The following is a 56189-nucleotide window of genomic DNA, read 5'->3' as shown; positions in this document are numbered from 1 at the left end:
TCTTAATGTAATAGGACTGCCGGGAGCTGTCGCAGCAGGCTTGATTGTCGCATTTGCGGATGACCCTCAAGCTAAGCAGCAGCAACAGCGTGTCGCCGAATCTGAAGAGGTGCAGCGCCCCGTTCGAGAATTTTATGAAACCATCAGAGGGGAGTCCGCAATCACGCGAGTGATAGTTAAGGAAGAACCAGACGGCCCTCCAGTGACGGTCGTAGAGCGCAGTGAGTTTGATAGCCAAACAGGCCTATGGGAATTAGAAGAAGAGGACGAGCCAGAACGCGAGGCTATTAGAGAGTGGGATGTGGTTGTCACGCACCCGGTATCAATTGCCAGACCTCTGACTTGGGGCTTCATGTATGAAGGTCTGCCCTTTCGAGCAAAAATGGTTGACCCAATATTCCTAAATGCCATTCGAGATGGCAAATTGCCGATAAGGGTTCAGGAGGGCGTCGAAATGACAGTTCGACTTACCTTCAAAGAACGAAGGGAAGGTCAGATTTGGAAGCCGATCCCTGGAAGTTACCGAATTGAAGAGGTTATCTCCCCAAGGCCTTAACGAGGACGGGTTGCAAAAAGCAAAGTCCCAAAAAACAGACAGCAAAACGTAGCCGCTGCGAGAGTGGCAAGGGGCCAGTTCGCTGCTAGGATAGTGGCGGCTACGAGCGTAACGGACGTGGCCAGAACCACAAGCGGGTCACGCACACCCTTGGATATAAGTTCGAATAGCGACATGTCTTCAACTGTATGATAGAATCGCATGATGATAACGCTAAAGCAAGCCCGTGAGGCCGAAAAATTGGAGCAGTTCATTGCCGAGCATAAGAGCGAGATAGGCGACGAAGCCACCTTCAATCTCACTTTGCAGGCAATGGCCGGAACGTTGAAAGAAGCTCCGGAAACATCGTCTCAGGACGATTGCGACGATTGAAACGATACTCAAATTCTTTGACGTAGCTGTTCAGGTGCTTCGCGCTCACGCTGGTGTGAGTGCCATTGATCGAGCATTTCAGATGCCGCCAGAAGTTCTCAATACTGTTGACCGTGACAGTCTCGGCAAGGCGATAATCGTAATAGGCATATTCCATCGCGCCGTGGTTCACACGGGCATGGCGATAGCCAGCATCCGAGAGGCGAGCATAGGAGCGCAGTTCGTCGGTATGGACGTTGCCGCCGATCCGCACGTTCGCCTTCACAAACGGCTCTAGCGTAGCGCGGCGCTGGTTCGGCACCACTTGCGCCACAAGATCGCCGCCGCGTTCGAGAGCGCCCACTACAACCGTCTTACCGGCTGATCCGCGCATGTGCTTGCCGCGCTTCACGCCGCCCATGAGAGTTTCGTCAATTTCGACGTTTGTGCCTTCACCGCCGATAGGTTCGTTACCGTCAACGTCCGCCATGTGTTCGCGGATCAGCTTAGCCATGCGCCATGCCGTTTTGTAGGTTACGCCTAGCTGACGCTCCAATTCCTTGGCGCTGACACCGTGCCGTGTGGTGGTGAAAAGGTGAATGGCATAGAACCAGAGTTGAAGCGGGGTGCGCGTCTGCTGGAACGGAGTGCCCACAGTTGGGTGCAGGTGGTGGCCGCACCACTGGCAAGAATAGGCGCGTTCGGCTTTGATCCGATACCAGTTCGAAGGGCGCTCGCATGACGGGCAAGTGTGGCCTTGTCCAAAGCGAACATCAAACAAGTGCTGCAAGCAAACTTCGTCGTCCGGAAACTTGCGAAAGAATTGAGCGGTGGTGAGAGGCTTCGTTGTCATGCCTCATTATATGCCACATTCAGTTACGTATGTAAAGGGGATACACCCCCTTAATTCCTGCCGAAGTTGGGCTGGAAAATCCTTATCTGGCTCTATAGCCGTCGAAAAATCAATATCAGCGGTATTTCGACCACTTGCATAGACAGCACCAATCAAAATTCCGCCCTTTAGGAAAATCTTTTTAGAGCAGTTCTCAGTCAAGCCCAATGCTACGAGGAAAACTTCGATAACTTGTCTTTCGAGGTGAGTTTTAGCGTCGATGTTTGGGTCGTTGCTCCATGGCTCAAGACTAACTGTAATCTGTTGTTCAGCCTCTAGATTTTCAGGCATTTATTGATAGCATCCATTCTTCGGAGTATGCAGGCTCGAACGGTCGCTCTGGATCCAGAATACGACTACTGCCGCGTTGAGCGAATTGTTTCCAGCTTTCAATTTTCTCATTATGAAAGGCCAGCCTTTCATTTAAGATATATCCTGCACGCACTTTGGAGATCGGACTCCCAGAGTCGTTCACTGCCTTTATGATTTCAGGCAAGAAGTCTTCACAATATTCTTCAAAAACTTCAAGAACGTGCGACATGCCGCCACACAGCGTGGGTTTTTCTAACATATCCAAAAATGTCTGCCCAATTGTCGATACCCTCGTTCTTGAATTTCGAGTTTGCAAATGGACTCCATACTTACGTGAAGACAAAACGTTAAGTTGACGTCCACGAACTTTCTTTGGATGATGAACGTTTGCCAGTGAACGTGACTCATATACGGGGTAATATTTGCGTTGCTGCACGTCGTCTCTTATATTTAGCCAAGCAGCCCCGGTTGCCTTTGTCAGAAACAGTGGCTTTGGGCGTCGCGTTGTCAGATTATAGATGACCATGGCTGAGATATGAGATACATAAACAGCTGGGTCTACATGCGTCACAATCTGCCCAACATCACCTTCAGGTACGATGTTCAGACGCCAGAAACGACGATAGTCTTTGTCTCTCGAGATGACATTCGCCGAGTTTAGCGCTGACTTAGTGGCCTCTAGCATGTTAAGCGTTGGCACTACCCCTCTTAGGTATTTAGTCCTTCCCTGCCCGTAAACTCGTTCCATAGCATGGAAAATATCGTAATCCGAAATTACGGAGCAACCATTAGACTGCAACTCCGTCGATGTGGCTTCAGCCAAATTCGTCAGCTGCCTTCGACGTGCAAATGCTTCCATTTTAATGCCTGCCCTATATCCTACGTCCTTAGGACGTAGGATATAGGGCAGGCTGCAAAAGTCAATGACGAAAACATTAGCCCTTTGCGCTTGACTTTGTTATCACTGACTGTTATCGGCGTCCTTAGGACGCCGATAACAGTCAGTGACCGCAAATCGCTAGTACAGCTTGTTGTCAATCTACCCCTTCTTCCGGCAAATACAGCTTCTGCCCCATATCCTTATACTTCTCGCTCATTTCTTCCATGCCCTTCAGCGCGGCCTGTTTGCTGGCCTCGGCTGTGTCCGCGCCCAGCTTTTCTGCCGCGAGGAACGTCTCGGGGCTTTCGTTTTGCTTGGCGGCGAAATCGCGGACTTCCTGACTGATCTGCATGGAGCAGAACTTTGGCCCGCACATGGAGCAGAAATGCGCAGTCTTTGCGCCTTCTGCCGGCAGGGTCTGGTCGTGGAATTCCTCGGCGGTTTCGGGGTCGAGTGACAGGTTGAACTGGTCGCGCCAGCGGAATTCGAAGCGCGCTTTTGACAGGGCATCATCGCGCACCTTTGCCGCCGGGTGCCCTTTGGCAAGGTCAGCTGCGTGGGCGGCGAGTTTGTATGTCACCACGCCAACCTTCACATCGTCACGGTCGGGCAGGCCGAGGTGTTCTTTCGGCGTGACATAACAAAGCATGGCGGTGCCGTACCAACCGATCTGCGCAGCTCCGATGCCGGATGTGATGTGGTCGTAACCCGGCGCAATATCGGTGACGAGCGGGCCGAGCGTGTAGAACGGCGCTTCGCCGCAGACCTCCAGCTGTTTCTCCATATTTTCCTTGATCTTGTGCATGGGCACGTGGCCCGGCCCTTCGATCATGACCTGCACGTCGTGCGCCCACGCGCGGTGGGTCAGCTCGCCCAGGGTGTAAAGTTCGGAGAATTGCGCTTCGTCATTGGCGTCCGCGATGCTGCCGGGGCGAAGGCCATCGCCGAGGGAGTAGGCGATGTCATACGCCTTCATGATCTCGGTAATGTCGTCGAAATGTTCGTATAGGAACGATTCCTTGTGATGCGCGAGGCACCATTTCGCCATGATGCTGCCGCCGCGTGACACGATGCCGGTGACCCGCTTTGCCGCCATCGGAACATAGGCAAGGCGGACGCCTGCGTGGATGGTGAAATAGTCGACCCCCTGTTCGGCCTGTTCGATCAGGGTGTCGCGGAAAATGTCCCAGGTAAGGTCTTCGGCGACGCCGCCGACTTTCTCCAGCGCCTGATAGATCGGCACGGTGCCGACCGGCACGGCGGAGTTGCGGATGATCCATTCGCGGGTGTCGTGGATGTTGCGGCCCGTGGAAAGGTCCATGATCGTATCCGCGCCCCATCGAGTGGCCCAGACCATCTTGTCCACCTCGTTAGCGACATCGGATGCGACCGCGCTGTTGCCGATATTGGCGTTAATCTTGACGAGGAAATTGCGCCCGATCGCCATCGGTTCGGTTTCGGGGTGGTTGATGTTGTTGGGGATGATGGCGCGGCCGCGCGCAATCTCGTCCCGCACGAATTCGGGCGTGATGACATCGGGAATGTTCGCGCCCCAGCTTTCGCCGTCGCGCACGAAATCCTTGGCGAGTTCGCGGCCGAGGTTCTCCCGCTCGGCCACGTATTCCATTTCCGGCGTGATGATGCCTTGGCGGGCATAGTGCATTTGCGAGACATTGTGTCCCATTTTGGCACGCAATGGGTGCTTGATGGCGTTCGGAAACTGCGGGACGCCGCCAGAGCGGTCTGGGCCAAGCTGGCCGTTATCCTCCGGCTTGATCTCGCGGCCCTCGTAATCCTCCACATCGCCGCGTGCCATGATCCAGTCGGCCCGCTTTGCCGCGAGCCCTGCATTGATGTCGATGGCCACGTCGGGGTCGGTATAGGGGCCGGAGGTGTCGTAGACGCGCACCGGCTCCTCGCCGCCTTCAAGGTCGATTTCGCGCATGGCGACGCGCACGCCGCTGCCGGTGCGCGCGCCCACATGCACTTTGCGGCTGCCGCGGATGGGTCCGGTGGTTACGCCGATTTCTACGGGGGAATTGATGTCGGCCATGCGAGGTCTCTCCTTGGGTGACGGAGAGGGTCTTAGGGCAATAAGGCCGGACCACTCCCTCCGCCGATGTTAGTCGGTTCAGGTTCAACGGGTCGAGCGGTGCCTATACCGCCCCTCTCAGCGCAGGCGCGCTCCCCGGGGATGGCATCGGTTTAGGCGGTTTAAGGCGCTGCGTCCAGCCGGTTGTCGGCACAGCGCGGCGCGCAATTGATCGCTTAGTCGTCCGTGACAGCGCCCCAGACGCACAGCGCAAGCAGCACGGTGGCCGCGACACCCGCCGCGCCCGATGGCACCGCGTCAATTCGTCCCGCGACAACTGCAATGGCATTGGTGACGAGTGCGGCGAGGCCGACGATCACGGTAATCCAGCCCAGCAACTTGCCACCGGCTTTCACTCTCGCAAGGCCGAATGCCAACGCGGCGAGGCCTAGCAGCAGTTTTGCCGCGTTGTAGACGAAGAACGAATAGGCGACGACCCCGCCAGCTGCGGGGCCTACACCTTCGACGGCAGTTGCAGCTTCGCGGAAGGGGCCGAACATGGTCAGCCCAACGCCGACCTGCACTACGTTCAAAAGCGCGCTTGCAAAGATCGCCGACCATCCGATGCTGACGGACTTGGCCCGCACCATCGCCGATCCCGCAAATGCGGCGAGCAAAGTGAACAGCACGCCCTCCGCGCCCCAGATCGCCTGACGCGGAATGTCCGCCTCCATCGCATAAAGCGCGGTGTAGAGCGCCTGCGAAGCGGCGGCTGCGATCAGCATGACGGCAATTACCTGCGCCGTGCTTTTTAAAGTGGTGTCCATCGTGTTTCCCTGTTCGCGGCCCATCACAGCCTCTATACGCGCCGGCGCTATGAAATGTTACAGCCGCCCTGTGATACCCGGATGACGCAGCTTTACCGCCTTGATTGCAGTGCTGCCGAAATTGCCCGCAGGTTTGGCGCGCATCGCGGCGAGGACCCGTGGAGCGGCGGGTACATCGCGCCGCTCAAATTCGCGCCAATTGTGACGGCGGGGCGGGAATTTGTCGCCGGACCTCGGCCTTCCGGGAAAGCCTTGGCCCCGCGCATTACGCCGCGTTTGTGGGGTGTGCTGCCTCCGCCCGCTTCCGATGATCCCTCGCGCCGTATAACCGCCGTTCGCAATACAGACAGCCCGTTCTGGATCGGCAATCTGCGCAACAGCGAATTTCGCTGCCTGATCCCGGCCACCACCGTAATGCTGTGGGGCAGCGGCACCGATTACGAAGGGCGCCGCCTGAAACATTGGTTCGCGCCGGAGCATGGCGGCGTGTTTGCGATGGCCGGTGTGTGGAAAGACGAGGATGTGCCCGCCTTCGCAATCTTGACCAGCGATGCGGCGGGCGCAGCGAAAGAGGCTGGCTGCACATCGATGCCGGTCATCCTGCCGCCGGATGAAGCGGCATGGCAGGTTTGGCTACATGGCGGGTGGGACCGCGCATCCGCCCTCACCCGCAGCGATCCTGTGAACGGCCTGCGCGAGGTCGGCGCTCCGCCGCGATAATTACCCTAGCGCGAAAGACACGTTCGGTCCCCGCGCCGCGCCACATTGAACCCCCGCGCCTCCACCAGCGCGCTTTCCTCACTCGCCGGATCGCGGATAGGGTTGGTGTGATTGTAATGGATGAAATGCACCTTGGCCTTTTCCGATGCAGGAAGCTCCGCCAGCCGGTCCATCGTCTGCGTCACGCGCGGATGCGGTATCTCGCTCATGTCCCGGCCCAGCCCGTTTTCATCGAGCAGTTCGTTATCGTCCCAAAATGTCGCGTCGATAAAGGCGTAATCGACCCCTGAAATGAGTTCCTCCAGCGTGCCCCCGCTGCTGGCGGCAAATTCATCCCAGCTGTCCAGATCCGGCACGTAAAGCGCGCGTTTGTCCGGCGTCATCATGATGAAACCGACCGTTTCTGAATATTCGTCGCGGTGCGGCACCGTGATTGGCAACACGCCGAAATCATCGGAGACGATGGTAAAGCCGCCCTGCTCCATTTCGATGAGGTCGATGTTGCCCAGCGTGACAAGCTGGCTCCACGGGCCGTTATCGCGCAGGAACTGCGCCATGCGCGGCATTGCGAACACGGGAAGGGCGTTTGCGCCAGCCGCTTCGCGCCCGAAATAGGCAAGGCCCAGATAATGGCCGATATGCGCGTGGGTCAGGAACACCCCGTCGATCCGCAGGCCGAGCGCGCGCGGCCCCGTTCGGTCCATGCGCGTCGCCTCCTCCAACATAGCAAGCTGGCGGGTGATGGCAGGCGTTGCATCGAACACGAAACGCTGGCCGTTTTCCCGGTCGATCACGCCGAGCGAGCTTGGATACAGCAGCGGCGCATTGTCGGCGAAATTGCCGATCTGCGGGGCGCCTGCATCCTGCCCCGCGCCCAGCACAATGATTTCGCGGGCGCAGGCCTGCGGCTCGTCGGCGGCATCACCGCCGCTCAGGGCAAGAGCGGCGGCGAAAGCCAGCAGGCTCATTCGATTACCCGCCCGCGCACCATGACGAAATCGACATCCTCAAGCACGGTCACATCGGTCAGCGGATTGCCTTCGACCGCGATAATGTCGGCAGAATATCCCGGCGCGATGCGGCCAATCTGGCCTTCCATCCCGATGATTTCGGCAGCGATTGTGGTTGCGCTGGCCAAGGCTTCGCGGTCGCTCATCCCGCCCGCTTTCATCAGCGCAAATTCGCTTGCGTTTTCGCCGTGCGGGAACACACCTGCATCGGTGCCGAACGCGATTTTTACGCCGTATTCGCGGGCCCGGTCGACAATAGTTCCTGCGAACCGGCCGACCTGCCTGATCTTGTCATCCACCACGGGCGTGTAATAGCCGGTGCCGACATTCTTCTTGATCCCCTCAAACGCCATCAGCGTCGGGATCAGCGTGGTCCCGCTCGCCTTCATCGCCTGCGCCGCGGCTTCATCGATATAGGTGCCGTGCTCAATCGTGTGGACGCCTGCGCGCGCTGCCGCTTCGATCCCGCGCGCGCCGTGGGCGTGGGCGGCGACTTTCAGGCCGAGCGTTTCGGCGGTGTCGACAATCGACTTCATTTCCGCATCGGTGAAATGCGCCTCAAGCCCGCGGCCCTGCTGCGAAAGCACGCCGCCGGTCGCAGTGATCTTGATTAAATCCGCGCCGTATTTGGAGGCGGTGCGAACTTTCTCTGCACATTCGACCGGGCCGGTGCAGGCGAAATCGGACGTGAGTGCGTCGTTCACATGGCGGGTGAAGCCATTCGTATCACCGTGTCCCCCGACGATGGCGATGGTGCGAGCGCTGGTGACAACGCGCGGTCCGGGAACGACACCCGCCTCTGTCGCGCGGCGCAGGCTTTGCATGACCTGATCCGTGCGGGAGCCGACATCGCGCACCGTGGTAAAGCCCGCCAGCGCGGTGATGCGGGCATTCTTGGCCGCGATCAGCGTATACCATTCCGGCGGATTGGTCGCCGCGCGCCAAAACTCGCCCGATGGATCGCCGGACAGGTGCGTGTGCAGGTCGATCAGGCCGGGGACCAGTGTCTTGCCCTCCAGATGGACCATCTCTGCGCCTTCGGGAACTTCGCTCCAGCCGTCTTCGATGCTGACGATTACGCCATCGGTCACGGTGACAGTTGCGCGGCCCATAGGCTCACTATTTGCATCGGTGACGATACCGTCTGCGTGGATGATCGTGGTATCTGCGGCTGCGGGAGCGGCCAGCATGGCAAGCGCGCCTGCGACGGGAACCGAGAATGTTGCTGCGATTTTCATGAAATTACCCCTTCACTAACCTGCCTGTGATGACGCGCCCGCGCGCTTTGCACAAGGGTGATGGGAAGGCGGCAAAGCGAAACGCGCCGCGCGCACTTCATTTGCCATACACCCGCCATTCGTTATGTAGGCGGGCAACATTTAACCAGACACGGACAACATTCACGCATGACCCCCACTATCTTTAAATCCGCCGCCATCACCTCAGCATTGCTGGCCGGTGCTTCTGTTACCGCCACCGCGCAGGCGCGCCCGATGACACCGGAAGACGTTGCCAAGCTGGAAAGCGTCGGCACCATGGCGATCTCTCCCGATGGCAGCCGCATCGCTTACACCACATCGGCTCTGCCCGACGTGACCGAGGGCGAGGACAATGGCAGTTTCAAACAGGAACTGAAGGTTGCAACCGGTCCGATGTTCGACCGAAGCTTCCTGCCCGACGAGATCAGCCCTAGCGGCGTATCGTTCTCTCCCGATGGCCGGTTCGTCACGTTCCTTTGGGCGAAAGATGATGAGGACAGCGCGGTCTGGGGCGTTCCTGTCGATGGCGGCACCTATGTTAAACTGGCCGCGGTCGAGGATACGGGCGTTCGCTCGTACAAATACAGCCCCGATGGCGCGACGATTTACATGCTGACCGGCGCTGGCGAGGACAAGCAGCGCGCCGCACAAAGCAAGGGCGGCTTCAATGCCCGCGTTTACGAAGAGGAATTTCGCCCCGCGCGCATGTTTGCCGCGACCGTCGGCAGCGAAGTGGACGAAAGCCCGCGTGAAATCGCGATCCCCGGCTATGTCAGTGCGTTCGATGTATCGCCTGACGGATCCTTCGCAATTGTCGATACCGCTCCGACCCCGCTGGTCGATGACAGCTATACGCAGAAGCGGGTCAACATCATCGACCTCGCCACCGGCGATATCCGCGCGGTGGTGGAAACGCCGGGCAAGATCGACGATGTCGAGATCTCGCCCGATGGCACGCAGCTATCGCTGATTGCGGGCGTCGATATGAATGATCCGGCGGCGACAACGGTGCATTTGGTCGATACCCGCACGGGGATATACCGCGCCCTCAATGCTGGTGCCGCAGAGGCCGCAGTCGATACCGAATGGCTTATGAATGGCCAACTGGCTGTTGTCGTGCATGTGGGTGTGCAGTCTCTGCTGCGGATTTATAATGCCGACGGCACAGTGCGCGAAGAATACGATCCGGGTGAATTGATTCTGACACGCGTCGAAGCAAACGGCGGCAAGATCGTCGTCGCAGCAAACGCGCCGCAGCACCCGACCGAAATTTTCGTCTGGAGGAACCCAGAATTCCAGCGTTGGACCAGCCACAATCCGTGGCTAAGCGAAATCACCTTCGGCGATCAGCGCGCTTACACCTACACCGCAACCGACGGCCAAGAGGTCGAAGGCGTGCTGATCCTGCCGGTTGGCGGCGTTCCCGAAGGCGGCGCGCCGACGATCATGAACGTCCACGGCGGACCCGAAGCGCATGAAAGCAATGGCTGGCAGACCGCCTATTCTAAGCCCGGTCAGGTCGCGGCGGGACAGGGTTATGCCGTGTTCCTCCCCAACTATCGCGGCTCCACCGGATACGGCGTCGATTTCGCCAAGCAGCATCAGGGCCGCTACACCGATCCTGAATTCCGCGACATCGTGGACGGCAAGAAAGCGCTGGTTGCAGACGGCATTACCGACGCGGACCGCACCGGCATTACCGGCGGTTCGTATGGCGGTTATGCCAGTGCGTGGGGATCGACCTATTACTCCGACGAATATGCCGCGTCGGTGATGTTCGTTGGTATCTCCAACCAGGTCAGCAAGTTTGGCACCGGCGACATTCCGTACGAGATGTACAATGTCCACAGCCGCGCATGGCCGTGGGATGACTGGGTCAAGATGCTGGAAGTGTCCCCGGTCTATCACGTGGACAAGGCGAACACGCCGACGCTGATCATGCACGGCGAAGAAGACACCCGCGTCGATCCGGGCCAGAGCCTTGAGCTGTATCGTTCGCTCAAGGTGCGTAAGCCTGATGTGCCGGTTCGGCTGGTGTTCTATCCCGGCGAAGGCCACGGCAACCGCCTCGCCGCGAGCCGGTATGATTACAACCTGCGTATGATGGAATGGTTCGACACCTACCTGAAAACGGGCGATCGCCGCGCAGAAATGCCCGATCCGCGCCCGCAGCTTGCCGAAGGCGCAAAGGGTGCAAAAGCGCCCGAGGACGACAGCGAAGACTAAGTTTTCGCTAAAGCATGAAACAAGAAAGAGCTGCCCTTAGCGGGGCGGCTCTTTTTTGTTTGCGCTTTTTTCTAGCGCCCTCAGACGCCGGGCGCGGGCCATCCGGCCCGCTTGGCTTCGCCGCATAAGCGGCGGCGCGCGACCGCGCGCTGGCGAGCCTGCGGCTCGCACCATTCCAAGCCATGAATCTAGCGCCATGTCACTGCGGAGCACGGCGCGCAGCGCCGCAAGGGCGACCGCCCGCCCGCAGGCCCGTCAGGGCCGAGGAAATCGCGCCCCGGATGGGGTGCGCAAACAAAACACCCGGCGCCTGAGGGCGCTAAATCAAAAAGTATATCCCACCCCGATGCCGCCGATGAACTGGTCCGCGCTTCCCCGAAGGTCGGTGTAGGGCGTATCCGCTGCATCGCCGACCAATCGCGAATATCCAGCGATTGCATAGAGGTTCCAGCCGCCATCCAGCAGGTTTCCGCTAAGATCAATTGTCGTGATCGTCGTCACGCCCAGACTGTTCAGCCCGCCATCGGCCTGAAAAAGCGGCAGTCCGCTCGCCGCACTTTGTGCCGGGCTGACCGAGTAATAATAGTCGGCAAAATCATCATCGACGAATTGCGCGCTGAGCGAAAGCTGGATGGCGATGTCGTTATTGACCGGCGTGAAATAACCGATCCCCGGCTCGATCAACATCCCGTCATGTGCCCCCAAAACATCCCAGCGCACCGAGCTGGAAAGGCTTAACCGGTCAAACCGATCAAGCACGCCGGGAAAGGTCACGCCGCCATTCACGCCCACTTCCAGTGCGGTGTCGAGCTCACCGGCAGCGGCCACAATGGCGTCTCCAATCTGGCCATCGCGGTCATTGCGAAACCGCACCGATGGCCCGAATGAAAAGCTGGTTTCAGGCGCGCCGCGCGCAGGGGGCTGCGACAACAGGTCAAGGTTGAAACCGGGCCCGTTGGGGCTGATGCCCACCCCGCCCACGCGGCCCACGATCAGCGGCAGGGGGAACACGCGGTAGTCATTCGACCCGGAATAGCTTGGCACAAGGCCCGCCCCGATCCCGACGCTGACCCATGTGTCATCAAACACGATGTCAGGCGGGCCGAAACCTTCCTGCGCCCCCGCAGGCCCGCGCGTTTGCGCCGCGGGCGGGCGCACGCCCGGCTGCTGCGGAGGCTGCGCAGCGGCTGCGATTTCCGCGCCTTCGCTGCGATCTGCCTCATCCGCATTTTCATCGGAGGCAAGCACCGGCGCGGACGCCAGCAGGCAAACAGGCGCAGCAAAAGGAATGGCGGCGTAACGGGCAACACGGATCATCTGGTCACTTTCTATAGCTGGCCCCTCAACACGCCGGGCGCTCTTTCGTTTCCCGCTGCGACATGCCCACCGCGACATGAATGTATTCAATATACTGCGGGATTATTGCCGATATCGCTCCACTGCCCTAGGGCGGCAGGGAATGAACGATTCAGCTCGAAACCCCAGCCAGAATATGTCCTGCGATATCGCTATCGTCGGCGGCGGACTGGCAGGCGGGCTGATCGCGCTTGCGCTGCATCAACAGCGACCCGGCCTGAAACTGGCGCTGATCGAAGGCGGCAAAACGCTGGGCGGCAACCACCGCTGGAGCTGGTTTGAAAGCGATCTTGACGCTGCGGGAAAGGCGCTGATGGCGCCGATCACGCAAACCGTCTGGGACAAGGGATATGATGTCGGCTTTCCCAAATACACCCGCACGCTCGCGACCGGTTACCGGTCCATGTCATCGGCGGATTTCCATGCGGCTCTGGCCGACACACTGCCGGACGGTGCGCTGATCCTGGGCCGCCGGGCAAGCACCGTTGAGGCCAGCGGTGCCGTGTTTGACGATGGCACGCGCATCGCGGCAAATACCGTGATCGATTGCCGCAGTTTCAAATCGAGCCAGCATCTGCGCGGCGGCTGGCAGGTGTTTGTCGGCCATCACATGCGGCTGGGCCATGAACACGGGCTGGAACGACCGGTCATCATGGATGCCACCGTCGATCAGGTTGCCCCGCACGGCAATGGCGGTGCCTACCGGTTCGTCTATGTCCTGCCGCTGGCCAAGGACGAGGTGTTTGTCGAAGACACCTATTACGCCGATGAGCCTGCGCTGGACCGCGCCGCGCTGGATGCGCGCATTAAAACCTATTCGCGCGATCACGGCTGGGATGACAGCGCATTGATCGGGCAGGAAAGCGGCGTGCTTCCGGTGCTGACCGGCGGCAATTTCCACGCCTATCAGGCAGAGGTCCGCATCCCCGGCGTGGTGGTGGCAGGCGCGCGCGCAGGATTTGTCCACCCGCTCACCAGTTACACGATCCCGATTGCGGTGGGCAACGCGCTCGCCATTGCGGACAAGGCCGAATTGCCCGCCGCCCGCCTCGCCGAGATAATGGAATCGCGCGCGCGCCGCCACTGGCGCAGCACCGGCTTTTACCGCTTGCTGGGAAGATTTTTGTTCTTTGCAGCGGACCCGGAACGGCGTGTAAACGTATTCCAGAGGTTCTATGGTCTACGCAAAGGCCTGATTGAGCGCTTTTATGCGGCGCGCTCTACCGGTTTTGACCGGGTCCGCGTCCTTTGGGGCAATCCGCCCGTATCTATTCCGCGCGCGATCCTTGCGATGTTCAAGCGCGGAAAGCCCCTGAAAGGTCCGGCCACAAACGCCGCTGACCCAACGCCAATGCAGACGGAGACAACGGCATGAACGCCGACGCGAAACTCAATCTAAACCCGGCCGCGACCGGAACCAAGGGCATCAATCCGGCAATCGCCGCCAAATACGAAGGCAAAAGCGTCTGCGTTATCGGCGCAGGATTTGGCGGCATGGCGCTGGCGATCAGGCTGCAATCCGCCGGGATTAAAACGACGGTGGTCGAATCCCGCGACAAGCCGGGCGGCCGCGCGTATTTCTGGGAAAAAGAGGGCTTCACTTTCGATGCTGGCCCCACGGTCATCACCGATCCGCCCTGCCTTGAAGAGCTGTGGGAGCTGACCGGCCACGACATTGCCGACGATGTTGAGCTGATGAAGGTCCACCCGTTCTACCGCCTTAACTGGCCTGACGGCACCAATTTCGATTATTCCAATCACGAAGAAGAGCTCTACGCCGAAATCGCGAAGCTGAACCCCGACGATGTGATCGGATACCAGCGTTTCCTCGAATATGCCGCAGGCGTATACGAAGAAGGGTATGTGAAGCTCGGCCATATCCCTTTCCTCGATTTCAAAAGCATGTTGAAAGCGGCCCCTGCTCTGGTCAAGAAACAGGCATGGCGCAGCGTTTACAGTATGGTCGCCAGCTACATTCAGGACGAACGCCTGCGCGAGGCGTTCAGTTTTCACACGCTGCTGGTCGGCGGCAGCCCGATGAAAACCAGTTCGATCTACGCGCTCATTCACAAGCTGGAAAAAGACGGCGGCGTATGGTGGGCGCGCGGCGGCACGAACCGGCTGATCGCGGGCATGGTGCGCCATTTTGAACGTCTGGGCGGCACGATGCGCGTCGGTGACGGGGTGAAGCAGGTTCACACGCTCGGCACGAAAGCCACCGAGGTTGAAACCGAAAGCGGCTGGAAACAGCGGTTCGATGCGGTCGCATCCAACGCCGACATCATGCATTCGTATAAAGACCTGCTGGGCCAGTCCGAACGGGGCAAGAAATACGCCAAGTCGCTTTCCCGCAAAAGCTTTTCGCCCTCGCTGTTCGTCGTCCATTTCGGCCTCGACGGGACGTGGCCGGGCATTGCCCACCACATGATCCTGTTCGGCCCGCGCTATAAAGGGCTGGTCGATGACATCTACAAGCACGGCGTGCTGCCGCAGGATTTCTCGATCTATCTGCACCACCCAACCGTAACCGATCCAAGCATGGCGCCTGCTGGCAAAAGCACCTTTTACGCGCTGGTGCCGGTCGCCCATATGGGCAAAATGCCGATCGATTGGGATGTCGAGGGACCAAAGCTGGAAAAAGCGATCCTCGACGAAATCGGCCGCCGCCTGATCCCCGATATCCACGACCGGATCGTCACCAAGTTCAGCTATGCGCCCAAGGATTTCCAGACCGATCTCAACGCCCACATGGGCAGCGCGTTCAGCCTGGAGCCGGTGCTGTGGCAAAGCGCCTATCTGCGCGGCCATAACCGCGATGACGTGATCGACAATTTCTACCTTGTCGGTGCGGGCACGCATCCGGGCGCAGGCATCCCCGGCGTGGTCGGCAGTGCAAAGGCAACCGCCGGTATTGTGCTGGAGGATTTGGCAGCTAAAGCGCCTGCATGAAAACGATGAAACGACTGGCCGTCTATTGCGGTTCAGCCTCACCCGAAGACCCGCGCTACCTTGAACTTGCCCGCGATGTCGGCTCCGGCCTTGCAGCGCGCGGCATTGGCGTTGTCTATGGCGGCGGCAGGCTGGGCCTGATGGGTGCGGTGGCAAGCGGGGCGAAGGACGCCGGCGGCGAGGTTATCGGCGTAATCCCAGAGGCGCTGGTCAACAGCGAGGTCGCCAATCACAATTGCGACGAACTGATCACCGTCAGCGGGATGCACGAACGCAAACAGCGTTTCACCGACCTGTCCGATGGCTTTGTCACCCTGCCCGGCGGGGTCGGCACGATGGACGAATTGTGGGAAGCGATGAGCTGGGCGCAGCTTGGCTATCATTCCGATCCGGTCGGGCTGCTCAACGCATTCGGATTTTACGATGATCTGATCGCGTTCAATTCGCAGATGGCATCTGTCGGCTTTGTCCGCCCCGCTCACCAGAACATTCTCGTTCATGCAGAGACGCTGCCCGACCTGCTCGATAAAATGACGGTATACGAACCGCACACGCCGATCTTTCAAATGAAGGCGGATGACCTTTAAGGCTGTCATTCATGACCAAGCTTTACCTGCCCGTGAACCGCATACCATGAAAGTCGATGCCGACCGCCGGGATGCGCTGGTCATGCACGCGCACAAGACGATCAAGTATGGCTCGCAAAGCTTCTCCGCCGCATCGCGCCTGTTCGACGAGAAAACGCGTGAACGGGCGTGGCTGCTCTATGCCTGGTGCCGCCAGTGCGATGACATTGCCGACAATCAGGTGATGGGCGGCGAACTGGGCGATCAGTCCGACCTTGAAAGCCGCCTCGCACTGATACGTAAACTTACCGACAAGGCGTTTGCTGGCCAGCCGACCGGCGATCCGGCGTTTGACGCGCTGGGCGTGGTGTCGCGCGAATGCGGCCTGACGCGCGCGATGGCAGAGGATGTGATCGCCGGATTTGCGCTGGATGCAGAGGATTGGCGCCCGCGCGAAGAGGAAGACATGATGCGCTACTGCTATCACGTGGCAGGCGCTGTCGGCGTGATGATGGCGGTGGTCATGGGTGTCGATCCCGACGATCAGGACACGCTGGACCGCGCCAATGATCTGGGCCTTGCCTTTCAGCTGTCGAATATCGCGCGCGACATTGTGGAGGATGACGCGGCTGGCCGTTGCTATCTGCCGCTGATGTGGCTGGTCGAACAGGATATTGAGCCGGGCCAGCACACCAAACCGCACCACCGCGAAGAGCTTGCCGAAATGGCCTCCCGCCTTGTTGCTCTGGTTGAAAAACACGAAGCCGCCGCCCGCGTCGGTGCCGCCCGCCTGCCGTTCCGCAGCCGCTGGGCGGTGCTGTCTGCCGCGCGCATTTACGGCGCAATCGGGCGCAAGGTCCGCCAGCGCGGGACAGAGGCTTGGAACAGCCGCACCTATGTGACGCGCTGGGAGAAGGCATGGCACGGAGCGCGCGCATTCCTTTCCGCCGCGATCAACCGCGAAAAGCATCCCGACGGCCCGATTACATGGGGCATAAAGGATTTCCGGCCAAACGCTTGAAGCAAATGCTGCGGGCGACTAACCCGCTCTCATGATCAAAAAGCTCCTCATCGCCAATCGCGGCGAGATTGCCTGCCGTATCATGCGCACCGCGCGGCAGATGGGTGTCGCGACCGTCGCGGTGTATTCCGATGCCGATGCAAAGGCGCTGCATGTGCGATCCGCTGACGAGGCGGTGCATATCGGCCCCTCGCCTGCCGCCGAAAGCTATCTTGTCGGCGAGAAGATCATCGCGGCGGCCAAGGAAACCGGCGCGGAGGCGATCCATCCGGGATACGGTTTCCTGTCAGAGAATGCGGACTTCGCGCAGGCGGTGATCGACGCCGGGTTGATCTGGGTCGGGCCAAAGCCGGACAGCATCCGTGCAATGGGCCTCAAAGACGCAGCCAAGACGCTGATGGTGGAGGCGGGCGTGCCTGTCACCCCCGGCTATCTGGGCAAAGACCAGTCGGTGGAGCGGCTCAAATCTGAAGCGGACGTCATTGGTTATCCTGTTCTGATCAAAGCGGTCGCAGGCGGCGGCGGCAAGGGGATGCGCAAGGTCGAGAAAGCCGCGGATTTCGAGGCCGATCTCGAAAGCTGCAAACGCGAGGCCAAGGCCAGCTTCTCCAACGATGAAGTGCTGCTGGAAAAGTGGATCACCTCGCCCCGCCATATCGAGGTGCAGGTCTTCGGCGATGCCCACGGCAATGTCGTCCACCTGTTCGAACGCGACTGCTCGCTCCAGCGCCGCCACCAGAAGGTGATCGAGGAAGCGCCTGCCCCCGGCATGGACGAGGCGACCCGCGAAGAAATCTGCGCCGCCGCCGTGCGCGCCGCGAAAGCGGTCGATTACGAGGGCGCAGGCACGATTGAATTCATCGCCGACGCCAGCGAAGGCCTGCGCGCCGACCGCATCTTCTTTATGGAGATGAACACGCGGCTTCAGGTCGAGCATCCAGTGACCGAGGAAATCACCGGTGTGGACTTGGTGGAATGGCAACTGCGAGTGGCGTCAGGCGAGCCAATCCCGCTGAAGCAGGAAGAGCTTTCGATCAACGGCCACGCAATTGAGGCGCGGCTTTACGCGGAGGACCCGGCCAAAGGGTTTTTGCCGAGCACGGGGCGTTTGGATGTATTCAGCCTTGATCAGTCGTTGTTCGAACTTCGCGTTGATACGGGGGTCGAAACTGGGTCAGAGATATCTCCGTTTTACGATCCGATGATAGCGAAGGTGATCGCTCATGCACATGACCGCGAATATGCAATCATGGAGCTGCAAGCCGAGTTGGCGAATACTGCCGTGTGGCCTGTGACCTCGAATTCAGGATTTCTATACAATTTGCTTGGGTCCGAGGCGTTTCAGAAAGCCGAGCTAGACACCGGCTTAATCGATCGAATTCTTGAGCAGCTATCCTGCCCACCCTCTCCCGATTTGGAAGTTCTGAACGCGGCACATCAAGCCCTAAATGGTAGTGCATCGCCCTTTTCGCCAGAAGACCCCAACAAGAAGATCGAGACAGGCCTTTCGAACTTTAGATTAAATGCTGCACGCAAAACAACTACGACCCTTCGCGATCAAAGCGGAGAGTCCTACACATTCAAAATCGATGCGAAACTCGGGCACTCTTTTCGATGGGTACATGGGGAGCAGGCAATAGTTCCGCTCAACGGTTTCGCCTTTGCATTTTCGTCCGGCCCTGTTCGCGGCACAGGCCAAGCCTCCGCCGCCGATGGCGCGATACTTGCTCCGATGCCGGGCAAGGTGATCGCGGTCGATATCTCCGAAGGCGACAATGTCACCGCTGGCCAGCGCCTGATGGTGCTCGAGGCGATGAAGATGGAGCACGCGCTCACCGCGCCGTTCGACGGGACCGTGACCGAGCTTTCCGCCAGCGAAGGCGGACAGGTACAGGTCGAGGCGGTGCTTTGTGTGGTGGAGCCCAGCGAATGACTACTGCTGTTCCGCGCCAAACGGTTGCGCAGCAACCGCAAGGGCGCCCGTGTTTTTTGGCGCCCGCCCGCAGCGCTGACAGGCGCGAGGAAATCGCGCGCCGGATGGCGTGCGAAAACCAAAAATGACCTGGTCCAAGGAACTCGAAGAACTTCGCAAGCGCGAAAAATTCGCCGAGGAAATGGGCGGCGCGGACAAAGTCGCGCGCCAGCATGGGCGCGGCAAGATGGATGCCCGCGCGCGGCTCGCGGCGTTCTGTGACGAAGGCTCTTTCCGAGAAATCGGCAAGATCGCGGGCAAAGGCCACTATGATGAAAACGGCGACCTCACAGGCGTCACCCCCGCCCCGTTCCTGTTCGGCAAGGCGACCGTAAATGGCCGCCCCGTCGTCGCCACAGCGGACGATTTCACCATACGCGGCGGCGCGGCAGACGCAGGCATCGCCCGCAAGATGGTGCAGGCCGAAACGATGGCGCACGAACTCAAACTGCCCATCATCCGCATGATCGACGGAACGGGAGGCGGCGGCTCAGTCAAGACATTGGAGCAGATCGGCGCGACCTATATCCCCGCAGTGCCCGGCTGGGGCGATGTGGTGGAGAACCTCGATACAGTGCCGGTCGTGGCCCTTGCGCTAGGGCCGACTGCTGGCCTCGGCGCGGCGCGCACAGTGGCGAGCCATTACTCGGTCATGGTGCGCGGTCTCTCACAGCTTTTCGCCGCCGGGCCTGCCGTGGTCGACGGCCTTGGCGCAGCGTACAAAAGCGCGGAGGATCACCAGCAGGCAAAGGAAGACTTGGGCGGCGCGCATATCCACACCCGCAACGGTGTGGTCGATGATGAAGCCGCCACCGAGGCAGAGGCCTTCGCCCGCGCGCGGCATTTCCTGTCTTTCATGCCGGAGCATGTGGGCCAGCTTGCCCGGCGCGTGGAGCCCTCCGATCCGGTGGACCGGCGCGAGGAGGCGCTACTTTCCCTCGTCCCGCATGATCCGAAACAGGTGTATTCGATGCGCCGCGCGCTCGAAATGATCCTCGATACCGGCACCGTGTTTGAAATTGGCAGGAACTGGGGCCGCGCCGCCATTACTGCGCTCGCACGGCTCGATGGCTATCCGGTTGCGGTCATCGCCAGCGATCCCAGCTATCTGGGCGGTTCGTGGGAGGCCAAGACGAGCGAGAAAGTCGAACGCTTCGTCAAACTGGCTGACCAGTTCCGTCTGCCCATCGTCCACTTGGTCGACAATCCCGGTTTCATGATCGGGCGCGAGGCGGAAATGGCAGGAACGATCCGGTATGGCGTGCAGGCGATGAACGCGATCTATAAAGCCAGCGTCCCGCTCGCCAGTATCGTGCTGCGCCGCGCCTATGGCATAGCGGGCAGCGCGATGAGCAATGCGGACCGGTATCAATACCGGTTTTGCTGGCCGTCAGGCGACTGGGGCAGCCTGCCCATCGCAGGGGGTCTGGAGGTTGCCTACAAATCGGAAATTGCAGCCAGCGATGATCCCGCCGCCGAACTTGAGGCGATCCGCGAGCGGCTGGACAAGGTCACGTCGCCATTCCGCAGCGCCGAACGCTTTAATGTCGAGGATATTATCGACCCGCGCGACACGCGTCCGCTGCTATGCGAATTTGCGCAGCTGGCCTGGCGAAAGCTGGAAAGCGATTAGGCGTCCTGTTTCGCGCCGAGGCCCGTTTCCGTATCGGACGGGCCGAACAATTTGCCCTTTTCACTGAACAGCACGAGCAGCAGACACGCTATCCCGCTTGCAAGCAGCGACAGCGCCAATGGCCGCGCCGTGCCGTCGAATGAATAACCGATCACTCCGCCCAGCACCGCCGCTGTTGTCATGCGGACAAACCCCTGCGCACTGCTGGCCGCGCCCGCAATCGCGAAGAACGGGTTCATCGCGATTGACCCGAAATTGCTCCCGATAAAGCCAAGCAGCATCATGTTGATCGCCATCAGCGGGACGAACACATACAGATTCTGGTCTGGCTGGAACGCGAAGAACACTTGGAGACACGCAACAAAGATAAACGCGAACAGCGCGGTGTGGCTCACCCGCCGCGCGCCGAAGCGTTCGACGATGCGCGAATTGGACCAGCTGGCAAACGCCATCGACCCGGCACAGATGCCGAAGATGATTGGGAAATTCTCTTCCGCATCAAAAGTCTCGCTGATCAATTGCTGCGAGGAATTGATGAACCCGAACAGCGCGCCAAACACCACCGAACTGCCAAATACATAACCCACGACGCTGGGCAGGCTCAGCGCGCGGCTCATATTGCGGCCGATGACTTTCGGGCGGATTTCCTGCCGGTTCTCCTCAGTCAGGCTTTCCGGCAGGCGGAAATACACCCACGTCCCGATGATGACGCCCTGCACTGCCATCGCCACGAAAATGGCGCGCCAGTTTGCGACCAGCAGGATCAACTCGCCGATACTGGGCGCAATGGCCGGGACCATCAGGAAGATCACGAAAATCAGACTCATCATGCGAGCCATTTTGTCGCCGCCCACACGGTCACGAATAATGGCCGGCGGCAAGGCAACGATCCCTGCGCCAAAAAATCCCTGCGCCGCGCGAATGGCGATCAGCGCCTCGTAACTCGAGGCAAGCGCGCTTGCCAGCGATAGCGTGATGTACACGGCGATGGAGCCAAGCAGGATGGGCCGCCGTCCGAACCTGTCGGCAAGAGCGCCCGGCACCAACGCGCCAATCCCTGCGGTAAGCAGGTATACCCCGATCACGAATTGGCGATCATTGCCCATCACCCCGAGGGATAGCGCCATATCGTCAAGCGCAGGCAGGATAGCGTCGATGCCAAACGCCTGAAGCGCCATCAACAGGGCCATCATCCAGATAAGCTCCCGCTCGCCCAGCGGCTTTCGCCGGGGCGCAGACATGGAATTATCCGTGGGCGTGAGAGAGGCATTGCCGGTCGCCATCAGCGCCCCTTTGCCGTCCGGTTCGCCCGAAAACCACTGTTCTTTTCGCATGTGCACAAAATCTTCTGCGGGGCGAAAGGTTCCGCCGCGCGCCTTCACGCACTATGTCGGCGCTTATGGCCGAAGGCGAAGGCAGCGACGAAACCGAAGAGGCAGCAGGCCTGCGCAAGATCATCCATGTCGATATGGATGCGTTCTTCGCCAGCGTTGAACAGCGCGACAATCCCGAATTGCGCGGAAAGCCCGTGGCCGTCGGCGGCGCAGGCGGGCGCGGCGTGGTCGCTGCCGCCAGTTACGAAGCGCGCAAATTTGGCGTAAAAAGCGCGATGCCATCGGTAACCGCTAAACGGTTATGTCCCGACCTCATCTTCGTCAGGAGCAATTTTGACGCTTACAAGGAAGCGAGCGGGCAAATCCGCGCAATCTTTGCCCACCACACACCGCTGGTCGAACCGCTAAGCCTGGACGAGGCGTTTCTGGACGTGACGGAGGACCGGCTGGGCATCGGCAGCGCCACGCGCATCGCCGAGCTGATCCGTCAGGAAATCCGCGCGAAGACCCGGCTGACGGCAAGCGCGGGCGTATCCTACAACAAATTCCTCGCCAAACTAGCGAGCGACCAGAACAAGCCGGACGGTATTTGCGTAATCCGGCCCGGCCAGGGCGCGGATTTCGTTGCGGGGCTGCCAGTGAGGCGGTTCCACGGTGTGGGGCCAAAGGCGGAGGAAAAGATGAAACGGCTCGGCATAGAAACGGGCGCGGATCTGGCGGCGAAAGATATCGCGTTTCTCAGGGCCAATTTCGGATCGTTTGCCGATTACCTGTTCCGGGCGGCGCGCGGGATCGACCTGCGGCCTGTAAGGGCGCACCGCGCACGCAAATCGGTCGGCGGAGAGCGCACTTTCAGCGAGGATATTTCAAGCGGCGCGGCCCTGCGGGAAACGCTGGATAACATTGTGAACATCGTGTGGACACGGGTGGAAAACGCAGGCGGGAAAGACCGCAAAGTGCGCGGACACACCGTCACGCTGAAACTGAAATTCACCGATTTCCAGCTGATGACGCGGGCGAAATCGGTGCCGCACTGGGTGGAGGACAAGGCTGAGTTTGCCCGACTTGGCCGCGCCTTGCTGGAAGAGGCGCTGCCGCTGCCCATGCCGATCCGGCTGATGGGGCTGACACTGTCAAATCTGGATCGGGGTGATAGCGAAGAGCCGCCGAAAGACAGCGCGCAGCTTTCGCTGCTTTAACGCGTTCTATGTCTTGGCGGTGTTCGCGCCGCCAATACCGCGCGCCTTCCATGCGGCAATGCGGGACCGGGTGACCCTGCCGAGCGGTTCGGGCAGCGAATGCGACGGGAAAAAACGGACCTCCAATATCTCCCTGCGATCCGGTTTCGGACGCGCATTGCATGTCGCGGCAAACAGGTGCGCAGTGTGAGGCGCGCCTGAAAGCATTTCTTCGAGGGTGCCGAGCGATTGCAACGCGGTTATCTCCACGCCCAATTCCTCGCGCACTTCGCGCCGGGCGCATTCGGCGGGGTCTTCGCCTTTTTTAAGACCGCCGCCGGGCAATGCCCAGACTTTCGGCCCGTATGAATGCCTCAACAACAATACGTCGCCGGACAGATTTGTGAGGATGACGCTGACGCCCGAAATCGGCTTGCCTGAAAATTTGCGCCAGCGATGGCGGACGCCGTGCGCGATGGGCATGATCGCGCGGTGGATCGGAGCGGGGATTAGGCCGATCATGTGAAGCACGTGACCGGCATCGAGGCAGGCCCGCGTCCGGCAGCGCCGCACAGCAGCCGCGCAATCGGCAGGTCATTCTCGCCGCGCATCGCCGCCTCGAACACGGCGCGCTTGTCCCCCGCCCCGCCCAGCGTGAAAAGGATCGCATCGCAATCGAGCAGTGCCGGCAGTGTCAGCGTAATGCGATCGAATGGCGCATGGGCGGGCAGCGGATCAGGCGTTAGCCGGCGGACATGCCGCGTGTCTTCCAGCTCCGGATCGGTGTTCGGAAAGAGCGAGGCGATGTGACCGTCCGGCCCCATGCCAAGCCATGTCAGCACAAAATGCGGCGGGCTGCTGTCTTCGCCAAGCGCACAGACCGCAGCGCCCACCGGCTCCAGCAAGGCGCGCATTTTCCCAGTGTTTGACGCCTCGTGATCCTCTGGCACGATCCGGTCATCGTTCGGCCAGAATTGCAGCCGCGCCCAGTCGAGATCGCGTTGCACCAGATCTGCCAGAATGGGAAACGGTGTCGATCCGCCCGGAATGGTCACGGCGACCGGCCCCTCTTGCTCGTCCAGCGCGGCGGCGAGCCGGGTCTCGATCCAGTCGGCTATAACGGGCGGCGAGGCATCGTTGATCATTTCGGCGGTGATGATTTCGGGCGAGTCCATTACCCCGCCATAGCAAAAGGGCTGCTCCCGGCTAACCGGAAACAGCCCTTTTGATGTGGACGCTGATGCGCCGCTTATATTCTAACGATTATCCGAGAAACGAACTGAGGAACCAGACGCGCTCTTCGGCCATGTCGGTCCAATCGTCCAGAAGGCCGTCGGTGGCGTTGTCGCCTGCCTGTTCGGCCAATTCCTTCATCGATTTCAAACGCTCGACCATCTTCTGGTTGTCATCGCGCAGTTCGGCCAACATGTCTTCGGCGGTCAGCGATGCGCTGTCCTGATCCTTGACCTGCGTCAGCTGCGAAATCATGGCAACCGATGTGATCGTATCACCGCCCTGTTTGCGGGCGCGTTCACCGATTTCATCAATCTGGTCGCGGATTTCGATAGCCTGTTCGTCGAACAGCAGGTGAAGGTCGCGGAAATGTTTACCCTTCACGTGCCAGTGAAAATTCTTGGTCTTCACATACAGCGCGAAATGATCGGCCAGCAGGCCGTTAATCTCCGAGATGAGTGCGGTTTTTGAATTGTCGTTTTGGTCAAGCATGCTTGTCCTCCTAAATTTGTAATGTGAGGCGCCGGTTTGGGGCAGCGGCGCGCAATTGGATGATCGCTAATACAATGGCCGAACGCGCAATTGGTTTCGAGGAATTGCCAATCATATTAATCGAACTGGTCGATCACAGAGGCGAGAAACGAGCGTTCAATCCGATGTAGATCGCGGCAACGATCAAACACGCGCCAAAACCGGTCCTAATCCAGCGCAGCGGGAATGCCTCCAGCCGCCGCTTGCTCGCATACCACCCGAGCGCAACAGCCGCTGCCCCGCCCAGCGCGCCGCCGATGATTGTGACAAGCGGATATACGGCTTGCGCAGCGAAAGCGAAAACGACAAAGCGCGCGCCGTCCATCAACTGGCGAACGAACAGCACCGCAGCGATCGCGACATAGGACCGCGTCGGCTCCTTCATATCCTTCAGCCGCACCTCAAACAGCAGTTCAACCCCGGCTGCGGCCAGCGCGAATGCGACCAGCATGTCTGCCGCGCGCGAAGGCAGCATTGCCGCAATGCTCCACCCGGCGAAGCCCATTACCGCCGCGCTTGCCGCAGCGCAGCCCATGCCCAACAACAACATCGGGCCGTTGTGACCGGCCGCATCGGTGAACTGGCCGACGATCAACTGGTCGCGCCCGCCCAGCGCAATCGCGAAGGTAAGTATCAGGGTGAACAGGAAAGCATCCATCTTGACCGCCCCTAGCACGCCCGCCCGCCTGTTCCAGCCCTACCGGTTTAGGCCTGCCGACCGCTTCGTATTGGCAATTGGCGTGCGCCGCGTTCCGGCGCTATCGAGAAGTGGTTGGAAGAGGAGAGACAATGAAACTTGAAAATGGAATGGCGGCCGTCGTTACAGGCGGCGCGTCGGGTCTGGGCCGGGCAAGCGCCGCTGCGCTGGCACAGCGCGGGCTGAAGGTCGCAATCTTCGACATCAATGATGCGGCGGGCGAGGAACACGCCGCCGAAATTGGCGGAACCTTCCACCATGTCGATATCATGGACGAAGACAGCGTAGAGGCAGGCTTTACCGCAGCGCGCGCCGCCAATGGTCAGGAACGCGCGACGGTGCACTGCGCCATGGCATCGAAACGCGGCAAGACCGTGGGCTTTGACAAACAGACAGGCGGATACAAACGCCTTTCGACAGCGGATTACGAATTTGGCGCGCAGGGCATTCTGGTGGCGAGCTACCGCGTCGCCAGCATCTCTGCGCTCGGCATGGCGAACAGCGATCCGGTGAATGATGACGGGGAGCGCGGATCAATCACGCTAACCGCCAGCGTCGCTGCGCAAGATGGCCAGATCGGGCAGGTCATCTACGGCAGCTGCAAATCGGGCGTGAACGGGCTGGTCCTGCCGATGGCGCGCGATCTGATGGACCTGGGCATCCGCGTCAATTCGGTCATGCCGGGCATCTTCGCCACCCCGCTGATGCTGGGAATGAAGGACCGCAATCCGCAAATGTGGGATCAGCTTAACGCGTCAGTCCCCTTTCCCAAGCGGCTGGGCGAGCCGGAGGAGTTTGCCTCCCTCATCTGCGAGATTGCCAGCAACAGCTATATCAACGGCCACCAGTTCCGGCTGGACGGAGCGATCCGAATGCCGCCGCGCTAAACGTGTGTGTGGGCTGATTGGGGAACGCGATAAATCTACGGAATTTTCCCGCGCAACTGTGGCGCGAAGGCCTGCCGCGGCGATGGAGCGGGTGAAGGGAATCGAACCCTCGTCGTCAGCTTGGGAAGCTGCTGCTCTACCATTGAGCTACACCCGCGCGGCGTTACACCGGGCTGATACTGCTGCTGCCGCGTGTGCGCAATCGCAAAGCGCGACCTTCCCGTTCCCCGGTCCGCCCCTCGCATCCAAGCCATGATTGGGGGATTAACCCCATCCCCTCCTTCCCGGCCGCGCTGCATACCCGGCGCATCAAACGGAGGAATTCATGCAACAGGCATTCTTGAACTTGCGGCTGTGGGCGGTTGCCATTTTCGCGATCTTCATGCCGCTTACCGCCCAACAGGCGGCAGCGCAGGCTCCTGCGCAATTGCCATCATATGAGGAGGTTGCGCCGGGCGAACCGACCGTAATCGATGGTGTCTGGCGTCTGCGGGAGCTGAACAAACAGGTACTCATCGAAAACGGGCACGTCATCGCGCTCGAAGGGTGGAGCCACATGATCTTCTGGAAAGTGGATCAGGGGATGGTCACCAGCACCAGCCTGACGCAGGTCGATGACGGGCAGTTCATGGCATATGACATCCTGCTCCAGCGCGAGATGGTTTGGAAATTATAGCCCGATGGCAGCATCCGGGCCGCTGGAACCGGCTTTTTCGCGCCGCAGTTTTCACTGGAGCCGCTGGAACTGGCCTATCCTGAGAACTTCGCTGAGGAAGTGGCGCTGATGGGCGGTTCTATCGGGCAGCCTGGGATCGGCGGCGCACCCGGCGGCGTGCCAACTCGCCCCGGTCCGATTGAGATCGAGGCAGGCGTTGGCACAGCGATCCAGATGTCGGATAAAATGTGCCTAGACGTGGATGGCCCCAGCCAGACCGTTCAAGGCGGCAATGTCCAGCTTTGGACCTGCAATTCAGGGACTAACCAGAAATTCATCTACCTTGAAGAGGACGGCTTGATCGTGACCGGCGCAGGCATGTGTCTGGAAGCGGCAGGCCGCGGAAAAGGGGCGCGCATTCAAGTATTCGGATGTGACGGGAACGAAGCCCAGCAATGGCAGCGGCGGCCCGCCGCGACGGTCGGCAATGCGGGGCCGGCCGCGAATATCCTTGCCAAAATGCCGTTCTACACATTCGTCCATTCGAGCGGTGCCTGCCTCGAAGTGCACCGCGCTGATCGCAGCAAGAATGGCGGACAGGTGCAGCTGTGGGACTGCGATCGCGCTCGCGGCCAGAACTGGGCCATGGTAGAATAGCAATACCGGCAACTTGGCCCGTTTTACGGTCCCGCGTGATGATCCCCCTTACAGTCATTGCGCGGGGCCACCCTTTTGTTTCGCCCAGCTGACCAGAAGTTATCCGGGCGCTCTTTTCGCAAAACTACACACGATAAGCACTTTTGGCAGGCCGCTTCCCCTTGCCGCCGCGCCGCGCGTCGGGCATTTGCGCTGGGTATACACGAGAGGAGACCTCCCCCATGCGTCAGATCGACCACTTTATCGTTGGTGACAGCCCCGACCCCGTCCGCACCCATCAGGTCTGGAACCCGTCCACCGGCGAAGTGCAGGCAGAGGTCGGGCTCGGCGATGCCGCGCTGCTGGAACAGGCGGTTGCGACCGCGCTGAAAGTGCAGCCGGAATGGGCCGCAACCAATCCGCAAAAACGCGCGCGGGTCATGTTCAAGTTCAAGGATTTGATCGAGCAGAACATGCAGCAACTGGCCGAGCTGCTGTCTTCCGAGCACGGCAAAGTCATCGACGATGCGAAGGGCGATGTTCAGCGCGGATTGGAAGTGATCGAGTATGCCTGCGGTATTCCGCAGGTGCTGAAAGGCGAATATACGCAGGGCGCAGGTCCGGGAATTGATGTCTATTCCATGCGCCAGCCGCTGGGCATTGGCGCAGGGATCACTCCGTTTAACTTCCCCGCGATGATCCCGATGTGGATGTTCGGCATGGCAATCGCGGCTGGCAACGCCTTCATTTTGAAGCCATCTGAGCGCGATCCCAGCGTGCCCGTGCGCCTCGCCGAATTGTTCGTCGAAGCTGGCGCGCCCGAGGGGCTGCTGCAGGTGGTGCACGGTGACAAGGAGATGGTCGATGCGATCCTCGATCATCCTGCCATCAGCGCCGTCAGCTTTGTCGGGTCGTCCGATATCGCGCATTACGTTTACAAGCGCGGCGTTGCCGCTGGGAAGCGTATTCAGGCGATGGGCGGCGCGAAAAACCATGGTATCGTGATGCCGGATGCGGACCTTGATCAGGTGGTCAATGATCTGGCTGGTGCGGCCTTCGGATCGGCCGGTGAACGCTGCATGGCCCTGCCGGTTGTGGTGCCGGTTGGCGAGGAAACGGCAGAGCGCCTGAAAGAAAAGCTGATCCCGGCAATCCATGCGCTGAATATCGGCGTGTCGAACGATCCCGATGCGCATTACGGCCCGGTCGTCACGCCAGAGCACAAGGCGCGCGTCGAAGGCTGGATCGATACTGCCGAGAAAGAAGGCGCGGAGATCGTCGTCGACGGGCGCGGGTTCACGCTGCAGGGGCACGAGAAAGGGTTTTTCATCGGCCCGACCCTGATCGACCATGTGACACCGAAAATGGAAAGCTATCAGGAAGAGATTTTCGGCCCCGTGCTCCAGATCGTGCGCGCCAATGACTTCGAAGATGCGCTGCGTCTGCCTAGCGACCACCAATACGGCAACGGTGTCGCGCTGTTCACCCGCAACGGCCACGCCGCACGCGAATTTGCCAGCCGCGTCAATGTCGGCATGGTCGGCATCAACGTGCCGATCCCTGTCCCCGTCAGCTATCACAGCTTTGGCGGATGGAAACGCAGCGGATTTGGCGACACCGACCAATACGGCACCGAAGGTCTGAAATTCTGGACCAAGCTCAAAAAGGTGACGCAGCGTTGGCCCGATGGCGGCGGCGATGGCAGCAACGCATTCGTGATTCCGACCATGGGATAACGCGCGGCATTACGCGCACAACAAGCGAATTGCTGCGAGAGCGGGCACTTAGAGTCCGCAGAAACGGAGGATAAAATGCGTGCTTTTCTCGGAATGATGTTGCTGATTTCACTCTCGGCGTGCGGCGGCGAAGCGTCTGAAAACATGCCCGATGAATCGCAGGCCGCGCAGGACGGGACGGAAAAGCCGATGCCTGTCGAACCAGATGGCGGCATCGGCGACGGCGCTGGGCCCATCCCCGGCACCGAAGACGGCGATGCACCGCAGGCCGACCTGATCCCCGCCCGGTTTCACGGCATATGGGATTACGAAGGCGGCACCTGCGCCCTCGAAAGCGATATGCGGATGGAAATTTCCGCCAGCGAGATCATGTTTTACGAATCGCTCGGCATAGTGAGCGGCACCCGAATGGAAGGTGAGGACGTGGTCGTCACGCTCAACATGGAAGGCGAAGGGGAAACGTGGCAACAGGCGACGCGGCTATCGCTGGTGGGCGAAGGGGAAGAGCTGCGGCTCCACGCGTCTGATGGCGAAACGCCGAAAGAAATTGACGAATATCCGGCGAAGAAATGCCCGCCAACAGGGGATCCGGCATGAAGGCTGCACTGGCTCTCCTCCCCGCGCTTTCTCTATGCGCCTGCGCGGGCGTTTATGCCGATCCTGAACCCGCCAAACCTGCGCCAGAACCGATTGAGCGTCCTGTGCAGGGGACATGCGATGCGTCGCTTGTCCAGCAGCATATCGGCGAAACCGTCACACAGGAACTGGGCCGCGTCATCCGCGAGAAAACGGGCGCACAGCGATTACGCTGGGGACCGCCCAATTCAGCATGGACGATGGATTACCGTGAGGAACGGGTAAACGTGCGCTATGACGCTGAATTGAAAATTACCGCGATCACCTGCGGATGAGCGCCGACGGTACCCGGCGCCAGCGGGCATTTTCCGGTTCGCCCTACGAAAATCAATTCGGATTTTGCCGCGCGGTTCGATACGGCGACCGCATTGTAGTCGCGGGCACTGGCCCGATCCAATCCGACGGTTCAACCACCGAAGGCGGTGCCGCTGCGCAGGCAGCCCGCTGCTGCGAATTGATTATTGCCGCTATCGAGGAGCTGGGCGGCGCAGCTTCCGATATTGTCCGCACCCGAATGCTCCTTACCGATTTTGATGACCAGGATGCCGTCGGCGCGGTCCATGCGCGGTATTTTGGAAACGCCAGACCAGCGGCGACGATGGCAGGCGTCGCTTGGCTCTGCCGCGCGGAATGGAAAGTAGAAATCGAAGCCGAAGCGATTGTGCGGCGAACTTAAGTACTCATCCGCGCATCGGGATTGCGCGACATCTGCTGTTCCACCCCGGCTTCGACCCTGTTGACCAGCTCAGTCAGGTCAACCATCGCATCCAGCTCGGCCGCGCCGACCAATTCGCGCAGCGCTCCGCTGTGATCCGCCAGCAGGATTGCTGGCAGGTCGCCGTCATATGCAGGGTATGCCTGATGAAAATTATCGCGGTGGTGAAAGATCACCTCGCAGCCCAAACCTTTCAAAAATTTTCGCCACTCTCCATGCATCGACACAGCGCCGTATGTCAGCGCGCAGAGCGAGCATGGATAATTTTGCGGCAACACCTGTTTGCGCACTGCATCGAACAGCGCATTCAGGATACCGCTGTCGGCATTATAAACGATCAGCAGAGGCGCGGTTTGGTCTGTCATGTCAATAGATACGCAACGTAACCCGCCTTGGTTACATCCTTGCGCAAATCGGGCTGGCACCTTGCGTATTCGACCCTAGCAAAAAGGTGGCCCGCCAACCCTTTTCTAGCACGGCCAAGCGGGGTAGATGCTGGCTCATGCAAGGACAATTTTCTCTCACCGACGATCAGCTTGCGATCCAGGAAATGGCGCAGCGATTCACCGCAGACAACATCACCCCGAATGCCGGGGAATGGGATGAGAAACATATCTTTCCCAAAGACGTGATCAAACAGAGCGCCGAGCTGGGGTTTGGCGCGATCTACGTCTCGGAAGAATCGGGCGGCATCGGGCTGGGCCGGCTTGAGGCGGCGCTAATCATGGAGGCGATGGCCTATGGCTGCCCCACGACTTCGGCGTTCATCTCGATCCACAACATGGCCGCGTGGATGATCGACCAGTTCGGCGGCGCGGGCGTGAAGGACAAATACCTTCCCGATCTCATCACGATGGACAAAATCGCGAGTTACTGCCTGACAGAACCGGGCAGCGGATCGGATGCTGCGGGGCTGAAAGCCAGCGCGCGGCTGGACGGGGATCATTACGTCCTCAACGGGACGAAACAATTTATCTCGGGCGGCGGCGTGAATGATGTCTATGTCACGATGGTTCGCACCAGCGATCACAAGACAAAAGGCATCACCTGCCTCGTCATTGACAAGGACACGCCCGGCGTCAGCTTTGGCGCACCGGAAAAGAAACTGGGCTGGAATGCCTCCCCCACCGCGCAGGTCATTTTTGAGGACGCGCGCGTGCCGTTGGAAAACCGCGTCGGCGATGAAGGCGAAGGTTTCCGCTTTGCGATGATGGGTCTGGATGGCGGGCGGCTGAATATCGGCGCGTGTTCACTTGGCGGGGCGCAGCGATGCCTGGATGAGGCGGTGTCCTACACCAAGGACCGCAAACAGTTCGACACAGCCATCGCCGATTTCCAGAACACCCAGTTCATGCTGGCCGACATGGCCACCGATCTGGAGGCGGCGCGCGCGCTGCTGTATCTTGCCGCGGCCAAGGTGACGGACAACGCGCCCGACAAATCGCGTTTTTCCGCAATGGCAAAACGGCTGGCGACCGACAATGGCAGCAAGGTCGTGAACGATGCGCTGCAATTGTTCGGCGGATACGGCTATCTCAAAGATTACCCGATTGAACGTTTCTGGCGCGACCTGCGCGTGCACTCCATCCTCGAAGGCACCAATCAGGTCATGCGAATGATCGTGGGCCGCGATCTGCTGCGCCAGTAAGGACCGCGAACCATGACCCAAGACGTAAACATCCATACCCATGGCCGTGTCGGCCATATCTCCCTCAACCGTCCAAAGGCGCTGCACGCGCTAACGCTGGACATGTGCCACGCGATGAGCGCGGCGCTGACCAAGTGGGAGCATGATGACGCGGTTGAAGCGGTAATCATCGACCACGCCGAAGGACGCGGATTTTGCGCGGGCGGTGATATCCTGATGCTGCGCGATTCCGCGCTGAACGATGGCGGCGTTTCGGGGCGCAAGTTCTTTCACGACGAATACCAGTTAAACCACCAGATCTTCACCTATCCGAAACCTGTCGTCGCCTTTATGGACGGGATCACGATGGGCGGCGGTGTTGGCATTTCCCAGCCAGCCAAATTCCGCGTCGCGACAGAAAACACACGCTTTGCGATGCCCGAAACCGGGATCGGCCTGTTCCCCGATGTCGGTGGCGGCTGGTATCTCTCACGCCTTGGCGGGCGCCTTGGCCAATTCCTCGCGCTGACCGGCGCGCGGCTGGACGGGGCCGAGTGTCTGTGGACCGGACTAGCGACGCATTACGTCCCAAGCGCGATGATCGCTGATTTGAAAGCGCGCATCATCGAACGTCCGAACCGGATCGCCGGCATCTTGTCCGAACCCGTGGGAACACCGCCTGACGCCCGGATCGAAAACAATGCGCTGCGCATTGCGAAACACTTCGCATCCGACAGGTACGAAAACATCCTCGCCAGCCTCGAAAACGAGATTGAAACGAACGAAAACGGCGGCGCGGATTGGGCCGCGAAAGAGCGCGATACGCTCGGCACCAAAAGCCCTCAGACCTGCAAGGTGGCTCTGCGCCAACTGGCCGAAAGCGCGAAGCTGACCGATTTTGCCGACAATATGCGCATGGAATACCGCATCGCCAGCCGCGTGCTGACCCGCCCCGATTTTGCCGAGGGCGTGCGCGCGGTGATCGTGGACAAGACGGGCGATCCCAAATGGAACCCGCCTACGCCCGAACTGGTGAGCGAAGACCTGATCGACAGCATCTTTGCGCCCCTGCCTGAAAACGAGGAATGGAAGCCGCTATGACTTACGAAGCCATCACCGCTGAAAAGAACGCGCACGGCACGAACGGCGTCACGCTGCTGACAATCAACCGGCCCGAGGCGCTGAATGCGCTGAATTCGGTGGTTCTGGACGAGCTGATACAGGCCTTCGCCGATTATCAGGCCGACGGTACCCAGCTGTGCGCTGTCCTAACCGGATCGGGCGAGAAAGCCTTTGCCGCAGGCGCGGATATCAAGGAGATGAGCGAGAAGGCTGCGGCCGATTTCTATCTCGATGATTTCTTCTCGCCGTGGACGAGCGAAATCGTAAAGAAAACCCGCAAGCCGTGGATCGCTGCCGTCAATGGATTTGCGCTGGGCGGAGGATGCGAACTTGCGATGATGGCCGATTTCATCATTGCATCGGACAATGCAAAATTCGGTCAGCCCGAAATCAAGCTGGGCGTCGCCCCCGGCATGGGCGGATCGCAGCGCCTGACCCGCGCCATCGGCAAGTCGAAATCGATGGAAATGTGTCTGACAGGCCGCATGATGGACGCCGAGGAAGCCGAACGCAGCAATTTGATCGTGCGTGTGGTCCCGCAGGCCGAATTGCTCACCAGCGTGATGAAAACCGCCGCAACCATCGCGGGAATGCCGCCAATGGCTACAATTGCGAATAAGGAAATGGTCAACAGCGCGTTTGAAATGACGCTGGATCAGGGCCTGATCGTTGAGCGCCGCATCTTCCAGATCCTCACCGCCAGCGAGGACAAAGCAGAGGGGATGGCCGCCTTCATCGAAAAACGCGAGGGCCAGTGGAAGGGGCGCTGATTTGAAACCCTTTACATTTGTCCTGATGGTGCTGTGGGGCATCCTGGCGTTCTACACCGGTCAGGTGGTCGCCGTTCACGGGCTGAACCTGTTTCCCGATTTCTTCGGCGATATGGCCGAGTGGGCATGGCCCGGACAATTCAATCTGGATTTCATGCTGATGCTGTTCCTGTCGGCAAGCTGGACACTTTGGCGCAACGGCCCCTCTTTGATTGGGCTGATCCTCACACTTTTGGCGTTTTTCGGCGGGGCCGGGTTCCTGCTACCCTATCTCACCTATCTTGGCTGGAAGCATGATGGCGATTTCAAAGCTGTCCTGCTCGGCCGACATGCGAAGGATACCTCTGTATGAAAATCGCCTTTATCGGACTGGGAAACATGGGCGGCGGAATGGCTGCAAACCTTGTGAAAGCAGGCCATGATGTGCGCGCTTTCGACCTGTCGCAAGATGCACTGACCGCTGCGAAAGAGGCGGGCTGCGGCGTATTCGGCTCAATCGGGGAAGCGGTGACCGGGGCAGAAGCGGTAGTTTCCATGCTGCCCAACGGCGCAATCGTCAAAGGCGTCTACACCGATTCCGTGATCGGCACGGCCCCCGCGGGCGCTATCTTCCTCGATTGTTCGACCATTGACGTGGCGACCGCGCGCGATGTTATCGGTGCTGCGGAAAGTGACGGCTATGAAATGGTCGATGCGCCTGTATCGGGCGGGATCGCGGCGGCGAATGGCGGCACGCTGACCTTCATGGTTGGCGGCACGCAAAGCGCATTTGACCGCGCGAAACCCGTGCTTGAAGCGATGGGCAAGGCCGTGATCCACGCAGGCGATTCTGGCAACGGACAGGCGGCGAAAATCTGCAACAACATGCTGCTCGCCATCCATATGGCCGGCACCTGCGAAGCGTTCCAGATGGCAGAGAAACTCGGCCTCGACCCGCAGACATTCTACGATATCTCGTCCGTTTCATCGGGTCAGAACTGGTCCATGACCAGCTATTGTCCGGTCCCCGGTGTTGGACCACAAAGCCCCTCTGACAATGATTATCAGGGCGGGTTTGCCACGGCATTGATGCTGAAAGACTTGCGGCTCGCGATGGAGGCAGCCGACGCATCTGACAGCGCGGTCCCGATGGGCGCGCGCGCGGCGGCGCTTTACGAAGATTTCAATGGCGCGGGCAATGGCGGGCTGGATTTCTCAGCCCTGATCAAGACCTATTGATCTCGGCGATAATGCCACTCAACCAGTCGCGCGGAGCCTGGCTGCGCCCGATATCCGCGACAAATTCCTGACCGCGCGCGACGCTGCGTAGCCTGCGCTCACCGGGTTTGCCGCGTATCCAGCGGTCGGCGCGGTCGTGGTAGGAAAGCCCGCCGCGCTTTAACCAGTCAGGCCGGTTCCATAGGCTGGGCGGACCGTCTCGCACCGTCAGCCTCAACGCATCGCTGGCGCGCTGCGCCGTGCGACCTTCGCCGCGCCAGATGCAGTCGTTCCTGTGATGCATCGCGAGCGCATGGGGGTGGCCGATCTCCACCAGATCAGCAGGCGCGCCCCCGGCCAACGCAATAATCTCCTCAGCCCGAAGATAGCCGAAAATGCGGTGATGCGGCTCGCCCGAATGCTCGTCCGCGAACAGGCCGAAGAACACGAATACATCGCCAAGGCCCACGCCCTGCCGTTCCAGATGGGTCTGCGCTGCGCCGCACTGGCCGAACACGCATGTCCCGTCATCGCGGAACATCGGATCATGGTGGCAGGCATCGCCCGCGCGCACTTTCCCCTTGCTCGCGCGGCTCGCCAGATCACCTAGTCCCAGATCGCCATAAGTCGCCGCGCTCGCCGCGCCTGCAGGTATCGGCAGGCTGATCGGACGGCCGTCGACAATCGGCGAAGGACCGCCACCTGCGCTGCTATCAAACCCCTTGCGTGAAAAGACAATCCGCATCCCCGCCCCATGCCCCGCTCGCCACCCTTGCACAAGTGCGCCAATCCTTGCTTTGCGCCGGACCCGCTTTGCCGGTAAAGGCGCGTCTTATGACCAACCAAACCAAAGCAACCGCGCTCATCATGGCTGGCAAGCGTTCGGGCGTGCTCGATCCGCTGGCAGCGCGCGCAAATGTCGCCCAGAAATGCGTTGTGCCGGTGAACGGCGTCCCGATGGTGGAGCGCGTGGTGCAGCAGGTTTCCGCCTGCGAGCGTGTCGGCGCGATCCGTATTGTCGCCCATGAACCCGACGAGATCGCGGCGCTGCCCACGGTGGCAAAGCTGATCGAAGAGGGCCGCCTGACATTTGCAGAGGGCAAGTTCAACATCGTCGACAGCGTGTTTTCCGGCGCGGAGGGTATCGAATTTCCGCTGCTGATCACCACCGCTGACAATTGCCTCGTCACGCCAGATGGTTACAGCGAGTTCATCCAGAAATGCTTCGCGGCGCAGGCTGGCGGTGCAGCGGGCCTCGCGCGCAAGGAAGACGTGCAGGCCGCCGATCCCGAGGGTCAGTCGCGTTTCTACCAGTTTCGTGATGGCGGCTATTCCAATTGCAACATGTACTGGATCGGCAGCGAACAGGCGCTGAGCGCCGCGGAAATCATGCGCGAAGGCGGGCAGTTCGTGAAATTCCCGCGCCGCATCATCAAGGCATTCGGCTTCGTGAACCTGATCCGGTTCCGCATGGGCTGGGGATCAAAGGAGAAGCTGTTTGAGCAAGTCTCTCGCCGGTTCGGTTTCAAACTCACACCGATCGTGCTGTCCGACGGCCACTATGCCATCGACGTCGATAACGAGCGCACTTTCGCAGTGACAGAAAAGATACTGAAACGCCGCGAAGGTGAGGCTGCAAGCGCCTGAGCCCGGTGCAAAGCATACCAAAGAGCGGGATGATGGCCACATAATGGGACGCCTGTTTGCAAATATGGGCTGGCTGCTCGGCGGACGCGGATTGAATGCCGTGCTCAGCCTCGTTTACCTCGCGCTCGCCACCCGCACGCTTGGCCTGGAGGGGTTCGGATACTTCGCGGCCATCGTTGCGCTGGGCCAAACGGTCACGGGGCTTGCGAATTTCCAGACGTGGCAATTCATTGTGCGTTGGGGTGCGAATGGCGATGGCCCCGATCCGCAGAACAAGATTGATGCCACCGGCTTTGCCATTGCGCTGGACCTGCTGTCGGTCGCGATGGGCACGGTGTTTGCCGCGCTGCTGGTGCTGAGCGTGCCGTTATGGCTTCCGTTGCCGCCGGACCTGCTGTGGCTGACGTTCGGGTATTGTGTGGTTTCACTGTTGTCGATCCGCACCACTCCGGTGGGGCTGCTGCGGCTCAATTTCGAATATCCCAAGGCGACAGCGGCAGAGGCTGTGCAGCCGATCATCCGCGCCGCCGGAGCGGTGCTTGCCTGGCTGTTCATGCCGAGCGTTGCGGGCTTCATCCTCGCCTATGCCCTGTCCGAAATCGCGGTTGCGGCGGCCCTGTGGTTTACCGCAGCGCGCCATGAACGCATCGACCTGTCGGCCCTGAGTTTACGCCGCATCCCCGCCAAACACGCCGATGCGTGGCGGTTCGTATTGTCGACCAACATGTCCGGTAGCCTGACGATTGCGGGCAAGCAGGTGATGATCCTGCTGGTCGGGACATTCGGCGGCGCGGCATTGCTTGGCGGCTTCAGGGTGGCCAGCCAGCTGGGTCAGGCGTTGATCGCGCTCGCCCAGACCGTTTCCAAGGCCATCCTGCCAGAGCTGGTCCATGCCCGCGAGGATGCGCTGGCCATCGCGCGGCGCATGGCAAATATCGCGCTGGTTGGCGGCGTGCTGGCGGTGCTGTTCGCGGTGTTCTTTGGCCGCTGGGGTCTGGAGGCGATTGCGGGCGCAGAATTCCGTGTGTTCTACTGGGCGATGGTGATCTTGGCGATTGCGGGCGCTGTCGAGCTGGTCGGCGCCAGCCTTGAATCGCTGCTGGTTTCGGCAGGCCGGGCAGGCACAGCTTTTATCGTGCGAGCGGTGCCGACGATCCTTGCGCTGGTGCTGCTCGACGCGGCGATTGACTGGAACGGCGCAAAAGGCGCGGCCTTCGCGGTGCTCGGATCAAGTTCGCTCGCGGTGGTCGGCTTTTACGTCGCGATCCTCAACCTGCGCGAAATCAGGTTCGTGGTCGAAGCCGATCCGGCGGCTGAGGCAGAGCGGAAGAGTGCAACAAGCGGGGAGGCGATAACAGCGTCTGAACCGCCCCCAAAAATTTAACAACTCGCCGGAAAGTTGGTGAGATATTCGGACAGTGGATCAAGCTCCATCTCCGCCCGCAGCTCATCAACCCGCCCTGCCTCTTCGAGAGGTTGAGGCACGTATGCCCCGTCCCTGCACGACATTTGCGTTGCGTAACGCTGCTCACCGTTCAGCTTCAACATGATTCGATCATAAAGATAGGCAAAGTTCCCTTTTGAAACTTCGCCCTCTGCAACGAGCGGCTCCATGAGTTTTAGCGCATCAAACTGAAAAACAGGGTCATGATCTGCATGCTGCACTAAAAGCCATGCGGCGTTCGATGCTTTCTCACCTACCTCTGACAGAAGTGGCCACCCATTTTCATGCACATGGCGTTTCAGCCAAAGTGTGTTGGCACGGTCAATTGGGCCAATTTCACCGGTGACAAAGGTTTTGAAAACAATCTTGGCATCATCGCTCATCTGCGGAATGCGCGGGTTATCTCCGGTGGTAGCGCCCCAGTTATAAGAGAGCCGCAGCAATTGCTCCCCCAATATCCGCGTTTCGAGCTCGCGCGCGAAATTTGGGGTGATCGGGCCAACACGTTGCTCGACAAGGCGGATGCTTTCGATCAGCGTTGCAAATACCAGCCGCGCTTCGCGTGCGGCATTCTGCAATTGATCGAATGTTTCGAATTGTTTGAATTGCTCTCCGCGGAACACTTGTGTGCACAGCGACGGGGAGGAAATTGTGTAGCGATCATCCTCAAGCGTAAGGCCCGCAGCGGCAAGCTGCGCAGCCAGTCGCGCTTTACCAACTTCTCTGCACTGCTCAAGCCAGTCAGTCATTTGCCTGTACCGGGCAGTTTCCCGGGCATCGGCACCGGGGAAATAGCCGCGCAGATATTCAAAATCGCCAGGTTCGAAGCGCCCATCGGTAATGCGTTCAGCAACAATTGGAGGCGGATCGGGGTGGTCCGCGATCGCAGCCTCTTGGCCTCCCAATTCATGCGCTATCGCTGGAGCCGTCAAAGACACCAAGGCCGTGGCAGTCAAAAACCATTCGAAACCGCGCATACCTGCCCTCTTACTGAATGAAATCTAGTCTGGCGCGCTCCAGCTTAACTTCGGCTTGCGCGCAGCGGCTGTTTCATCCAGCCGGCGGCGCGGTGCGTAGTATGGGGCTTCTTTCATGGTCTCGTCGCCAGCCAGCGCGCGCTCCGTCACAGATCGGAATGCCTCGATGAACTGGTCGAGCGATGCCTTGCTCTCCGTCTCGGTTGGTTCGACCAGCATCGCGCCGTGAACCACCAGCGGGAAATACACCGTCATCGGGTGATACCCCTCGTCGATTAGTGACTTTGCCAAGTCCAGCGTCGTCAAACCGCCGCCGAAATCCTTATCGCCAAACAGCGCCTCATGCATGCACGGGCCGCTATCCGCGAATGGCGCGTGCAAAATATCTTCGAGGCTGCGCAGCACGTAGTTGGCGTTCAGCACCGCGTCCTCTGCCACCTGTTTCAGCCCGTCGGCCCCGTGGCTAAGCATGTAAGTGAGCGCGCGGGTGAACATACCCATTTGCCCGTGAAATGCGGTCATCCGGCCAAAGGTCTGGCCGCGCGATACCTCGCGCTTTTCCTCTTCGATCAGTTCGTATTCGCCGTTTTCATGCTTGCGGATGAACGGCAGCGGGGCAAACGGGGCGAGCGCATCGGAAAAGACAACCGGACCGGAGCCGGGACCGCCGCCGCCGTGCGGGGTGGAGAATGTCTTGTGCAGATTGATGTGCATCGCATCGACGCCCAGATCGCCGGGACGCACGCGGCCGACGATGGCGTTGAAGTTCGCGCCGTCGCAATAGACGTATCCTCCCGCGTCGTGGACCGCATCGGCAATCTCGCGGAAATCCTTTTCGAACAGGCCGCACGTATTGGGATTGGTGATCATCACCCCTGCCACGTCCGGGCCTAGCCGTTCTTTCAAGGCAGCGACATCGACGCGGCCTTCGGGTGTGGCGGGAATATCCTCAACCTTGTAGCCCGCAAAGGCAGCCGTCGCCGGGTTCGTGCCGTGCGCGCTTTCGGGCACCAGCACGACTTCGCGCGGGTTGCCGGCGGCGGTGTGCGCAGCGCGGATCGCGAGGATACCGCAAAGCTCGCCATGCGCACCGGCTTTCGGGCTCATCGCGACAGACGGCATTCCGGTGAGTTTGCAAAGCCAGTCGCCCAGTTCGTGAATGACCTGCAGCGCGCCTTGCACGCTTTGCTGAGGGGCGAGCGGGTGAATATCTGCAAAACCGGGCAGCCGCGCCATTTTTTCATTCAGACGCGGATTGTGCTTCATCGTGCACGAGCCGAGCGGGAAGAACCCAAGGTCGATGCCGTAATTCTGGCGGCTCAACCGTGTGTAGTGACGCACCGTTTCAGGTTCGGTCAAACCGACCAGTCCAATCGGTTTGTCACGCTCCAGTCCGCCGAGGCGGGTCGGGGCATTTTCATTCACTTCTGGCAGATCGACGCCGGTCGTTTCCGCATGGCCGATCTCGAAAATCAGAGGCTCTTCCAGCATCAGGGCCCGGTTGCCGGTGACCGTTTGCGGGCCGTTATGCAGGCCGTCTTCCGAAGCGGTCATGGCGGGTTTCCAACCGGATTTGTTAGGCGCGTTCATTGGGCTGGCTCCTTCACGAGAGACGCCAGCTCGGTGGCGAGCGTCTCGATATCGTCTTCGGTGGTCATTTCGGTCACGGCGACAAGCAGTGCCTGCTCCAGCGCGTCGATACCGGGATACAGCCGGCCAAGCGACACCCCGCCCAGCACGCCGCGGTCGGCGAGTTCGCGCACAATCTCGCGCGCGGGCTTCCCATCCAGCATCAGGGTGAATTCGTTGAAAAACGCATCGTTCAGCACTGTCACGCCCGGCACTTTTGCCAGCCGGTCAGCGGCATGGCAGGCAAGCCGGTGGTTTTCCGCCGCCAGTTCGCGCATCCCCTTTTCCCCGAGCAGGGTCATGTGGACGGTGAAAGCGAGCGCGCAAAGCCCGGAATTGGTGCAGATGTTCGACGTCGCTTTTTCGCGGCGAATATGCTGCTCGCGGGTGGAGAGCGTCAGTACGAAACCGCGCTTGCCCTCTGCGTCGGTGGTTTCGCCGCACAGACGGCCCGGCATCTGGCGAACATGCTTTGGATCGCGCACGGCAAACAGGCCGAGATACGGTCCGCCAAATTGCAGACCGACACCGATCGACTGCCCTTCACCCACGACGATATCCGCGCCGAGCTCACCCGGCGATTTCATCGCACCCAGCGCCACCGGTTCGGTATTAACCGCGACCAGCAAGGCGCCTTTGGCATTGGCTGCTTCGGCAACTTTCGACAGATCGCTGACCCGGCCCAGAATATCGGGATACTGCACGACAACGCAGGCAGTTTCATCGTCAATGCGGCTGATCAGGCCGTCGAGATCAGGCTCTGTCTGGATCGAAGGCTGCGCATCGGCAATCTCGTCCCCGGTAAACTGCGCCATTGTTTTGACGACCTGCGAATAATGCGGGTGAAGCGCGCCGGAGAGGACCGCTCGTTTCCGCTTTGTCACGCGCGTTGCCATCGCCACCGCTTCCCAGCACGCGGTCGAGCCATCGTAAAGCGAGGCATTGGCCACCGCACAGCCATACAGCCGAGCAACCTGCGTTTGAAATTCAAACAGCATTTGCAGCGTGCCCTGCGCGATTTCCGGCTGGTAAGGCGTATAGGCGGTCAGGAACTCGCCCCGCTGGATCACCGTATCGACGCTCGCCGGGACGTGGTGGCGGTACGCGCCCGCGCCGAGGAAAAACGGCGCGTCCCCTGCGGCAAGGTTCTTGCCCGCGCGCGCTTTCATATGACGCTCAACCGCCATCTCGCTGGCATGCATCGGCAGGTCGCGGATCGGCCCGTCAAGCTGCGCCACGGCGGGCACATCGACAAACAAATCGTCAATCGATGAAGCGCCCACGCGCTTCAGCATATCGGCGCGGTCGGTATCGGTGAGAGGCAGGTAACGCATCGCAATATTCTCCTGAGCCCGCTTTTTCGACTGACGGGCAAATCCGTAACGGCTCAGTTACGGGCGGCGGTGTTGACGGGATGGCCGGGTTAGAGGCTATCCACGAAAGTCTTGTAAGCCTTGTCGTCCATCAGACCTTCCAGCTCGTCCGTGTCTGAAATGGTCATGCGGAAAAACCAGCCTTCTTCTTCGGCCGAGGAATTGACCAGTGCCGGTTCGTCTTCGAGGGCGGCATTGCCTTCGGTCACTTCTCCGGTGATCGGGGCGTAGACATCGCTCGCCGCTTTCACACTTTCGACCACGGCTGCATCGCCGCCTTTGTCCAGCATGGTGCCGACACTGGGAAGTTCGACAAAGACGATATCGCCGAGCTGCTCCTGCGCATAATCGGTGATGCCGACAGTGGCGCTTTCGCCTTCGACATCGATCCATTCGTGTTCATCGGTGAAGTAACGCGGCATAATTATCAGCTCCCTCGGAAATAGCGGTGCGGAACAAAAGGCATGGGTGAAACGGTGGCTGGCAAACGCTTGCCGCGAACCTCGCATTCAAGTGCGGTTCCCTCGGCAGCGTGCTGTGCATCGATATAGGCCATGGCGACCGGGCGCCCGAGCGTGGGGGAAAATCCGCCGCTGGTCACATCGCCGACTTTCTGATCGCCAAGGTAAACTCCAGCGCCTTCGCGGGCGGGCATCCGTCCATCCAGCAATAGGCCGACACGGCGGCGGGCAAGCGTGCCGCCTTCCAGATCGGCGAGTCGCCCGGCAATCGCTTTGTGCCCGAAATAGCCGCCCTCGGTCCGGCGTTTCTTGGACAGTGCAAAAATCAGATCGGCGCTGACCGGGTCGATGTTTTCGTCCAGATCGTGCCCGTAAAGCGGCAGTCCCGCCTCAAGGCGCAGGCTGTCGCGCGCGCCGAGCCCTGCGGGGTTCACGCGGTCATCGGCAACCAGCGCATCGGCCAAATCCGCAGCCCGGCTTTTATGCAGCGAAATCTCGAAACCGTCTTCCCCTGTGTAGCCTGCGCGGCTGACCCAGATGTGCGCGCCGTTCCATTCAAACAGGCCGGCGGTCATGAATGTTAGCGCGCCGGTGCCGGGAATGACCTCCTCCAGAACTTCTGCGGCTTTCGGTCCCTGCAAGGCGAGCAGCGCAAAATCGTCAAAATGAGTGAGCGTGATTTCATCGGGAAGGTGTTCGCGCAGGTGGGCAATGTCGTCCCATTTGCATGCGCCGTTGACCACCAGAGCGAGATGCGGGCCGGTGTTCGTGACCATCAGATCATCGATCACCCCGCCCGCTTCGGTAAGCAGCAGCGAATAGCGCATCTTGCCTGGCTTCAGATTGGAGATCGCGCCGGGCAGCAGCTTTTCCAGCTCATGCGCAGCATTGTCGCCCTTCAGCGCGAGCTGACCCATATGCGAAACATCGAACAGGCTGGCGCTCGTGCGCGTCCAGTTGTGTTCGGCAACGATGCCGCCATCCGGGCCTGCATACTGGATCGGCATTTCATAGCCCGCAAACGGCACCATGCGCGCCCCGTGCTGCCGGTGCCATGCATCAAGCGGCAACGCAGCCAGCGGCGCGTCCTCGTGAGGCGTATCGTCTTGCGGTGTATGGTCGCTCAAAATCTCGGCCCCCCGACAGGCATTGCAACGCCCCGATATGAAGCGTTGTTCCTGCCCCCTCTGTCGGGAAACCTGAGAGCTTAGCTGCGGCGCAAAAAACACGCGCATTGCAGCCTTCCCCTTCGGTGGCGCAGCGGTGGAATGCTGCGCGCTTTCCAGAGTGCCTGTGCCTATTCGCGGTCCGTTTGCCTGAGAGTTTCCGGGGCGGTTGCTCCTTCGGCGCCGTGTCCGTTTGACCGGACCAGTCTCTCCCGCGAAAGACGCCGGAATCACCCCCGGCAGGCACGCGACATGTTGCGCATGCGAAGAGATGCGTCAATCGCCCATCGGTATATTCGGGGAAAAGACGAAACTTTCGTGCGCCGAGCCGCTTCTTACGGCGCTCTGGTCAGTCGAGGTTCGGCCTTAACCAGCGTTCCGCAGTCGCCAGATCGACACCGCGGCGCTCCGCGTAGTCTTCCAGCTGATCGCGCCCGATGCGGGCGACGCCGAAATATTGCGATTCGGGATGCCCGAAATAGAAGCCCGAAACCGCCGCTGTCGGCCACATCGCAAAGCTTTCCGTCAGGGTCAGTCCGACATTCTTTTCCGCATCAAGCAGGTCGAAAAGGATCGGTTTCAGCGAATGATCGGGGCACGCCGGATAGCCGGGCGCAGGGCGAATACCGCGATATTCCTCTTTGATAAGCGCGTGATTGGTGAGCTGCTCCGCCGGGGCATAGCCCCAAAGATCGGTGCGCACATGTTTGTGCAGCCGCTCGGCAAAGGCTTCCGCAAACCGGTCGGCCAGCGCCTTTAAGAGGATGTCTGAGTAATCATCCTTGTCCGCCTGGAACCGCGCAATATGCGGCTCGATCCCGTGGATACCGACGGCGAAGCCGCCGATCCAGTCGCCATCCGGGTCGATAAAGTCAGCAAGGCACATGTTGGCGCGGTCGCGGCTTTTCTTCACCTGCTGGCGAAGGAAAGGAAGGCGCACATGCTCTTCGCGCCGCACGCGGTGGATCGTGACATCATCGCCATCGCGCGCGCAGGGCCACAGTCCCGCTACGCCGCGTGCGGTCAGCCACTTTTCCTCAATCAATTGGTCGAGCATCGCGGTGGCATCATCGAACAGCTGGCTCGCCGTTTCGCCCACAACTTCATCTTGCAGGATGGCTGGGTAATTGCCGTGCAGTTCCCATGCGCGGAAGAACGGCGTCCAGTCGATGTAATCGCGCAGGTCCGCAAGGTCCCAATCGTCAAACACATGGACACCGGGCTGCGCTGGCGGAGCAGGCTTGTCTGACAGATAAGCGTCGTAATAATTCGCCCGCGCATCTTCGAGACTCAGCAGGACACTGGGTGTCTTGCCCGCCCGCGCTGCGCGCACTTTTTCATATTCGCCTGCCGTGTCGCCGACAAATTCATCTCGCTGCGTGTCGGAGAGCAATTTGGATGCAACGCCAACCGCGCGGCTCGCATCGAGGACATGGATCACAGGTCCATCATAATTCGGATCGATTTTCAGCGCGGTGTGCACCTTGCTTGTGGTCGCGCCGCCGATCAGCAGCGGCATGGTCATTTCCGAACGCTGCATCTCTTCCGCGACGGTCACCATCTCGTCTAGCGACGGGGTGATGAGGCCGGACAGTCCAATCATGTCGGCGTTTTCATCGTTCGCCACTTCCAGGATCTTAGGCCACGGAACCATCACGCCCAGATCGACCACGTCGTAACCATTGCACTGCAAAACGACGCCCACGATATTCTTGCCGATATCGTGCACGTCGCCTTTGACAGTGGCCATGATGACCTTGCCCTTGGCCTTGCGCTCGGCTTCGGGAAGGAGGTCTTTTTCCGCCTCGATATAAGGAATGAGGTGAGCGACGGCTTTCTTCATGACGCGCGCGGATTTGACCACTTGGGGCAGGAACATCTTGCCGCTGCCGAACAGGTCGCCGACGACATTCATGCCGTCCATAAGCGGGCCTTCGATCACCTCGATAGGTCGCCCGCCAGCCTCGGCCGTAGCGGCGCGCATCTCTTCGGTATCGGGGACGATATGCGCGTCGATCCCTTTGACGAGCGCGTGTTCGAGCCGCTTTTCAACCGCCCAGCCGCGCCATTCCTCGGCCGCTTTTTCATCGGCAACCGATTTGCCCTTATAGCTTTCGGCAAGGTCGATGAGCCGCTCCGTCGCATCGTCGCGGCGCATCAGGATCACATCCTCGCACGCCTCACGCAATTCGGGATCGATCTGGTCATACACGTCAAGCTGCCCGGCATTGACGATGGCCATATCCAGCCCGGCGGGGATCGCGTGGTAAAGGAACACCGAGTGCATCGCGCGGCGCACGGTTTCATTGCCGCGAAAGCTGAAAGAGAGGTTCGAGAGTCCGCCGCTGGTTTTTGCATGGGGACACTGCGATTTGATCTCGCGCACGGCCTCCAGAAAATCCAGGCCATAGCGATTGTGTTCTTCGATGCCCGTGGCGACCGCGAAGATGTTCGGATCAAAGATGATGTCTTCCGGCGAGAAGCCCTCGCCGACGAGCAGGTCATAGGCGCGTTTGCAGATTTCGACTTTGCGCTCTTTGGTGTCGGCCTGTCCGACCTCGTCGAAAGCCATGACGACCACCGCTGCGCCGTAGGCCATGCATTTGCGCGCCTGCTGCAAGAACGGCTCTTCGCCCTCTTTCATGCTGATCGAGTTCACAATCGGCTTGCCCGAAACGCATTTCAGGCCAGCTTCGATCACATCCCATTTGGAACTGTCGATCATCACCGGGACGCGGGCAATGTCCGGTTCTGCCGCGATCAGTTTGAGGAATGTCGTCATGGCATGGACCGCGTCCAGCAGCCCTTCGTCCATGTTGACATCAATCACCTGCGCGCCGTTTTCGACCTGCTGGCGGGCGACCTCGACGGCGGCGGGATAATCGTCCGCCATGATCAGTTTTTTAAACCGGGCGCTGCCGGTGACGTTGGTTCGCTCACCAATGTTGATGAAGCGCGCGCTGGTGCTCTGCTGGGTCATCAGGCGGCGACCACAAACGGTTCAAGCCCGGCCAGACGCATGGCCGCATCGGGTGAAGGAACGGCGCGCGGGTCCAGCCCCTCGACCGCCTGCGCGATGGCTGCGATATGTTCCGGAGAGGAGCCGCAGCATCCGCCCAGAATGTTCGCCTGACCATTCTCCGCCCAAAGCTTCACAAGGCCAGCGGTGGTTTCCGGAAGTTCGTCATATTCGCCCAGTTCGTTGGGCAGGCCCGCATTGGGATACGCCATCAACAGCGTGTCGGCGATGGCCGAAAGCGCCTGTATGTGCGGGCGAAGCTGGTCCGCGCCAAAGCTGCAATTCAGCCCGATGGTAACGGGGTTGGCGTGGCGCACGGCATACCAGAATGCCTCGACCGTGTGGCCGGACAGATTGCGCCCGGACAAATCGGTAAGCGTCATCGAAATCATCACCGGCACGTCGCGGCCCAGATCTGTTTCAAGCTGCTTGCACGCCATGATCCCGGCCTTGGCATTGAGGGTATCAAACACGGTTTCGATCAGGATGAAATCGCAGCCCCCCTCGATCAGCGCAGCGGCCTGCGCTTTGTATACGGCGGTGAGCTCATCAAAATCGATCTCGCGGTAGCCGGGGTCTTCGACATCCGGGCTGAGCGACAGAGTCTTGTTTGTCGGACCGATTGCTCCTGCGACAAAGCGCGGCTTGCCATCTTTGGCAGCGTATTCATCGGCCAGTTCGCGCGCGATTTTCCCGCTTGCGATGTTGATCGCGGCAACCTGGTCCTCAGCGGCATAATCCGCCTGACTGATGCGGTTGGCAGAGAACGTGTTGGTTGAAATGACGTCCGATCCGGCATCCAGATAGGCTCGCGTAATGTCGCGGATGACATCGGGCCGCGTCAGGGCGAGGATATCGTTGTTGCCTTTCTGATCCGCATCTAGCCCGAGGTCGCCGGCATAATCCTGCTCGGTCAGCTTGCGGTTCTGGATCTGCGTCCCGAATGCGCCATCAAAGATAAGCACCCGCTCGGCAGCGGCAGATTTCAGGGCTTCGCGCGCGCTCATGCGGCTTCTTCGACGGGGCGTTTGCCGAGCATGTGGCAGATCGCATAGGCAAGCTCTGGCCGGTTGAGCGTGTAAAAGTGCAGATCGCGCACGCCGCCTGCATACAAACGCCGGCACAGCTCTGCGGCGATGGTCGCCGCGACAAGTTTGCGCGCGGCAGGCTTTTCATCCAGCCCTTCGAATAGGCCGTCCATCCAAGCGGGTATTTCCGCCCCGCACGCGCCTGCGAATTTGCGCGCCTGCGCGACATTGGTGACCGGCAGAATGCCCGGCACGACCGGTGCGTCGATGCCGGTGGCCGCCAGCTTGTCACGAAAGGCGAAGAATTTGTCAGCGGAGAAAAAGAACTGGGTGATCGCCCGGCTCGCGCCTGCATCCAGCTTACGCTTAAGATTTTCGATATCGGCCTGAGGGCAGTCGGCATCGGGATGCGTTTCAGGGTAGGCCGCGACCGAGATTTCAAAATCGGCAATCCCTTTCAGTCCGGCGACCAGATCGGCGGCGCTGGCGTAGCCCTGCGGATGCGCGACGAAGGGCGCGCCCGGCTCGCCCGCGTCACCGCGCAGGGCGACTATGTGGCGCACGCCAGCTTCCCAATATTGCTCCGCCACTTCGCGGATTTCGTCTTTGGACGCCCCGACGCAGGTGAGGTGAGCCGCCGCCGGTATGCGCGCCTCGCCAATGATGCGCTCGACCGTCGCGTGGGTGCGTTCGCGGGTGGACCCGCCCGCGCCATAAGTGACCGAGACGAAGCTGGGAGACAGCGGTTTGAGCTGCTGCACAGCGTCCCACAATTGCTCTTCCATCTTTTCCGATTTCGGCGGGAAGAATTCGAAACTGACATCGACATCGCCGGGCAGGCCGGAAAACAGCGGCGTGTCTACGGCAGTGCGGGCTTCGTGCAGTTGATCGAGCGTGGGAGTCATGACGTTTGCTCTTTGGTGAGTGATTTGGGGAGGGAGGGATGCGGGTTTTCGCGGCGCTTGCCGATCCAGATTTTCACGATCAGTTCACCGCCATCCAGCGCAACCGGATCACGGGCGGTAAAACCGCTCGATTGCAGAAACTCGCGCATCTGGCGGTCCGAAAAGCCAAGGCGTGCGTGTTGGTGACGGGTGCGCAATTCTTCCCGGTCGTGGCTCGCAAAATCGACGATTGCAATCCGTCCGCCAGCGCGAATGACACGCGCTGCCTCGGCCAGCGGGAGCGCGGGGTCTTGGGCGAAATGGAGCACCTGATGCAGCAACACCGTGTCAAACGTGGCGGCGGCGAACGGCAATTCCGAAAAATCGCCCTGCACCAGCTCTATTCGTGCGGTTGGCAAGTGCTGCAATTTCGCGCGGGCGACACGCAACATTTCAAGATTGCGGTCAAACGCGACAACGCGCTCTGCCTCATCTGCAAAGAATTCCGCCATGCGGCCTGTCCCGGTGCCGATATCCAGCACCGCACCAAGCGGGGCATCCGATAATGCGCCCGCCAGCTTTTCCTCAACCTGCGCGTCAGGGCTATGAAGCGCGCGCAGATCATCCCAGTCGCCTGCATGCCGCGCGAAGTAATCGCCCGCCAATTCTTCGCGCGCGTCGCGGATTGCGGCTAGCTTGCGCCGGTCCGCCTGGCAAATATCGGCAAATTCTGAATTCTCGCGCTCGGCAACGACAAGCAATTGATCGATTGCCGTTACAATCGCATCGGCATCATCTGATCCGCTGGTGGAGCGCAGGAACACCCAGCTGCCCTCGCGCCGGCGCTCTGCCAATCCCGCGTCGCACAAAATGCCGACATGGCGCGACACGCGCGGCTGGCTTTGCCCCAGAACCTGCGCCAATTCACCCACCGCCAGTTCCATAGTGCCCAGCAGCCGCGCGATGCGCAGCCGGGTGGGATCGGCCAGAGCCTTGAAGATGGTTTCGACGTTCACACGGGCGGATATAAAGACATTTTTATATCTGTAAATGCCCTCTATAAAACGCATAGATAGACGCACAAATCGCGCCGTATTGCGAAATAATCTTGCATTCACCTGCGCCCGTGCCGACACCTCGATCAAGAGACGCGGGCGGACCTGCGCATTCGCGAGGATGATTGATGAAGCTTGGTTGCTGCTATTACCCGGAGCATTGGCCCGAACATATGTGGGCAGACGATGCGCGGCGGATGGCGGAAATGGGCCTTTCTCTGGTGCGGATCGGGGAATTTGCGTGGAGCCGGATAGAGCCGGAACAGGGCCGCTTTGACTGGGATTGGCTGGACCGCGCGGTGGATGTTCTGCACCGGGCGGGCTTGCAGATAATCATGGGCACGCCGACCGCTACACCGCCAAAATGGCTGGTGGACCAGATGCCCGACATGGTTGCAATCGACCAAGAGGGGCGCCCGCGCGGATTTGGATCGCGGCGGCATTATTGCTTCTCGCATGAGGGTTATCGCGCGCAATCGCGGCGCATCACGTCCGCCATAGCGCAGCGGTTTGGCGATCATCCCGCAGTCGTAAGCTGGCAAACCGATAACGAATATGGCTGTCATGACACCGTGCTCAGCTTTTCGAGCGCAGCGGCAGCGCGGTTTCGTAAATGGCTGGAAGCGCGATACGAAACGCCGCAGGCTCTCAATGCTGCATGGGGTAATGTGTTCTGGAGCATGGAATACCTGTCCTTTGACGAGGTAGACCCGCCGCATCTCACAGTGACCGAGGCGAACCCTGCGCACTGGCTGGATTACCGCCGCTTCGCTTCGGACGAGGTTGCCAGTTTCAACCGGGAGCAGGTCGACATCCTGCGCAAACATTCACCCGGACGCGATATCACGCACAATTTTATGGGGTTCTTCACCGAATTCGATCATCACGCCCTTGGCCGCGATCTGGATGTGGCAACGTGGGACAGTTACCCGCTCGGTTTCCTGGAGCAGTTCTGGTTCGGGGAAGATGACAAGCGCGATTACCTGCGTCAGGGCCACCCCGATATCGCCGCGTTTCACCATGACCTTTATCGCGGATGTTCGGCGGGCCGCTGGGGCGTGATGGAACAGCAGCCTGGCCCGGTTAACTGGGCGCGCTATAACCCGGCCCCGCTTCCGGGAATGATCGCATTGTGGACGCTGGAGGCATTTGCCCACGGCGCGGAATTCACAAGCTATTTTCGCTGGCGTCAGGCTCCCTTTGCGCAGGAACAAATGCACGCCGGATTGCTCAGGCCCGATAGCGGCGAGGCGGAGGCTGCCGACGAAGTGCGCGGTGCCGCCGCGCGCATTGCGGAGGTAGGCCCGCAGCAAACAGTGCGCGCGCCTGCGGCTCTGGTGTTTTCTTACGAGGCGGCGTGGGTGTGCGGCATCCAGCCGCAAGGTCAGAGCTTTCGGTATCTGGAATTGGCGTTTGAGTGGTATTCGGCGCTCAGAAAACTTGGAATTGATGTCGATATCGTATCGCCGGACGCGCCGCTTCACGATTATTCGATGGTGCTCGTCCCGACGCTGCCCGTTGTGCCGGAAGGGTTCGCAGAGCGTCTTCAAGCGCTTGATTGTCCGGTCCTCATCGGCCCGCGATCCGGCAGCAAGACCCCGAATTTCGCGGTCCCTTCCAACCTTGCGCCCGGGCCGCTTCGCATGATTTTGCCGCTGATGGTTGCGCGGGTTGAGAGCCTGCGCAGCGGCATTACAGAAGAAGGGGACGGGTTCGGGGTCACGCGCTGGCTGGAACAGGTCAATGCAGATTGCGGCGCGGAATACACGTTGAAAGACGGGCGCGGCGTGGTCTTTCACAATGACAATTACCGCTATCTTGCCGGATGGCCGGACCGCGCTTTGCTGACCGATCTCATAAGCCAGATGGCGGCAGAGGCGGATGTGAAAACGCGCCTTCTGCCGAAAGGGCTGCGCATTCGCCGCACGGCGACGCACCTGTTTGCTTTCAATTATTCCGCGTCGCCGGTCCGTTTCGATCTGACCGGCGAAACGATCGGCGCCGCCTCGGTTTCGATCACTCCGCTCGGCTCATGATCGCTTGCCAACAGGTGCGCAGCCAGACATGGGCAAAGGCATGATTGAAACCCGCAAATATGCGATAATCGGCTGCGGCATGATGGGCCGCGAGCATATGCAGAACCTTGCGCTGGTCGATGGTGCGGACCTTGTCGCGGTTGCCGATCCCGACGCCGGATCGCGGGAAGCAGCTGGCGATCTGGCGGGCAAGCTGGGCCAGCAGGTGCAGCTGTTTGAAGACGCAGATACAATGCTTGGCGCGGTAAAGCCCGACGCCGTCATCATCGCCTCTCCCAATTTCACTCATTTCGATGCGGTGAAGCCGGTGATGGAAACAGGCGCGGCGGTGCTGCTGGAAAAACCGATGTGCACATCGGTTGAAGACGCTGAAAAGCTGGTGAGGGCCGCCCGCGATTATCCAGGCCTGTTCTGGGTCGGACTGGAATACCGTTACATGCCGCCTGTCACCCGCTTTATCGAGCGGCTGCACGCAGGCGAAGCGGGCGATATCAAGATGCTGGCCATTCGCGAGCACCGCTTTCCGTTCCTCGTCAAAGTGGGCGACTGGAACCGCTTCAACCGCAACACCGGCGGAACGCTGGTGGAAAAATGCTGCCATTTCTTCGACCTGATGCGCCACATCCTTCGCGATGAACCGGTGCGCATCTTCGCCAGCGGCGCACAGGATGTGAACCATCTGGACGAGCGGTATGATGGCGAGATGCCCGACATTATCGACAACGCTTTTGTGATGGTCGATTTTGCAGGCGGTGCCCGCGCGGTGCTGGACCTTTGCATGTTTGCCGAGGGGTCGGAGCAACAGGAAGAAATCAGCGCTGTCGGCCCGGTTGGCAAGATGGAAGTCAAATTGCCTGTAGGCGAGGTGACATGGTCGCCGCGTGACAAGTCGGGACCGTTCGTCAGCCACATCGAAACACCGTCCGATGCGCTGGCAGCCGGCGATCATCATGGCGCGACATTCTTCCAGCAGCGCGATTTTCACGCTGCGCTGGTGGATGGCACCGCGCCGCTCATCAATGCGCGCGACGGGTACCGCTCGGTCGTGATGGGCGCCGCCGCGCAGCAAAGCATCAGCACCGGCCAGCCGGTCGATATCATATTCAACGACAAGGATTGATCATGCCAACAGACATGCCGCCCGTCGGTTTCGGCCTTTGGAAAATCCCGCGGGAAGAAACAGCGAACTGCGTCGTGGAGGCCGTGCGCGCAGGATATCGCCATTTCGACAGCGCAGCGGATTACGGCAACGAAATCCAGACCGGCGAAGGCCTGGCGCGGGCGATGTCCGATGCGCTGGTAACCCGCGATGATCTGTGGATCACGTCCAAACTTTGGAACACCTTCCACGCGCCCGAACATGTCGAAGAGGCGTGCCGCAAATCGCTTGACGATCTGGGCCTGGACTACCTCGATCTGTACCTCGTTCATTTTCCCATCGCGCTGGAATACGTGCCCATTGCAGAGCGGTATCCGCCCGAATGGGTGCACGATCCCGATGCCGCCAATCCCGCAATGAAGCGAGCGTCGGTGCCATTGCACGAGACATGGGCCGCGATGGAGGCGCTGGTGGACGCGGGCCTCGTAAAACGGATCGGCGTCTGCAATTACAATTCGGGTCTGCTGCATGATTTGATGAGTTATGCGCGGATCAAACCTGCGGCGCTGCAGATCGAATCCCACCCCTATCTCACGCAGGAGCGACTTATCAGGCTGGCCCGTGATTACAGTCTGGATGTAACCGCGTTTTCTCCGCTTAGCGCGCAAAGCTATTTTGAGCTGGATATGGCAGCAGAAGGGGAAAGTCTGCTTGGAGCCGCGCCTGTCATGGTGGCTGCTCAGGCGCATGGTAAAACACCGGCGCAGGTCTTGCTGCGCTGGGGGATTCAGCGCGGGACGGCGATCATTCCGAAAACGACGAAGTCTGAGCGGATGCGCGAGAATATCGACATTTTCGATTTTGAACTTTCGCAGGTGGAAATGGCCGCGATCAGCGCGCTTAACCAGAACCGCCGGTTCAACGATCCGGGCACCTTCACCGAAGCGGCGTTCGGCGCTTTCCATCCGATTTACGATTGAAAAGGCTCTGAGACTATGACCCAGCCCGCCTTTCCTGCCATTATCGAAGGTAGCGGCGATCTCGCCGCGTTTTTGACGGCCAACAAACAGGACGTCGATGCCGCGCTCGCCAATGCCGGGGCGCTGCTGTTTCGCGGTTTTGACGTGGGCGATCCGCAGGCATTCGATGCGGCGGTTGAGGGGTATGGGGAGCCGGGCTTTACTTACGAAGATTCGCTTTCCAACGCCGTGCGCACCAATGTTACGCCGCGCGTGTTCACCGCGAACGAAGCGCCGCCTTCGACCGAGATTTTCCTGCATCACGAAATGGCGCAGACACCGCTTTATCCAAGCAAGCTGTTTTTTTATTGCGAAATCGCCCCGGACAGCGGCGGTGCAACGCCGCTATGCCGGTCCGACTGGGTGCTGGCAGAGCTTGAAAAACATGCGCCCGGCTTTGTGACCCGTGCCGAGAAGGAGGGCGTGCGATACACCAACGTGATGCCGGGCTGCGATGATGCAGGATCGGGTCAGGGGCGCAGCTGGCGCAGCACCTTGAGTGTATCCACACGCGAAGAGGCCGAGGCGCGCCTCACGGTTCTTGGCTATTCATGGGAATGGCAGACGGATGACAGCTTGCGCGCGACCACCCCCGCCCTCCCCGCCATTCGCACAATTTCCGATGGACGGCGGACATTTTTCAACCAGTTGATCGCGGCCTTTCGCGGATGGGCAGACAGCCGCAACGATCCCAATCGCGCGATTACTTTCGGCGATGGCAGCCCGATCACTGCCGGGGATATGGCCCCGGCAATCGCGGTCGCCGATGAATTGACGGAGGATCTGGCATGGCAGGCGGGCGACGTCGCCTTGGTTGACAATTTTCTAGTCATGCATGGTCGCCGCCCATTCTCTGGCAAACGCCGTGTGCTGGCCTCGCTGATCGCCTAGGCTGCGCGGCGGCGCGCGGCTGTCAGCCAAACCGCCGCATTGCCGATTATTAGCGCGCCGATCAGTGCAGCAAAGACCGCGCCCGGCCCGTCTGCGCTTGCGGCACCCAGCGGCGAAAACAGAAGATAGGCCGCGATTACACAGCTGAACAGTGTAACGGCCAGCGGCTTTGCAAAATGCCACGGCGTCATGTCCACTTGCTCGTTCCGGGTAAAGCACCATGCTTCCTTGCGCGGGGCAAGCGATCCGCACGCGAGCATGATTGCGACCTCGACAACAAACAGGATCGCATATTGATGGATGAAATGCAGCGTCACTGCATCTTCCAGCACAAACCGCAGCACCGCGTAGGTGACGACGTGAAACACGATCACGACCTTCGCGCCCAGCGCCGGAACTCGTGCAGTGAACAGGCCCACAATCACGATGACAACGGTCGGAATGTTGTAAAAGCCGGTGAAGATGCGGATGATCTGCCACAGCCCCTCCGGCGCGAGCGCAAGCATGGGCGCAACCACGAAAGAGAACAGCGCGATCACAACGCTCGCGATCTTGGCCACGCGCACAAGCTGCGTATCGCTTGCCCTGCCGCCCATTGCGGGCGCGTAAACATCCAGACTGAAGAGGGTGGCGGCGCTGTTGAGCAACGAGTTGAATGAACTGAACACAGCGCCAAGCAGCACGGCGAGGAAAAAGCCGGAAAGATAGACCGGCAGCACATCGCGGATCAGGCGCGGATACGCCTCGTCAATTGTGCCCAGCCCTGGTCCATAAAGATGAAACGCGATCACGCCGGGGATCATCATCATGAATGGCACGAGGATTTTGAAAAAGCCGGAAAACAGCACACCCTTTTGCCCTTCGGCAAGGCTTTGCGCGCCAAGCGTTCTCTGGATCACATATTGATTGGTGCACCAGTAAAACAAGTTCGCAAAAATCATGCCG

At 60.2% G+C, this 56189-nt stretch carries 53 protein-coding genes, 1 tRNA gene and 2 riboswitches (2 of these 56 only partly in view); of the genes, 28 read left to right on the top strand and 26 right to left on the bottom strand.

The window, feature by feature from the left end; all coding sequences use genetic code 11:
• Positions 1 to 556 carry part of the coding region annotated (locus ACGHU1_RS04635; protein ID WP_390583909.1) for a hypothetical protein on the top strand (this coding region is incomplete at its 5' end). The annotated region extends 245 nt beyond the left edge of the window, so 556 of the 801 annotated nt are shown.
• A gap of 298 nt (positions 557 to 854) precedes the next feature.
• Here the strand turns inward: ACGHU1_RS04635 and ACGHU1_RS04630 are convergent.
• The 5 genes from ACGHU1_RS04630 to ACGHU1_RS04610 all read right to left on the bottom strand — a co-directional run bounded on the left by ACGHU1_RS04630 (position 855) and on the right by ACGHU1_RS04610 (position 5850).
• Positions 855 to 1760, bottom strand: a complete 906-nt coding sequence (locus ACGHU1_RS04630; protein ID WP_390583906.1) for an IS1595 family transposase — start codon at positions 1758 to 1760, stop codon at positions 855 to 857.
• 6 nt (positions 1761 to 1766) lie between these two features.
• Positions 1767 to 2090: a hypothetical protein gene (locus tag ACGHU1_RS04625; RefSeq protein ID WP_390583904.1), complete on the bottom strand. Its 324-nt coding sequence runs from the start codon at positions 2088 to 2090 to the stop codon at positions 1767 to 1769.
• Positions 2083 to 2970, bottom strand: a complete 888-nt coding sequence (locus tag ACGHU1_RS04620; RefSeq protein ID WP_390583902.1) for a hypothetical protein — start codon at positions 2968 to 2970, stop codon at positions 2083 to 2085. Before ACGHU1_RS04620 ends, ACGHU1_RS04625 begins: the two co-directional genes overlap by 8 nt.
• Positions 2971 to 3145: 175 nt before the next feature.
• The gene (thiC, locus tag ACGHU1_RS04615; protein ID WP_390583900.1) at positions 3146 to 5044 is read right to left on the bottom strand and encodes a phosphomethylpyrimidine synthase ThiC; all 1899 of its coding nucleotides are present in this window, start codon (positions 5042 to 5044) and stop codon (positions 3146 to 3148) included.
• Between the two features lie 38 nt (positions 5045 to 5082).
• A riboswitch (TPP riboswitch) is annotated at positions 5083 to 5192 on the bottom strand.
• Between the two features lie 67 nt (positions 5193 to 5259).
• The gene (locus ACGHU1_RS04610) at positions 5260 to 5850 is read right to left on the bottom strand and encodes a thiamine biosynthesis protein ThiC (RefSeq protein ID WP_390583898.1); all 591 of its coding nucleotides are present in this window, start codon (positions 5848 to 5850) and stop codon (positions 5260 to 5262) included.
• An 81-nt stretch (positions 5851 to 5931) separates the two neighbouring features.
• Here ACGHU1_RS04610 and ACGHU1_RS04605 point away from each other — a divergent pair, with 81 nt between their 5' ends.
• The gene (locus ACGHU1_RS04605) at positions 5932 to 6570 is read left to right on the top strand and encodes an SOS response-associated peptidase family protein (RefSeq protein ID WP_390583895.1); all 639 of its coding nucleotides are present in this window, start codon (positions 5932 to 5934) and stop codon (positions 6568 to 6570) included.
• Positions 6571 to 6575: 5 nt separating this feature from the next.
• Here ACGHU1_RS04605 and ACGHU1_RS04600 read toward each other — a convergent pair whose 3' ends face one another.
• On the bottom strand, positions 6576 to 7538 hold the full coding sequence (locus ACGHU1_RS04600; protein WP_390583893.1) for an MBL fold metallo-hydrolase: 963 nt from the start codon (positions 7536 to 7538) through the stop codon (positions 6576 to 6578).
• Complete coding sequence (locus tag ACGHU1_RS04595; protein WP_390583891.1) at positions 7535 to 8818, bottom strand: amidohydrolase family protein; 1284 nt, start codon at positions 8816 to 8818, stop codon at positions 7535 to 7537. The genes ACGHU1_RS04600 and ACGHU1_RS04595 overlap by 4 nt, the downstream gene beginning before the upstream one ends.
• A gap of 168 nt (positions 8819 to 8986) precedes the next feature.
• Between ACGHU1_RS04595 and ACGHU1_RS04590 the strand changes: the two genes are divergently transcribed.
• Complete coding sequence (locus ACGHU1_RS04590) at positions 8987 to 11065, top strand: S9 family peptidase (RefSeq protein WP_390583889.1); 2079 nt, start codon at positions 8987 to 8989, stop codon at positions 11063 to 11065.
• A 324-nt stretch (positions 11066 to 11389) separates the two neighbouring features.
• Here ACGHU1_RS04590 and ACGHU1_RS04585 read toward each other — a convergent pair whose 3' ends face one another.
• Complete coding sequence (locus tag ACGHU1_RS04585) at positions 11390 to 12382, bottom strand: MipA/OmpV family protein (protein WP_390583887.1); 993 nt, start codon at positions 12380 to 12382, stop codon at positions 11390 to 11392.
• Positions 12383 to 12524: 142 nt separating this feature from the next.
• On the opposite strand from ACGHU1_RS04585, the gene crtY reads away from it, so the two are divergent.
• The 6 genes from crtY (at position 12525) to ACGHU1_RS04555 (ending at position 20562) form a co-directional block, all read left to right on the top strand.
• The gene (gene crtY, locus ACGHU1_RS04580) at positions 12525 to 13796 is read left to right on the top strand and encodes a lycopene beta-cyclase CrtY (protein ID WP_390583886.1); all 1272 of its coding nucleotides are present in this window, start codon (positions 12525 to 12527) and stop codon (positions 13794 to 13796) included.
• Positions 13793 to 15370, top strand: coding sequence for a phytoene desaturase (locus ACGHU1_RS04575; RefSeq protein ID WP_390583884.1), 1578 nt, complete (start codon positions 13793 to 13795; stop codon positions 15368 to 15370). The genes crtY and ACGHU1_RS04575 overlap by 4 nt, the downstream gene beginning before the upstream one ends.
• Before the next feature lie 5 nt (positions 15371 to 15375).
• Positions 15376 to 15957, top strand: a complete 582-nt coding sequence (locus tag ACGHU1_RS04570) for a TIGR00730 family Rossman fold protein (protein WP_390583948.1) — start codon at positions 15376 to 15378, stop codon at positions 15955 to 15957.
• A gap of 46 nt (positions 15958 to 16003) precedes the next feature.
• Positions 16004 to 16957 (top strand): phytoene/squalene synthase family protein, encoded by a 954-nt coding sequence (locus ACGHU1_RS04565; protein WP_390583946.1) that lies wholly within the window; start codon positions 16004 to 16006, stop codon positions 16955 to 16957.
• 31 nt (positions 16958 to 16988) lie between these two features.
• Entirely contained in the window at positions 16989 to 18890 is a 1902-nt protein-coding gene (locus ACGHU1_RS04560; protein ID WP_390583882.1) for an acetyl/propionyl/methylcrotonyl-CoA carboxylase subunit alpha, read from the top strand.
• A gap of 124 nt (positions 18891 to 19014) precedes the next feature.
• On the top strand, positions 19015 to 20562 hold the full coding sequence (locus ACGHU1_RS04555; RefSeq protein ID WP_390583880.1) for an acyl-CoA carboxylase subunit beta: 1548 nt from the start codon (positions 19015 to 19017) through the stop codon (positions 20560 to 20562).
• Here ACGHU1_RS04555 and ACGHU1_RS04550 read toward each other — a convergent pair.
• A complete protein-coding gene (locus tag ACGHU1_RS04550) occupies positions 20559 to 21896 on the bottom strand; it encodes a multidrug effflux MFS transporter (protein WP_390583878.1) in 1338 nt (445 codons plus the stop codon). The genes ACGHU1_RS04555 and ACGHU1_RS04550 overlap by 4 nt on opposite strands.
• A gap of 53 nt (positions 21897 to 21949) precedes the next feature.
• On the opposite strand from ACGHU1_RS04550, the gene dinB reads away from it, so the two are divergent.
• Positions 21950 to 23095 carry a DNA polymerase IV gene (gene dinB / locus ACGHU1_RS04545; protein ID WP_390583876.1) on the top strand — a complete coding sequence of 382 codons (1146 nt, stop codon included), beginning with the start codon at positions 21950 to 21952 and terminating at the stop codon, positions 23093 to 23095.
• Positions 23096 to 23101: 6 nt separating this feature from the next.
• Here dinB and ACGHU1_RS04540 read toward each other — a convergent pair whose 3' ends face one another.
• From ACGHU1_RS04540 to ACGHU1_RS04525, 4 genes are all read right to left on the bottom strand, one after another.
• On the bottom strand, positions 23102 to 23596 hold the full coding sequence (locus ACGHU1_RS04540) for an NUDIX hydrolase (protein ID WP_390583874.1): 495 nt from the start codon (positions 23594 to 23596) through the stop codon (positions 23102 to 23104).
• Positions 23593 to 24249, bottom strand: a complete 657-nt coding sequence (locus ACGHU1_RS04535) for a 6-phosphogluconolactonase (RefSeq protein ID WP_390583872.1) — start codon at positions 24247 to 24249, stop codon at positions 23593 to 23595. Before ACGHU1_RS04535 ends, ACGHU1_RS04540 begins: the two co-directional genes overlap by 4 nt.
• A gap of 88 nt (positions 24250 to 24337) precedes the next feature.
• Positions 24338 to 24799 (bottom strand): Dps family protein, encoded by a 462-nt coding sequence (locus ACGHU1_RS04530; protein WP_390583869.1) that lies wholly within the window; start codon positions 24797 to 24799, stop codon positions 24338 to 24340.
• Between the two features lie 133 nt (positions 24800 to 24932).
• Positions 24933 to 25496 (bottom strand): hypothetical protein, encoded by a 564-nt coding sequence (locus ACGHU1_RS04525; protein ID WP_390583867.1) that lies wholly within the window; start codon positions 25494 to 25496, stop codon positions 24933 to 24935.
• 131 nt (positions 25497 to 25627) lie between these two features.
• Here ACGHU1_RS04525 and ACGHU1_RS04520 point away from each other — a divergent pair, with 131 nt between their 5' ends.
• A complete protein-coding gene (locus ACGHU1_RS04520) occupies positions 25628 to 26422 on the top strand; it encodes an SDR family oxidoreductase (RefSeq protein ID WP_390583865.1) in 795 nt (264 codons plus the stop codon).
• A gap of 83 nt (positions 26423 to 26505) precedes the next feature.
• Here ACGHU1_RS04520 and ACGHU1_RS04515 read toward each other — a convergent pair.
• Positions 26506 to 26579, bottom strand: a tRNA-Gly gene (locus tag ACGHU1_RS04515).
• Between the two features lie 168 nt (positions 26580 to 26747).
• On the opposite strand from ACGHU1_RS04515, the gene ACGHU1_RS04510 reads away from it, so the two are divergent.
• From ACGHU1_RS04510 to ACGHU1_RS04485, 6 genes are all read left to right on the top strand, one after another.
• On the top strand, positions 26748 to 27098 hold the full coding sequence (locus ACGHU1_RS04510) for a hypothetical protein (protein WP_390583863.1): 351 nt from the start codon (positions 26748 to 26750) through the stop codon (positions 27096 to 27098).
• A gap of 108 nt (positions 27099 to 27206) precedes the next feature.
• Entirely contained in the window at positions 27207 to 27734 is a 528-nt protein-coding gene (locus ACGHU1_RS04505) for an RICIN domain-containing protein (protein ID WP_390583861.1), read from the top strand.
• A 221-nt stretch (positions 27735 to 27955) separates the two neighbouring features.
• Positions 27956 to 29449 (top strand): CoA-acylating methylmalonate-semialdehyde dehydrogenase, encoded by a 1494-nt coding sequence (locus tag ACGHU1_RS04500; RefSeq protein WP_390583859.1) that lies wholly within the window; start codon positions 27956 to 27958, stop codon positions 29447 to 29449.
• Positions 29450 to 29524: 75 nt separating this feature from the next.
• Complete coding sequence (locus ACGHU1_RS04495) at positions 29525 to 30046, top strand: hypothetical protein (RefSeq protein WP_390583857.1); 522 nt, start codon at positions 29525 to 29527, stop codon at positions 30044 to 30046.
• Positions 30043 to 30360 (top strand): I78 family peptidase inhibitor, encoded by a 318-nt coding sequence (locus tag ACGHU1_RS04490; protein ID WP_390583855.1) that lies wholly within the window; start codon positions 30043 to 30045, stop codon positions 30358 to 30360. Before ACGHU1_RS04495 ends, ACGHU1_RS04490 begins: the two co-directional genes overlap by 4 nt.
• Positions 30357 to 30761 carry a RidA family protein gene (locus tag ACGHU1_RS04485; RefSeq protein WP_390583853.1) on the top strand — a complete coding sequence of 135 codons (405 nt, stop codon included), beginning with the start codon at positions 30357 to 30359 and terminating at the stop codon, positions 30759 to 30761. The genes ACGHU1_RS04490 and ACGHU1_RS04485 overlap by 4 nt, the downstream gene beginning before the upstream one ends.
• On the opposite strand, the gene ACGHU1_RS04480 is transcribed toward ACGHU1_RS04485, so the two are convergent.
• Positions 30758 to 31165: a hypothetical protein gene (locus ACGHU1_RS04480; RefSeq protein ID WP_390583851.1), complete on the bottom strand. Its 408-nt coding sequence runs from the start codon at positions 31163 to 31165 to the stop codon at positions 30758 to 30760. The two genes, ACGHU1_RS04485 and ACGHU1_RS04480, sit on opposite strands and share 4 nt — an antisense overlap.
• A 137-nt stretch (positions 31166 to 31302) precedes the next feature.
• Here ACGHU1_RS04480 and ACGHU1_RS04475 point away from each other — a divergent pair, with 137 nt between their 5' ends.
• The 5 genes from ACGHU1_RS04475 to mmsB are packed head-to-tail and all read left to right on the top strand — an operon-like array spanning position 31303 to position 35537.
• Positions 31303 to 32448 carry an acyl-CoA dehydrogenase family protein gene (locus tag ACGHU1_RS04475; RefSeq protein WP_390583849.1) on the top strand — a complete coding sequence of 382 codons (1146 nt, stop codon included), beginning with the start codon at positions 31303 to 31305 and terminating at the stop codon, positions 32446 to 32448.
• A gap of 12 nt (positions 32449 to 32460) precedes the next feature.
• Complete coding sequence (locus ACGHU1_RS04470; RefSeq protein WP_390583847.1) at positions 32461 to 33528, top strand: enoyl-CoA hydratase/isomerase family protein; 1068 nt, start codon at positions 32461 to 32463, stop codon at positions 33526 to 33528.
• Entirely contained in the window at positions 33525 to 34319 is a 795-nt protein-coding gene (locus ACGHU1_RS04465) for an enoyl-CoA hydratase-related protein (protein WP_390583845.1), read from the top strand. Before ACGHU1_RS04470 ends, ACGHU1_RS04465 begins: the two co-directional genes overlap by 4 nt.
• Before the next feature lies 1 nt (position 34320).
• Positions 34321 to 34671, top strand: coding sequence for a hypothetical protein (locus ACGHU1_RS04460; protein ID WP_390583843.1), 351 nt, complete (start codon positions 34321 to 34323; stop codon positions 34669 to 34671).
• Complete coding sequence (gene mmsB, locus ACGHU1_RS04455) at positions 34668 to 35537, top strand: 3-hydroxyisobutyrate dehydrogenase (protein ID WP_390583841.1); 870 nt, start codon at positions 34668 to 34670, stop codon at positions 35535 to 35537. Before ACGHU1_RS04460 ends, mmsB begins: the two co-directional genes overlap by 4 nt.
• On the opposite strand, the gene ACGHU1_RS04450 is transcribed toward mmsB, so the two are convergent.
• Complete coding sequence (locus ACGHU1_RS04450) at positions 35524 to 36261, bottom strand: hypothetical protein (RefSeq protein ID WP_390583839.1); 738 nt, start codon at positions 36259 to 36261, stop codon at positions 35524 to 35526. The two genes, mmsB and ACGHU1_RS04450, sit on opposite strands and share 14 nt — an antisense overlap.
• Positions 36262 to 36350: 89 nt before the next feature.
• Here ACGHU1_RS04450 and ACGHU1_RS04445 point away from each other — a divergent pair, with 89 nt between their 5' ends.
• Together ACGHU1_RS04445 and ACGHU1_RS04440 are read left to right on the top strand one after the other, a co-directional pair.
• On the top strand, positions 36351 to 37163 hold the full coding sequence (locus ACGHU1_RS04445; protein ID WP_390583838.1) for a hypothetical protein: 813 nt from the start codon (positions 36351 to 36353) through the stop codon (positions 37161 to 37163).
• Positions 37164 to 37206: 43 nt separating this feature from the next.
• Positions 37207 to 38547: a lipopolysaccharide biosynthesis protein gene (locus tag ACGHU1_RS04440; RefSeq protein WP_390583836.1), complete on the top strand. Its 1341-nt coding sequence runs from the start codon at positions 37207 to 37209 to the stop codon at positions 38545 to 38547.
• On the opposite strand, the gene ACGHU1_RS04435 is transcribed toward ACGHU1_RS04440, so the two are convergent.
• The 9 genes from ACGHU1_RS04435 to ACGHU1_RS04395 form a co-directional block, all read right to left on the bottom strand.
• Positions 38544 to 39584 carry a DUF6624 domain-containing protein gene (locus tag ACGHU1_RS04435; RefSeq protein WP_390583834.1) on the bottom strand — a complete coding sequence of 347 codons (1041 nt, stop codon included), beginning with the start codon at positions 39582 to 39584 and terminating at the stop codon, positions 38544 to 38546. The genes ACGHU1_RS04440 and ACGHU1_RS04435 overlap by 4 nt on opposite strands.
• Positions 39585 to 39608: 24 nt before the next feature.
• The gene (gcvPB, locus tag ACGHU1_RS04430) at positions 39609 to 41174 is read right to left on the bottom strand and encodes an aminomethyl-transferring glycine dehydrogenase subunit GcvPB (RefSeq protein ID WP_390583832.1); all 1566 of its coding nucleotides are present in this window, start codon (positions 41172 to 41174) and stop codon (positions 39609 to 39611) included.
• The gene (gcvPA, locus tag ACGHU1_RS04425; protein WP_390583830.1) at positions 41171 to 42547 is read right to left on the bottom strand and encodes an aminomethyl-transferring glycine dehydrogenase subunit GcvPA; all 1377 of its coding nucleotides are present in this window, start codon (positions 42545 to 42547) and stop codon (positions 41171 to 41173) included. The genes gcvPB and gcvPA overlap by 4 nt, the downstream gene beginning before the upstream one ends.
• Positions 42548 to 42636: 89 nt before the next feature.
• Positions 42637 to 43008, bottom strand: coding sequence for a glycine cleavage system protein GcvH (gcvH, locus tag ACGHU1_RS04420; RefSeq protein ID WP_390583829.1), 372 nt, complete (start codon positions 43006 to 43008; stop codon positions 42637 to 42639).
• A gap of 5 nt (positions 43009 to 43013) precedes the next feature.
• On the bottom strand, positions 43014 to 44174 hold the full coding sequence (gene gcvT / locus ACGHU1_RS04415; protein ID WP_390583827.1) for a glycine cleavage system aminomethyltransferase GcvT: 1161 nt from the start codon (positions 44172 to 44174) through the stop codon (positions 43014 to 43016).
• A gap of 167 nt (positions 44175 to 44341) precedes the next feature.
• Positions 44342 to 44438, bottom strand: a riboswitch (glycine riboswitch).
• Positions 44439 to 44562: 124 nt separating this feature from the next.
• Positions 44563 to 47193, bottom strand: coding sequence for a methionine synthase (metH, locus tag ACGHU1_RS04410; RefSeq protein WP_390583825.1), 2631 nt, complete (start codon positions 47191 to 47193; stop codon positions 44563 to 44565).
• Complete coding sequence (locus tag ACGHU1_RS04405; RefSeq protein ID WP_390583823.1) at positions 47193 to 48239, bottom strand: homocysteine S-methyltransferase family protein; 1047 nt, start codon at positions 48237 to 48239, stop codon at positions 47193 to 47195. The genes metH and ACGHU1_RS04405 overlap by 1 nt, the downstream gene beginning before the upstream one ends.
• Positions 48236 to 49165 (bottom strand): methylenetetrahydrofolate reductase [NAD(P)H], encoded by a 930-nt coding sequence (gene metF, locus ACGHU1_RS04400; protein ID WP_390583821.1) that lies wholly within the window; start codon positions 49163 to 49165, stop codon positions 48236 to 48238. Before metF ends, ACGHU1_RS04405 begins: the two co-directional genes overlap by 4 nt.
• Entirely contained in the window at positions 49162 to 50160 is a 999-nt protein-coding gene (locus ACGHU1_RS04395; protein WP_390583819.1) for an ArsR/SmtB family transcription factor, read from the bottom strand. The genes metF and ACGHU1_RS04395 overlap by 4 nt, the downstream gene beginning before the upstream one ends.
• A gap of 167 nt (positions 50161 to 50327) precedes the next feature.
• On the opposite strand from ACGHU1_RS04395, the gene ACGHU1_RS04390 reads away from it, so the two are divergent.
• The 4 genes from ACGHU1_RS04390 to ACGHU1_RS04375 are packed head-to-tail and all read left to right on the top strand — an operon-like array spanning position 50328 to position 55244.
• The gene (locus ACGHU1_RS04390; protein ID WP_390583817.1) at positions 50328 to 52235 is read left to right on the top strand and encodes a beta-galactosidase; all 1908 of its coding nucleotides are present in this window, start codon (positions 50328 to 50330) and stop codon (positions 52233 to 52235) included.
• 40 nt (positions 52236 to 52275) lie between these two features.
• Positions 52276 to 53355: a Gfo/Idh/MocA family protein gene (locus ACGHU1_RS04385; protein ID WP_390583816.1), complete on the top strand. Its 1080-nt coding sequence runs from the start codon at positions 52276 to 52278 to the stop codon at positions 53353 to 53355.
• A gap of 2 nt (positions 53356 to 53357) precedes the next feature.
• Complete coding sequence (locus ACGHU1_RS04380; RefSeq protein ID WP_390583813.1) at positions 53358 to 54314, top strand: aldo/keto reductase; 957 nt, start codon at positions 53358 to 53360, stop codon at positions 54312 to 54314.
• Positions 54315 to 54329: 15 nt separating this feature from the next.
• A complete protein-coding gene (locus ACGHU1_RS04375; protein WP_390583811.1) occupies positions 54330 to 55244 on the top strand; it encodes a TauD/TfdA family dioxygenase in 915 nt (304 codons plus the stop codon).
• Here the strand turns inward: ACGHU1_RS04375 and ACGHU1_RS04370 are convergent.
• Positions 55241 to 56189, bottom strand: partial view of a solute:sodium symporter family transporter gene (locus ACGHU1_RS04370; protein WP_390583809.1) — the 3' portion only. 755 nt of this gene lie beyond the right edge of the window; only the last 949 of its 1704 coding nucleotides appear in the window; its start codon lies beyond the right edge, outside the window; its stop codon occupies positions 55241 to 55243. The two genes, ACGHU1_RS04375 and ACGHU1_RS04370, sit on opposite strands and share 4 nt — an antisense overlap.

Origin of the sequence: Erythrobacter sp. MTPC3 (assembly GCF_042854385.1) — a bacterium.
Lineage (GTDB): Bacteria > Pseudomonadota > Alphaproteobacteria > Sphingomonadales > Sphingomonadaceae > Erythrobacter.
The sequence above is the reverse complement of the archived record's forward strand: the minus strand, read 5'-3'. Positions and strand labels throughout refer to the sequence as shown.

What these genes read in the sequence shown, in the direction of transcription:
- ACGHU1_RS04630 (WP_390583906.1), bottom strand. Translation starts at nt 1,760, where the DNA reads ATGACAACGAAGCCTCTCACCACCGCTCAATTCTTTCGCAAGTTTCCG.
- ACGHU1_RS04625 (WP_390583904.1), bottom strand. Translation starts at nt 2,090, where the DNA reads ATGCCTGAAAATCTAGAGGCTGAACAACAGATTACAGTTAGTCTTGAG.
- ACGHU1_RS04620 (WP_390583902.1), bottom strand. Translation starts at nt 2,970, where the DNA reads ATGGAAGCATTTGCACGTCGAAGGCAGCTGACGAATTTGGCTGAAGCC.
- thiC (WP_390583900.1), bottom strand. Translation starts at nt 5,044, where the DNA reads ATGGCCGACATCAATTCCCCCGTAGAAATCGGCGTAACCACCGGACCC.
- ACGHU1_RS04610 (WP_390583898.1), bottom strand. Translation starts at nt 5,850, where the DNA reads ATGGACACCACTTTAAAAAGCACGGCGCAGGTAATTGCCGTCATGCTG.
- ACGHU1_RS04605 (WP_390583895.1), top strand. Translation starts at nt 5,932, where the DNA reads ATGACGCAGCTTTACCGCCTTGATTGCAGTGCTGCCGAAATTGCCCGC.
- ACGHU1_RS04600 (WP_390583893.1), bottom strand. Translation starts at nt 7,538, where the DNA reads ATGAGCCTGCTGGCTTTCGCCGCCGCTCTTGCCCTGAGCGGCGGTGAT.
- ACGHU1_RS04595 (WP_390583891.1), bottom strand. Translation starts at nt 8,818, where the DNA reads ATGAAAATCGCAGCAACATTCTCGGTTCCCGTCGCAGGCGCGCTTGCC.
- ACGHU1_RS04590 (WP_390583889.1), top strand. Translation starts at nt 8,987, where the DNA reads ATGACCCCCACTATCTTTAAATCCGCCGCCATCACCTCAGCATTGCTG.
- ACGHU1_RS04585 (WP_390583887.1), bottom strand. Translation starts at nt 12,382, where the DNA reads ATGATCCGTGTTGCCCGTTACGCCGCCATTCCTTTTGCTGCGCCTGTT.
- crtY (WP_390583886.1), top strand. Translation starts at nt 12,525, where the DNA reads ATGAACGATTCAGCTCGAAACCCCAGCCAGAATATGTCCTGCGATATC.
- ACGHU1_RS04575 (WP_390583884.1), top strand. Translation starts at nt 13,793, where the DNA reads ATGAACGCCGACGCGAAACTCAATCTAAACCCGGCCGCGACCGGAACC.
- ACGHU1_RS04570 (WP_390583948.1), top strand. Translation starts at nt 15,376, where the DNA reads ATGAAACGACTGGCCGTCTATTGCGGTTCAGCCTCACCCGAAGACCCG.
- ACGHU1_RS04565 (WP_390583946.1), top strand. Translation starts at nt 16,004, where the DNA reads ATGAAAGTCGATGCCGACCGCCGGGATGCGCTGGTCATGCACGCGCAC.
- ACGHU1_RS04560 (WP_390583882.1), top strand. Translation starts at nt 16,989, where the DNA reads ATGATCAAAAAGCTCCTCATCGCCAATCGCGGCGAGATTGCCTGCCGT.
- ACGHU1_RS04555 (WP_390583880.1), top strand. Translation starts at nt 19,015, where the DNA reads ATGACCTGGTCCAAGGAACTCGAAGAACTTCGCAAGCGCGAAAAATTC.
- ACGHU1_RS04550 (WP_390583878.1), bottom strand. Translation starts at nt 21,896, where the DNA reads ATGCGAAAAGAACAGTGGTTTTCGGGCGAACCGGACGGCAAAGGGGCG.
- dinB (WP_390583876.1), top strand. Translation starts at nt 21,950, where the DNA reads ATGTCGGCGCTTATGGCCGAAGGCGAAGGCAGCGACGAAACCGAAGAG.
- ACGHU1_RS04540 (WP_390583874.1), bottom strand. Translation starts at nt 23,596, where the DNA reads ATGATCGGCCTAATCCCCGCTCCGATCCACCGCGCGATCATGCCCATC.
- ACGHU1_RS04535 (WP_390583872.1), bottom strand. Translation starts at nt 24,249, where the DNA reads ATGGACTCGCCCGAAATCATCACCGCCGAAATGATCAACGATGCCTCG.
- ACGHU1_RS04530 (WP_390583869.1), bottom strand. Translation starts at nt 24,799, where the DNA reads ATGCTTGACCAAAACGACAATTCAAAAACCGCACTCATCTCGGAGATT.
- ACGHU1_RS04525 (WP_390583867.1), bottom strand. Translation starts at nt 25,496, where the DNA reads ATGGATGCTTTCCTGTTCACCCTGATACTTACCTTCGCGATTGCGCTG.
- ACGHU1_RS04520 (WP_390583865.1), top strand. Translation starts at nt 25,628, where the DNA reads ATGAAACTTGAAAATGGAATGGCGGCCGTCGTTACAGGCGGCGCGTCG.
- ACGHU1_RS04510 (WP_390583863.1), top strand. Translation starts at nt 26,748, where the DNA reads ATGCAACAGGCATTCTTGAACTTGCGGCTGTGGGCGGTTGCCATTTTC.
- ACGHU1_RS04505 (WP_390583861.1), top strand. Translation starts at nt 27,207, where the DNA reads ATGGGCGGTTCTATCGGGCAGCCTGGGATCGGCGGCGCACCCGGCGGC.
- ACGHU1_RS04500 (WP_390583859.1), top strand. Translation starts at nt 27,956, where the DNA reads ATGCGTCAGATCGACCACTTTATCGTTGGTGACAGCCCCGACCCCGTC.
- ACGHU1_RS04495 (WP_390583857.1), top strand. Translation starts at nt 29,525, where the DNA reads ATGCGTGCTTTTCTCGGAATGATGTTGCTGATTTCACTCTCGGCGTGC.
- ACGHU1_RS04490 (WP_390583855.1), top strand. Translation starts at nt 30,043, where the DNA reads ATGAAGGCTGCACTGGCTCTCCTCCCCGCGCTTTCTCTATGCGCCTGC.
- ACGHU1_RS04485 (WP_390583853.1), top strand. Translation starts at nt 30,357, where the DNA reads ATGAGCGCCGACGGTACCCGGCGCCAGCGGGCATTTTCCGGTTCGCCC.
- ACGHU1_RS04480 (WP_390583851.1), bottom strand. Translation starts at nt 31,165, where the DNA reads ATGACAGACCAAACCGCGCCTCTGCTGATCGTTTATAATGCCGACAGC.
- ACGHU1_RS04475 (WP_390583849.1), top strand. Translation starts at nt 31,303, where the DNA reads ATGCAAGGACAATTTTCTCTCACCGACGATCAGCTTGCGATCCAGGAA.
- ACGHU1_RS04470 (WP_390583847.1), top strand. Translation starts at nt 32,461, where the DNA reads ATGACCCAAGACGTAAACATCCATACCCATGGCCGTGTCGGCCATATC.
- ACGHU1_RS04465 (WP_390583845.1), top strand. Translation starts at nt 33,525, where the DNA reads ATGACTTACGAAGCCATCACCGCTGAAAAGAACGCGCACGGCACGAAC.
- mmsB (WP_390583841.1), top strand. Translation starts at nt 34,668, where the DNA reads ATGAAAATCGCCTTTATCGGACTGGGAAACATGGGCGGCGGAATGGCT.
- ACGHU1_RS04450 (WP_390583839.1), bottom strand. Translation starts at nt 36,261, where the DNA reads ATGCGGATTGTCTTTTCACGCAAGGGGTTTGATAGCAGCGCAGGTGGC.
- ACGHU1_RS04445 (WP_390583838.1), top strand. Translation starts at nt 36,351, where the DNA reads ATGACCAACCAAACCAAAGCAACCGCGCTCATCATGGCTGGCAAGCGT.
- ACGHU1_RS04440 (WP_390583836.1), top strand. Translation starts at nt 37,207, where the DNA reads ATGGGACGCCTGTTTGCAAATATGGGCTGGCTGCTCGGCGGACGCGGA.
- ACGHU1_RS04435 (WP_390583834.1), bottom strand. Translation starts at nt 39,584, where the DNA reads ATGCGCGGTTTCGAATGGTTTTTGACTGCCACGGCCTTGGTGTCTTTG.
- gcvPB (WP_390583832.1), bottom strand. Translation starts at nt 41,174, where the DNA reads ATGAACGCGCCTAACAAATCCGGTTGGAAACCCGCCATGACCGCTTCG.
- gcvPA (WP_390583830.1), bottom strand. Translation starts at nt 42,547, where the DNA reads ATGCGTTACCTGCCTCTCACCGATACCGACCGCGCCGATATGCTGAAG.
- gcvH (WP_390583829.1), bottom strand. Translation starts at nt 43,008, where the DNA reads ATGCCGCGTTACTTCACCGATGAACACGAATGGATCGATGTCGAAGGC.
- metH (WP_390583825.1), bottom strand. Translation starts at nt 47,193, where the DNA reads ATGACCCAGCAGAGCACCAGCGCGCGCTTCATCAACATTGGTGAGCGA.
- ACGHU1_RS04405 (WP_390583823.1), bottom strand. Translation starts at nt 48,239, where the DNA reads ATGAGCGCGCGCGAAGCCCTGAAATCTGCCGCTGCCGAGCGGGTGCTT.
- metF (WP_390583821.1), bottom strand. Translation starts at nt 49,165, where the DNA reads ATGACTCCCACGCTCGATCAACTGCACGAAGCCCGCACTGCCGTAGAC.
- ACGHU1_RS04390 (WP_390583817.1), top strand. Translation starts at nt 50,328, where the DNA reads ATGAAGCTTGGTTGCTGCTATTACCCGGAGCATTGGCCCGAACATATG.
- ACGHU1_RS04385 (WP_390583816.1), top strand. Translation starts at nt 52,276, where the DNA reads ATGATTGAAACCCGCAAATATGCGATAATCGGCTGCGGCATGATGGGC.
- ACGHU1_RS04380 (WP_390583813.1), top strand. Translation starts at nt 53,358, where the DNA reads ATGCCAACAGACATGCCGCCCGTCGGTTTCGGCCTTTGGAAAATCCCG.
- ACGHU1_RS04375 (WP_390583811.1), top strand. Translation starts at nt 54,330, where the DNA reads ATGACCCAGCCCGCCTTTCCTGCCATTATCGAAGGTAGCGGCGATCTC.